Raw genomic sequence first — 56,346 nt, forward strand, 5'->3', positions numbered from 1 at the left:
CATCATCTCGCTGCAACTGGTCGGCCGCGCCCGCCAGGCAGGTCTGGTGATCGAGCCGCGCGACGTCTTCCGTCATCAGACGTTGCAGGAGCTGGTGGCATTGTCTCGCGATGCCGATGCAGCCGACGATCGATCCGAACCGAAACACGATGTGCTCGTGGAGCTATCGGACGAACAGCTCGAACGGCTCGGTCTGGACCTGAGCCGCATCGAAGACGTCTACCCGCTGTCCCCGATGCAGCAGGGCATGTTGTTTCACAGTCTGCGCGATGCTGGCAGCGGCGTCTACGTCAACCAGATCAGCGTCGAGGTTAGCGGCCTCGACGCCGGCCGTTTAGGCCGTGCATGGCATGAGGTGACCGCACGCCATCAGATACTTCGAACCGGTTTCCTGTGGCGCGAGCTGTCAGGCTCGCCCCTTCAGGTCGTCTATCACGACGCCATTGCCCCATTTGAACAGGAAGACTGGCGCGGTCAGGCGATCAGCGAGGAGCAGATCGCAGCGGCGCTTGCCGATGAACGCACCGCCGAGTTTGACCTTTCCGCGCCGCCACTGCAGCGCGTGCGGCTGTTGCGCCTTGATGACCATCGCTATCGGCTGATCTGGACCTATCATCACATTCTGATGGATGGCTGGAGTTCGGCCCGGTTCATTAGCGACGTACTGCAATGCTATTACGGCGCGGCGTCCGCAGCGAAGCCGGCGCGCTACCGCGACTATATCGCCTGGCTGCTGGCACAAGATGCCAGCGCAGCGGAAAAATTCTGGCGCGAACAGCTCAAGGCGTTCGATGAGCCGACGCAACTCGCTGATGCCTTCGGCACGCGCCGCCATCCGGCATCCGGACATGCGCGCTGCTATACGCGGCTCGAAGAGGCCGCGACCGCGAAGCTCAAGGCATTCGCTCGCCGTGAGCGGATCACGCTCAACACCATCGTTCAGGCCGTATGGGCGCTGCTGCTGCAACGTTACACCGGCCAGCGGACCGTAACGTTCGGCGTTACGGTTTCCGGCCGGCCAGCCAGCCTTGATGGATCGCAGCAGATGCTCGGGCTCTTTATCAATACGCTGCCCGTGATCGAAACGCCTTCGTTCGCCAGCAGGATTGGAGAATGGCTGCGCGCGATCCAGGATCGCAATTCGGAGATCCGCAACTACGAGCATACGCCGCTTTACGACATCCAGGGCTGGGCCGGACGCTCCGGTCAGACGATGTTCGATAGCATTATCGTATTCGAGAATTATCCAATCGAGCGCAGTATGCGCCAAGGGGACGGCTCGCTGAAGTTCAGTGGTCTGAATAACGTCGACGTGACGAACTATCCGATGGACCTGTCGGTGCTCGTCGAGGACACACTTCAGATTGAATACACCTATATGCCGAGCCATTTTACGGCAACGCAGGCGGATCAGATCAGGGTGCAGTTCGAGCATCTACTTGGCGCGCTGACGCAGGACGCGTCGAAAATGCTTGCCAGCATCAATCCGGTTACCGCTATCGATGCAGCCCTTGCCGAAAGTTGCAATTCCCACGCGACGGCGGGCTCTATGCTGCCACCCGTGCATGAGGCGATTCATCGTTATGCGAAGCGACATCCGGAGCGAACGGCGCTGATTATCGGCGGCGCAGTGCTCTCATTCGGTGCGCTCGACGCAAAGGCTAATCGCCTTGCGCACCACCTGATCGCCCGCGGGCTAAGGCCCGAGCAGCGCGTCGGGGTCGTGGTCGAAAGGACCGAGACCACAATGATCGCGCTGCTCGCTGTCCTGAAAGCAGGCGGAGCCTATGTTCCGCTCGATCCGGAGCTTCCACCTGAGCGGCGCTCATTCGTCATGTGCGATGCCGGGGTCTCGTTCCTGCTGACGGGACAACTCGATGTCGAAGGCGGTCCGGATGAGATGGAAAGAATTTCCCTTCCCCTGTTCGATTTCGATTCGGGACCGGATCATGAGCCGCAACCGGAGTTGCATGCCGAGAATCTCGCTTACCTGATCTACACCTCAGGATCGACGGGGGTACCGAAGGGCGTCGCCGTCGCCCATGGACCACTCGCCATGCATTGCCAGGTCACTGGCAATCTGTATGAGATCGATGAGAACTCGTGCGAGTTGCATTTCCTGTCTCTGGCCTTCGACGGCGCCCATGAACGCTGGCTGACGGTCCTGTCCCATGGCGCGCGGCTGGTGATGCGCGACGCTGAACTGTGGACGCCGGAACAGACGGTCGAAAACCTGCATGCGCATCACGTCAGCCATATCGGATTGCCGCCGGCCTATTTGCAGCAGGTCGCAGAAGCGGTCGAGCAAACAGGCAACCCGCCGCCGGTCAAGCTCTACTCCTTCGGCGGCGAGGCAATGCCGAAGGAGGGCTTCGATAAAGTCAGGCGCATTTTGAAGCCGAAGATCCTGATCAACGGTTACGGGCCGACGGAGACTGTCGTCACGCCGCTGGTCTGGAAAGTCGATGGCGCTGGCGAATGCGAAACGCCTTATGCGCCGATCGGTGTGCCGGTGGGTGATCGTCACGCCTACATTCTCGACAGCTCGCTCAACATCATCCCCGCAGGGGTCGCCGGAGAGCTTTATCTGGGCGGCTTTGGACTGGCGCGCGGTTATCACGGCAAGACCGGCATGACCGCCGAGCGATTTGTACCCGATCCATTTTCCGCGTTGCCCGGTACCCGGTTGTACCGCACGGGAGATCTCGCGCGATGGCGCGAAGACGGCACCATCGAATATCTCGGCCGCAGCGACGACCAGGTCAAGATCAACGGCTTCCGGATCGAGCTTGGAGAAATCCAGACCACGTTGCTTTGCCATAAGGAGGTGAAGCAGGCGGCAGTGGTGGCGCTGCCGCGCGTGAAAGGCAATCAGCTCGTCGCCTATGTTGCGCCGAGGACGGTAAGGGATGCATCCGGAGATGCCGCCGATGCGCTGGCCGGAAGATTGACCGAGTTCCTGAAGCAGGTCTTGCCGACCTACATGGTGCCCGCGCGGATCATTGTGCTTGAGCGGCTACCCGTGTTGTCGAGCGGCAAGGTCGACCGGCGCGCGCTGCCGGCGCCCGATACGACAGCGCGAAGCTTCGTCGCTCCGCATGGGCCTGTCGAAACCGCGATGGCGCGCCTGTGGGCCGACGTCCTCAAGGTGCCGCAGGTCGGCGTGACCGATAACTTCTTCGAACTCGGCGGAAATTCGATCCTTTGCCTCAAGATCGTGGCTCGACTCCGTCAGGACAAGACGTTCGGCATCGAGGTCAAACTACGCGATCTGCTGCAGAAGCCGACGATCCGCGCGCTGCTTGCCGATAGCAGCTCCGCGGTTTCGGCATCCGTGTCGGCGCCATCGGCGCTGCTGCCGTTGAACGCCGCGGTTCGCGGTGTTCAGCCCGTGTTCTGCGTGCATGGCGGGTTCGGCACCGTCTTCGATTATGGGGCGCTGGCGCGCCGTCTGGAGGGGCGCCGACAGGTGATCGGACTGCAGTCCAGAATGCTGGTCGACAGGGCGTGGCGCGAGCGTTCGCTTGACGCTATGGCCGCAGACTATGCGATGGAGATCAAGCAGGTGCAGCCGCATGGTTCGTACAGTCTGATCGGATGGTCTCTCGGTGGCCTTGTCGCCGCCCTCGTTGCCGCTGAGCTGGAACGCTCCGGTGAGCAGGTCGATTATCTTGCTTTGGTCGATAGTTTCGTGGTGCGTCAGCAAGCTGAATCGAGCGGGGAAGCGGCTGTTCACTGGGCTGATGAACTCGCAGGACTACTGTCGGCCGTGCTTCCGCGAACAGCGGTCTCTCACATCAACAAGCGTATCGAAATAGCCAAAAACGCGAGCCGGTCGGAAACCTCCGAGAACATCAGGGATCTGGTCGCACAGATTATGGCAGAGTCCAGCGGACTATCGGGCGGCGAGCTGCTGCTCGGTGAAGACGACCTCGCGAGCGCATTCTCTGTTGGGCGCTGCCTGAAAACTCTGACGCACAATGCTTTGCCTCCTCGCCGCCTCACGGCTACGCCACTGTGCTGGTGGACATCGAGCCGGTTGACACAGCGCGATCGGCTGAAAACACAACTGCCCAACGCCGCCGATCGTGGAGTCGCCGGAGATGACCATTTTGCTATCCTTAAGAATGAGCGCCTGCTGGACGAACTTTGTATGCTGCTAACGCCGCAGGCGGCATCAACCGCGTTGCCGGATCCGATCCCCGAACCAGCCGAATGAGCGCTGTCATGAATCTTCATCCGGACATCGAGGCGCTGCTCGAGATGGTACAGGCAGGCACCGAAAGTGGCGCGCGCACTCCATTTCCGCAACTGACGGCCGTGCAGGCGCGGGCCGATTTCGACGCATCCTCGCCGCTGCTCGATGTCGACCCGCCGGCGCTGGCTTGCGAGCGTCATCTTTCGCTGCCGATGCGTGACGGCGCGATGATCGGCGCGCGGCTCTATGCCCAGGAGGAGCCGAACAGCCGCAGTCCGATTCCTGTCCTTCTCTATATGCATGGCGGCGGCTTCGTCGTCGGAAGCCTCGATTCGCATCAGCCGCTGTGCCGCGGCCTTGCAGAAGACAGCGGCGCGGCAGTGCTGTCGATCGATTATCGGCTTGCCCCCGAGCACAAGTTTCCAACTGCCTTCGAGGATGCCGTTGATGCGCTGGCCTGGATCGGTCGCGAGGGTCCAGCGGCCGGACTGGATCCGGGTCGTGTGGCCGTCGGTGGCGACAGCGCCGGCGGGACGCTTGCCGCAGCGCTCGCCATTGAAGCCAAAAAAAATAGGAGCCTGCCGCGGCCGGTGCTGCAGGTTCTTGCCTATCCGGGGTTAAGTCCCTGGCAAACGTCTGAATCGTACGAGAGGTATGGTTCCGGCTACCTGCTGGAACGCAGCACTGTCGATTGGTTTTTTCGACAGTACCTGTGTAACGATAGTGACCGCGAGGATTGGCGTTTTGCGCCGCTTGCCGCACCCGATTTCGCAGGGCTGGCTCCGGCGTTTCTCTTGCTTGCCGAATTTGATCCCCTGGTAGACGAGGGACGCGATTACGCGGCAAAGCTCAGCGCCGCCGGTGTTCCCGTCGATCTCCGGATATATCGGGGAATGATTCATGAATTTCTCCGCATGGGAAACGTCGTGGCGGATGCTCTTCAGGCGCGAGCAGAGATCGGGCAAGCGCTGGCCTCTGCTTTTCGTATTGCAGCGAATGAGCGGCCTGATGTGGAAATGCTGCGCGAATGACGAGCATCGTTCACAATTTAGAATCCGTAGAAACTGCTGCGAAGTAAGCTCTGAAAGGATGGTCGTGCCATCATGTATTCGCATCATACCAGTTCGCTAAAGCTTTACTCCAGCGCGCGAAACTCATGAAGCATCTACGAAACGGCCTGACGGCACAAATCCTGTACCTGCTGCGTCCCTACTGGCCGATTGTACTTGGGGGCGTCGTCCTCGGCCTTGTGGGTGGCGGAAGCGTTGCGGGATTGCTCGCGGTCGTCAATCAGGGGCTCTATGCAACACAAGCCGATGTTGCAACGCTTGTCATCGCGTTTACGGCTCTGTGTCTCTTGATCCTGGTGGGCTCTATTGGCGCAGACATCAGCGCAAATTACGTTGGGCAGCGGATCATTGCTGGCCTTCGCAGCTCGCTTGCCGCAAAAATTTTAGCCGCTCCGATCGACCAGATCGAGATTTACCGGACGCACCGGCTGATCCCGGTACTGACGCACGACGTCGATACGATCAGCGATTTTGCTTTCTTCTTTTCGTCCTTCTTCGTGTCGCTCGTGATTACGCTGGGCTGCATGGTTTACCTGGCGGCATTATCCTGGCCTCTTTTTCTGATTACGGGAGCTGTCATTATCCTTGGCTCGCTAGCGCATGGGTACGCAAGGACGCGAGGTGTTCATGGGTTCGGCGTCGCGCGCGACGCCGAAGATCAGCTTCACAAGCACTATCGCGCAATAGCTGAAGGGGCAAAGGAATTGCGGTTGAACCGCATCCGCCGTCAGCGCGTATATGCCGATCAGATTCAGCGTACCGTTGACATGATCTGCAGGGTGCAGATCAAATCGATAAATCTTTTCGTGACCGCGCGATCGCTGGGCACGATGCTGTTTTTTGTCGTGATCGGCGTGGCGCTGACGCTGCGTCCCTTCCTCTGGCCCGATAGCCCTGCCGCGGTGTCCAGCGGCTTTGTTTTGGTGCTGCTCTACATGCGTGGCCCCATTGATCAGGTCATCGGTATTCTGCCGGCGCTCAGCCGGGCTCAGGTTGCGATACGCCGTATCGCCGAGCTTTCGGAGCAGTTCTCGACGCCTGAACACGATCTGCTGACTGCCCGTCCCGTCGGGCAACGGACGGACGCGATTGAATCAATCGATCTTCGGAAAGTAACGTATGCCTTTCGTGGTGTGCCGGGCAGAACTCCCTTTGTTCTTGGCCCGGTTGATCTGCATATCAGACGGGGGGATATCGTTTTCATCGTGGGCGAAAACGGAAGCGGAAAAACGACGCTCATAAAGCTGCTTCTTGGGCTCTACGCCCCGCACGGCGGCATGGTGCTTCGTGACGGCGTGGCCGTGTCGACCGAGACGCGAGACGATTATCGTCAACTCTTTACGACCATTTTCTCTGACTATTACCTGTTTGAGGATCTCATACAGGGCGACAACGTGGTTCCTGATATCGCGGAGCGATACCTGGAACGACTGGAAGTCTCGCACAAAGTCTCGGTTGAGAATGGCGCCTTTACGACAACTGATTTATCGACCGGGCAACGCAAGCGACTGGCTCTGATGAACGCGTGGCTCGAAGAACGGCCCGTCCTGGTATTTGATGAGTGGGCTGCGGATCAGGATCCGACCTTCCGGCATATCTTTTACACCGAGCTCCTGCCGGACCTGAAGCGTATTGGAAAGACCATCATCGTTATCTCACATGATGATCGCTATTTTGGAATGGCGGATCATCTCGTGCGGTTGCGAGAAGGAAAAATCGTCGCGAGCGAGGAGAAGCTTCACGACACGATCAAGGCTCCCTCAGTTCCAACCAACGCATCGCTTTAGAACATTCAGATTTGCGACGTACACAAGACAATCATAAGTCAATAAGTGTGCGTGTTCTGGGCGGATTGGCGGCGCTCAATCCCGATTTGAAACAAGGTGTCGGACTTTGTAGGGAATCTAATTGAGGTGCGATAGCATTCCTTGTCATCCGATACAGGAGTGATTTACATCGCGGTAGCAATGATAAGATGCGAGGGGCCGGATGAACAAGGCTTCACAATCCGGAGGTGGACCCTGCACATTCCTGGTCGGCCAGAATTCTTCGCTAACAGTTTTGCAGGCGGATGATCGTCTTCGTGTCATTTCTGACGACGTGACTGTGCTGGAGTTGCGGCTCGAACGAGAAGTCGATCATCTCCATGTGTTGTATGCGTCGGACGATCGGAGGCTCACCACGCGAGCAATGTCGGCCTCTGCCGAGGCGCTTTTCGCGTGGCGACCCAGTCTTGATCGACTGGTTTTGGATGTTGCGGGTCAGGATTCGATGGCGCGAGACCTGATCACCAATGGTGTTGCGATCATCGCGAAGGATCGACTCGTTCTGGTTCCTGAGATGGTGATGCAGAGGCGAGACAACTGGCTTGTTGACCCCGAGCGACCGCCACTGCCTCAGCTCCATGTCATGACGGACGGAAAATGGCATCCGCACCGCGCTCCAAAGCCAACCGGAAAAGTATACAGCCGTTTCATTCCATGGCTTTCGCAAGCTATCTCGTTTCAGGTCGCTGACATCGACAACGATCTTCACTTGTTGCACCGCTGGATGAATGATTCGCGGGTGGATGCGTTCTGGAACGAGGCTGGTGATCTAGAGAAGCACCGTCGTTATCTGACGGACAAGCTGGCCGATCCACACATGCTGCCTGTTATTGGCAGCTTCGGCGATGAGCCGTTCGGCTATTTCGAAATTTACTGGGCCAAGGAAAATCGTATCGCGCCGTTCTATGACGCCGACGACTATGACCGCGGCTGGCATGTCGTCGTCGGCAATGATGCGTTTCGCGGACGCCGCTATATCAGTGCGTGGTTGCCCTCGCTACTGCATTACATGTTTCTCGACGATTGCCGCACGCAGCGTATTGTAGGTGAGCCGGCAGCCGCGCATTCTCAGCAAATCCGAAATCTCGAACGATCGGGATTTGCGAAGATCAAGAATTTCGATTTTCCCCATAAGCGCGCGACGTTGGTTATGTTGCTGCGCGAGCGCTTTTTTGGCGACCGGCTCTGGCTTCCGGCGTCCGACAGTCCGGTAGTCAGTTCCTAAGCTACGAGCGGGAGTGGGCTCATGTCCCATCAATTTGCAATTGAACATGACGTCATCGGCGTCGGATTCGGACCGTCCAATCTCGCGCTTGCGATTGCTCTAGACGAGTGCGCGAGGCGGTCACGTCTGAAGTTCTCGCCTATGTTTGTGGAAAGGCAGCCACATTTCACCTGGCATGGCGGAATGTTGTTGCCGGGCAGCGACATGCAGATCTCCTTTCTCAAGGATCTTGTTTCGTTACGCGATCCGACCAGTCCCTTTACCTTTGTGAACTATCTGCACAAGACGGGTCGTCTGCTGGATTTCATCAACTGCCGAACGTTCTATCCAAGCCGATTGGAGTTTAACGAATATCTCAGATGGGTGGCCGCCAGGTTCAAGTCTCAGACGGCTTATGGAGAAACGATAGTTGCGGTCGAACCCGTGACGGCAGGTCAAACGGTGACATCCCTGCGGGTTTATTCACGGACGCTTGCCGGCGGAGAGACGATCCGCCTCACAAAGAACCTCGTGGTCGCGGTTGGAGGCAAGCCGTATATCCCGGAGGGGTTTGCCAAGGTCGCTGATGATCCCAGGTTGCTTCATTCCAGCCGTTACCTCGATCGGATCGAGCATGTCGGCCTGAGTGGTCGAGCAACGAGGGTGGCCGTTGTTGGCGGAGGACAGAGCGCGACCGAGGTTACGCTCGACCTTCATAACCGATTTTCGCACGCCCGCATCGATCTGATCTTTCGTGGTCACGCCTTGAAGCCCTCCGACAGCAGTCCGTTTGTCAATGAAATCTTTAATCCGAGTTTTACCGATTTCATTTACGCGCAGCCTCTCGAGAGACGAGAGGCGATCGTTCGTAATTTCCGGAACACAAACTATGCGGTCGTTGATTCCGATCTGCTCGATCAGCTATATCGGTTGCTCTACCAGCAGCGCGTCAGCGGTGATGTGAAAGTCGCCTTGCATCCGCGTAGCGAGATCGTGAATATAGATGCAGATTCCGCGGGAATCGAAATCGGTTTAGTCGACAAATTCGAAGGCGGAAGCTGTCGCTCGACCTACGATGCAGTCGTCCTGGCAACCGGATACGACAGGGAAACACCCCACGCATTTCTCGGCTCGATCCGCCGCTACGTTCGAGACGACATGCTGGATCGCCACTACAAGTTCGTCACCACCCCCGCATTCCGGCCGCAAATCCATCTTCAGGGATACGCTGAAGCTTCCCATGGCCTCAGCGATACCTTGCTTTCGGTTCTTGCCACGCGTTCGCAAGAGATTGCTGAGTCGTTGCTTTCCACAGTCTCCCAGCGTGAGCTCGTCGCTTCCGCTTAAGCTCCTTGTTCATCAGGTGCCAAGCAAAGGCAGCGCAGGAAGCACGTATTCTTTCCTCTGCAGGGAGCACGATTACCTCTTCCGGCGATGCTGTTGTTCGCTCTTGGAACGAGCCGGAGGGGCAGGGACCTGACGGCCGGTGAGAACGCGTCAGGGCGTCTCATTGAGGGATGCGTTAGGCGGAGCGATCACGCGCCACTGCTCAGTGGGTCCAAGTGCAGCCGGCGCGGAGAGCACGGCAGGAGATGAACCCGCGTCGACGATTAACGTCTTAGGCGAAATGGTAAAGCCAACCCCTGCAGCTTTGAGAACTGACTCCTTGATCGTCCAGTAGCGTAGAAAAAGGCGAGACTGAAGTGCATTCGGAGTTTTCGCCAATATCCGCCGTTCTTCCGACGCGAGGACGATCTCACTCATCTCGTTCATATCTCGAATGTCTCGCAGTGGCTCAATGTCTACCCCGACCGGCATATATGCCGCTGCAACAGCTACAGCGCCTCTCGCGTGGCTCATACTGAAATCAAGATGGGCGGGAGCATCCACGAGTACTGATTTACCAAGCTCGGATCGCTCAAATCGCAACTTGTCGGCTTCGCGTTCCGCAATGGCACTGAGCAGAAGCCGTGTGCCAGCATGCGCAGCGAGATAGCTCATCCGATCCTCGGCGTGAATAAAACGCGTCAGGTGATCGGCTTCCTCGTCGTCGAGAATCAACTTGGCATGGTTGACGTCAGGTGTCCCATGATCAGCGAAGGCGCCTTGGGCGTGATCCGTTGCTCCCATCCAAAGAACGATCTCACTGGCATTACGGAGCGCGGTAAGCTCTCGAAGGTAGGGACCGGGCAAGGAACGAACGCAGAGCGGATTGCACGAGGCTGCGCATTTGACCGCGATCGACCAGGCAAGTGTTTTTCCCGCAAGCCCTATTGAGATTGAACTTGCAAAGGGGACCGCCGCTTCCTTCACCGTCTCTGCTCATTCGTGATTGTCGGTTGGCCAGTGAGGCTTCGATCGGAACGTGAATTAGCACGCCGCCTGATCCGACAGCAAGGTCGGTGTGAAACGGTGCGCAGTTGTAACCGATCATATGCGCCATGGCCGCGCAAGGATCGCGTCTTTGAGGTATTTATTACGCATAGAGCCAATGCGCCCGCAGCCAAAAGCGAGGCGCTTAGGTGCGCCTCGTGTCCATGGCTCCAATGAAGATCGGGGATTTTCCCACTAGCTTCGCGCTACGTTGCTACGAAAAGCGCGTCGTCAATTCACAACGGTTTGTTCGAAGATTGTGCGGCTTGCCACCTATCCAAAAACAAACAGCTTGCCGCGTTGCAGGACTCGACGCTGTTCCGCGAGTACCGCACGCCGGCAAACATAGATAGAGTTTTCAAGGTAATCTATCGGATCTCAAACCCAGTCAGCTTGAATCATCCGATCAATCAGGTCGATCGTGTTCCAATTTGTCAAACAAGTTGCTCACCATCATCGCGACCTCTGTCCGGTTCCGAGCCTTGAGCTTGCGCATGATATGCCGGATATGGACCCTCACGGTGCTTTCGCACATGCCAAGTCGTATGCGATCTGCTTGTTCGCCCTGCCACGGCGCAATGCCTCGATCACCATGATCTGGCGCGCGGTGAAAAGTTGGCTTTCATCCTGACCCTGAAAAGACGACATCGCGCTGATCGGCACGAATGTGCCGCCCGTTTCCACCAGTCGCACCGCTTCCACTGCGATACCGAGGGGCATGCTCGTTGGAATATAGCCGCGCGCGCCGCTCTCGATCGCGCGCTTGATTCGTGAGCCGTCCTCGACATCCGACACGATGATCAATGGCGCGTCCATGGCGACGCGCGCGAGGCTTTCGACGTCGTCGGCATCATTTAACGCTTAATGAGATGGCCCGCCCCGGCTCTCCGGCTGCGATGATGCAGCTGAATATTTCGGCGTCAAGGAGCAACGGCTTCATTGCGACGTTGTCGCGACGCGAAGCGGCTCCAATCTGGGCGGGAGACTTGATGTGCGGACTCTCCCAGACGCATTGAAGAAAGCGACAGATCTTCATCAAGAAGGCAAGATCGATCAAGCAACACGCGCATATCGTCAGATTCTGGAGACCGATCCGCGAAACGAAAACACGCTCCACCGTTATGGTCATCTTCTTGCAGGCAAGAGCGATCACGTAGCGGCAAAACGTGTGTTCAAGCTTCTTACCCGGATGAGAACTGATACCTACGAGCCGTGGCTTTTGCTTGGGCAATCCTGCGAAGCCATGGGGCAGTATCTCGATGCCGCCAATGCGTATCGTGAGGTGATTCGGCTACAACCGGGCGTACCGGATATTTTCAGCAAGCTGGCGAACGTCTTGTTCAAGGCTGGACGTATTGAAGACGCGCGCAAAGCACTCATGACCAGTTACGGAGTCGGTGTTGCAGGCGGTGAGGGTGATGCGTCGTTCAGAGTTCACTGACTCATGGTGAATGATATCCACCTGTGTGCCGATGGATGCTACTGCGTGAACCAAACGTCACGTGCGTTCACACATGCTCAACAGAAATCATAAGCAAGATCATACAGTGCACGTGCTGTGCCTGGGCGACTTCCGCGAGACGGGTCCGACTGCATAACCCGGAACCGTCTCGCGCCTTGCCGTGCGGGAAGAGGGCCTATGGTCCTCTTGCCGGATCGGTGTGGAAGCCGACGCCGACCGCGCCCTTGCGGATCGGATAGTTGTGAGAGACCGGATCGAGCTGCGGGAACAGAGCATCAACCGCCGTCTCACGCTCCATCGGCGGAACAACAAAGCGTTCCTCGAAGGTCGGCATCGAGGTGAGCCGCCAGATCGCCTCGACCTCCGCCGCGGTGGTCTTGCCTTCGGCCAGCGCCCGCTGCACCTCCTCGTCCGGAATGTCCTTGACCTTCCTCGAACGCATGTAGACGCGCACCGCCACCAGCTTCTTGTAGACGCCGCGGATGATGTCCTCGTTGCCGCCCGCCAGCAAGCTCGCCATATAGCGGAGCGATACGCGTGATCGTTCGAGCGAGCTCATCAACGGTCCCAACCGCGCTTCGTGAGCAATGTTGTCGTACACGCCGTTCTCCACCTTGGCCAGAACCGGCCCCAGCGGCGGCACATAGAACAGCATCGGCAACGTGCGGAACTCCGGATGCAGCGGCAGCGCGATGCCCCACTTCTTGACGAACTGGTAGACCGGCGACTGTTGTGCCGCAGTGATCTTCGCACTGGGAATCCCGTTGGCCCTTGCAGCCGCGATGATCTCTGGATCAAACGGATCCTTGATGATGTTGCGCTGTGCCATCACCAGCTGATCCTGCGGCGACTTAGCCGTCTCTTCGATCGCGTCCGCATCGTAAAGCACGAGGCCGATATACCGGATGCGTCCCACGCAGGAGTGGAAGCACGCCGGCGGCTGGCCGCTCTCCAGACGCGGATAGCACAGGATGCACTTCTCGGCCTTACCCGTCGACCAGTTGAAGTAGGTCTTCTTGTACGGGCAACCCGAGACGCACATGCGCCAGGCGCGGCAGCGCTCCTGGCTCACCAGCACAACGCCGTCCTCGCCGCGCTTGTAGAGCGCGCCTTGCGGACACGCCGCAACGCAGCCCGGATTGAGGCAGTGATTGCAGATGCGCGGCAGATAAAAAAAGACCGTGCTGTTGATCTCGTTGATCTGACGCATCTCCTCATCGGAGGCGCCGTCAAGGTTCGGATCGTTGTTCGCGTAGACCTGCGAGCCGCCGAGGTCGTCGTCCCAGTTCGGTCCCGCCTCGATCGTGTCCATGTACTTGCCGGTCACCATCGAAATCGCCCGCGCAGTCGGCTGCTCGTCAGCCAAAGGTGCGCTGATCAGGTTCTGGTAATCGTAGGTCCAGGGCTCGAAATAATCGTCGAGCGTCGGCAGATAGGGGTTGTAGAAGATGTTGGTCAGCGTTCCCCACTTGCCCTGCAGCCGCAGCCGAAGGCTCTTCTGCCTCTGACCGTCAACCACCCAGCCGCCGCGATACTTGGTCTGGTCTTCCCAACGTGTCGGGTAACCCGTACCCGGCTTGGTCTCCACGTTGTTCCAGTACATGTACTCGGTGCCCTTGCGATCGGTCCAAATGTTCTTGCACGCGATGCTGCAGGTATGGCAACCGATGCACTTGTCCAAGTGAAAGACCATCGAAACTTGAGCTCGGATGTCCATGTCTGTACTCCTTCGGTCCTATGGCTCGTTCTCGTTGTCCCCCAGCGTTATCGGTTTGTATCGGTTTGTGCTTACTGGCTTTGGATCGTGCTTGTGGTTCTTATTCCGTGCTTACGCGTGTCTCGTCTTCGCGACTGCTAATGCGAAACTCCTAGTAGGCGTATCTCGTCGCGAGATGCGCCCTATTCCCGGCCCCTATGTTCCCGTATGGCCAGCAGGGCGACGGGCTTGCTCTTGCGTTGTTGTTGCCGCGCGAATAACGATTGCTTCGCTGCGGTCCCCTGCAATTCCTCGCTGCATGGATATCTTCGGGTCGCAGGCTCACCACGAAGACTTCGTCCGCGCCTCAGTCCGGCTACTTGACGTGGACTAAGCAGAAGACAGCTAAGCCGCAGACTTGACCTTGGTCTTCATGTCCGGCATCGCATTCGCGAACTTCTGCGGCGCCTCCACCACGGGCATGCTGTGGAAGCCTGCGTCGGGCAATTCCGATTCAAGATCAGGCTTGCGAGCAGTCGCACGCCGGAAGGCATACGCCAGCCCGGCCTGGAGACTGATAGCCGTGCTTCGGAGAGCGTCCCACAATGTCGCTACGCCTTGGTTTGGCACCAGAATCGACGCCACTCCGGACTCCCTCGGCGCTCGGTTCAAAACGAGACGTGTCACACGCGAGGGGACAGCAGATCTGGCGTGAGCGTGCTCATGGTCGCTATCGCTGCGCGGTGAGACAGCCGGCAGTTGCAGGACCGTTGCAGTTTGGCCGGCTATCAGGCGGTCGATCTTTACAATCTGCCCGTTGGGGAATTCCAGGGCGTCATGTTGAACGTACGGATCATCCAGGTCCACCTCGCGAAAGCTGGCGACCTGATATTTCACGCGGGCACTACCAAAAATTCGCACGCCCAAAATTTTGGGACTGAAGGCGCGATCATGTTCGACGGCAGCGTCAAAAGCGAGTTCAGTTCCCGGAAGTAGGCAGACTGCTACCTGAGGCGCGTCATCGTGAACAACAAGCTTGGTTCCGAGTTCGCCAACGGCGGCAAAGCCACGCGCCTTTGATCGCGCAAGCTCCATTGTAACCAGCTTGTCAGCTACTTGGGCAGGCCGCGATGAGACATGATGCAGGCTGTAATCGCACATGAAAGGCTCCTCAAATTCGCATCACACATTTGCGGCCTTAACATCGACGACACATTATAGTTCCTGCACTTTCTCGCGCAGTCACCATCAATGCCAATCAATTTTCCGGCATGGACCAAATCGATCCTAGGACGATGCGGATTGAAAGCGAAACGGGATTCTGCGGTCGGATATGACCCGGTTAATACCGTGCGGACGAACACCATCACTGGCAGATGCTGGAACCGACCGCGGGCCATGTTGCAGCGCACTTGCAGCGAACTGTACAGATCGTCCGGACGCGTCTCGGCCACGCGCAAAGGAGGAAACGGAAAAAACGTTCCTCGAGACCTGCCCTTCCGTCACGAGACTCGGGTACGTGTGACATCGCCCAAACGCGGCAAGCATTGGGCGATGCACAAGCAAGGAACTCCGTCGAGGCCGATTATGAAAGACCTCGCCCGGGTATACGGCGCGCTTGAAAGCGGAGATTATCCGTTCAATGGACGCTGGGGATTACAGTTGCTCTGCGACCTGATTGAGCAGCTTCTTGGCTTCTTGACGGGCCAGCTTTTCATATTGGAGAAAGTTGGTTCTTTCGCCGTTATCGAGAAGGACCTCAAGGTGCAGAGTCTGTCTGATGTCAGTGTCCTTGTCCACGACCTCGATTAACAGTCTGCCCCACAGCTTTCCCAAAGGGGCGTGATCGTCCAAGGCAAACTTCGTGTCGTCCAGCTTGATCGGCATCCCAGTCCTCATCTTAATTTGAAGGCTCAAATAATAGGTCTCGAGGACCCTCCGAATAGCTCGGTACCGTGCTGTGATGCAACTGGGGAATCCGGGTTGCGAGGATAACCTGAATATGCGATGGGCAGGATAGTCCGTCCGCCGCCGTTTTGTGGTGCGCCTTGCGGTGGCTTTAAGCCCTCCCGCCTTCCGTGTTGACTTGCAAGACCGGCTTGATCGCCGGCTGCCCCATATCCAGATCAGGTGTAATGTGTGTGGTGGCCGATGATACCAGCCAATGTTTCGAATCCGAAGTTTGCTACGGAAGGCTGTGCCGTGAGGCGAGTTTCGGATTTGAAAGGATGCGCACCCCGGATAGAGTTTCGGGACGATACCAGGAGTAGCAGGGAGAAGGACGGGTATGACGGTTTCCACGGAACGCGCGGTCCTTGCCGGCGGCTGCTTCTGGGGTATGCAGGCTTTGTTGCGGCGGTATCCCGGCGTGATTTCGACCCGGGTTGGCTACACTGGTGGCGACGTGCCGAATGCCACATATCGCAACCACGGCGATCATGCCGAGGCTATCGAAATAAACTTCGATCCGAAAGCGATCAGCTATCGGCAGCTGCTGGAGTTCTTTTTCCAGATTCATGATCCCAGCACGGAGGATCGTCAGGGTTACGATCAGGGCGCGAGCTACCGTTCGGCCATCTTCTACACGAGCGACGAGCAGAAGCGGATCGCGGAAGAAACCATCGCCGATGTCGATGCGTCCGGTCTTTGGCCTGGCTATGTTGTCACCGAGGTTGAGCCGGCCGGACCGTTCTGGGAAGCCGAGGCCGAGCATCAGGATTATCTGGAGCGTTTTCCGAACGGCTACACCTGCCATTTCATCCGGCCGAACTGGAAGCTGCCGCACAGGCAGGAGACCGGTCAGGCTATGGCCGGCGGAGACCGCCGAGGGTGAAAACGTCCGGTTTGCGGCGGGTCTCATGCGGCGGTGGCGTCCAGCGCCACGAGCCGCTCGGCTTCGGCAAGATCGTCGGTGGTATTGATATTGAAGAACGGATCGAACGGCGCGGTCGGCCATGAAACCGCGGCAAGCCGGTAGCGTGCGGTCCAGCGATCGACCTTTCTGACGCCTTCGGATATCAGCGCCTGACGCAGTTCGTCGCGCAGCCTCACATTCCACAGTCCGATCACCGGATGCGCCCGCTCGTCCGAAACGGCGACCGCAAGTTCGGCATCTTGTTCGCCCCGCGCGTCATGCAGCCGGGCCACCAGATCGCGTGGCAGGAACGGGCAATCGCCCGGTGTGCTCACGATCCATTGGATGCCCGATCGCTGCTCCGCTGCCCAGTCGAGAGCGGCAAGGATTCCGGCAAGCGGCCCGGGAAAATCCGCCACGCTATCGGCGACCACTGGCAGGCCGAACGCCGCAAACCGAGCGGGATTACCATTGGCGTTAAGGATGAGACCGCAGCATTGGGGTGCTAGTCGCGTGATGACGCGGTTCAGGATGGTCTGTCCGCCGATTTCGCGCATCGGCTTGTCGCCGCCCCCGATGCGCCGCGCAAGCCCGCCGGCGAGAATGACAGCGGGAGTCGGCGGAAAATCTAAGGGAGAGGCTGCGTCGGTACTGGTCATGGGGCATCCGGTGCACATGACAATAGGACGTGATTAGCCGGAAAACATCCCCCGAAACGGAACAGGATTGGAGCCAATGTAAGACGGACGTGCATTCCCCTGGTTGACGGTCGCATCGGGATTCGCCATGTTTGTCCCATGCTGATATCAAAACTCGATCTGACCGGGCTGAAGTGCCCGATGCCAGCGCTCAAGACCCGTAAGGCGTTGAAATCGTTGACGCCGGGCGAACGGCTGGAGGTGCATTGCACCGACCCGCTGTCGGTGATCGATATTCCGAACCTGATCCGGGAGACCGGCGATTCCGTGGAAATCACCGAACGCGCGGAAAGACGGATCGTTTTCCTCATCAAAAAAGCGGGAGCGTCCTCCTCGCTGGAGGACCGCTTCGGATCGTTGTCGCTGCGGTCCTTGTGCCCCTATACTAAGTAACGGCCATTCGGCCGCCCAGCCGACGGGCCAGACGGTTCGGCCCGCGACGAACATTGGCAAAGATCTATTGGCGCCCGTCGCTCCCGCGTACGCGGCGGATCATCTGTTCGACATGCGGGATTGGCGTTTCCGGCTGAATGCCGTGGCCGAGGTTGAAAATCAGCCGGCCAGCGGCAAAATTCGTCAGCACGTCATCGACCGCGCGATCGAGCGCCGCACCACCGGCGATCAGCACCAACGGATCGAGATTGCCCTGAACGGCGACGCGGCTCTGGACCTTGTCCCGGATCAATGACGGCTCTGCGGCCCAGTCGATGCTGACAGCGTCGACGCCGGTCGTCTCGATATAGGATGGCAATAGAGCGCCGGCGCCGCGGGGAAAGCCGATAATCTTTGCGTCCGGAACTTGCTTGCGTACCCCTGCGACAATGCGTTTGGTGGGTTCGATCGACCACCGCGCGAATTCGCGCGGCGGCAGCACCCCCGCCCAGGTGTCGAAAATTTGCAGCGCATCCGCGCCGGCCTTGAGCTGGCCGAGCAGATAATGGATCGAGTTATCGACGATAGCATCGATGATTTTTGCGAAGACGTCGGGGTGGCGATAGGCCATCATCCGCGCCGGCGCCTGATCGGACGTGCCCTGTCCGGCGACCATGTAGGTCGCGACCGTCCACGGTGCGCCACAGAAACCGATCAGCGCTGTTTTTGAATCGAGCTCGCGCTTGACGCGCCGCATCGCCTCGAACACCGGCTCGAGTTTCGTCATGTCGGCTTCGTGCGAAAGCGTTGCGACCTTGTCCGGCGTATCCAGCGGATCGAGGCGTGGGCCTTCGCCCACCTCGAAGCGCACCGAACGCCCGAGCGCGTAGGGAATGACGAGAATGTCGGAGAAGATGATCGCCGCGTCGAATGCGAAGCGCCGGATTGGCTGCAACGTCACTTCGGCCGCGAATTCCGGCGTGAAGCAAAGATCGAGAAAGCCGCCGGCTTTGGCGCGCAGCTCGCGATATTCCGGCAGGTAGCGGCCCGCCTGCCGCATCATCCAGATCGGCGGCACGGCCTGACGGCGGCCCGAAAGCACTTCGAGAAATGGCTTGATGGTCGAATTCTGGTCCAAGGCGTGTTCCGTGAGTGGGTTGTGTTTCCGGGGTCTGATACACGACCGGCAGGGTCTTGGCCACGGCAGCCGCAACCCTTCGGCTTGCGGCGATCTCAGCCATGCAGTTTCGTAGCCGTCTCGGCGATCATCCTGCCTTGATAGCGCGCGCCTGCGAGTTCGTTCGCGCTCGGCTGGCGGCTGCCATCGCCGTCCGCGATGGTGGTCGCGCCGTAGGGCGCGCCACCAGTAACCTCCTTGACGCCCATCTGGCCTGCGAAGCCGTAATTGAGACCCACGATCGTCATGCCGAAGTGCAGAAGATTGGTGATGATCGAAAACAGCGTGGTTTCCTGGCCGCCATGCTGGGTCGCGCTCGACGAGAATGCGCCGCCGACCTTGCCGTGCAACGCGCCCTTGGCCCACAGGCCGCCAGCCTGATCGAGAAAGCTCGCCATCTGCGATGACATCCGTCCGAACCGCGTACCGGTGCCGACGACAATCGCGTCATAATTGATGAGGTCATCGATCCTCGCCAGCGGCGCGGCCTGATCGAGCTTGAAGTGTTTTGCCTTCGCAATGGCTTCGGGCACGAGTTCGGGCACCCGCTTGACATCGACGGTGGCTCCAGCCTCCCGGGCACCGTCCGCGACGGCGTTTGCCATCGCCTCGATATGCCCATAGGCGGAATAGTAAAGAACGAGAACTTTTGCCATTTCGGGTCTCCGCGTTTGAGGGAAGATGCGCGGCGATCAAGCCGCGCATCCGCGTTCGCTGCGTTGGGTGGACGGCTTCAAGCCGCGTCGACCAGCACCACCTCGGAATCCTCTAGCGCGGTGATGTTCACGGTCGCTTCGTCGCGAATGGCGGCGCCATCGCGGGCGTTGACGCGCACACCGTTGACGTCGACGGCGCCCACCGCAGGGACGAGATACAGATTGCGTGTTCTGTCCGCAGGATAGCTTGTGCTCTCACCGGCCTTCAGCGTGGTGGCGAGCACGCGCGCATCGGCGCGGATCGGCAGCGCGTCGCTGTCGGCCTTAAATCCGCTAGCGAGCGTGACCAAGCTGCCTGAGCGATCGCCTTTCGGAAAAGGCTTTGCACCCCAGGCGGGCTCGCCGCCATCCTTCGTTGGCTCGATCCAGATCTGGAACAGCGTGGTTCTCACCGGCTCCAGATTGTATTCGGAGTGCCGCACGCCGGAGCCCGCACTCATCACCTGCACGTCGCCCGCTTCGGTGCGGCCCCGGTTGCCCATGCTGTCCTGATGGGTGATCGCACCTTCGCGAACGTAAGTGATGATCTCCATGTTGGCGTGGGGATGGGGCGGAAATCCGCTGTTCGGCTCGATCTCGTCGTCGTTCCATACGCGCAGGCTGCCGTGCCCCACGTTCTTGGGATCATAGTAGCTGGCGAACGAGAAGTGGTGCTTGGCCTTCAGCCAGCCGTGATCGGCGCCGCCGAGTTTGTTGAAGGGTCTGAGTTCGATCATGAGCTGTCCTTTCCAATTATCCGTGTGACCATCGGGCCTTGCGGCTCCCATTGTCGCGCTGCCGACCGGCCTTGCTCGAGGATTGGAGTATGCTTTCCGGATGAGTATATAAATAGAAACTACTGAAACTCATTGTTTCTAAAAAATACCCATGGTGGGCAGGGCGGTGTGATGGCGAGACTTCCGGATTTCGAGGCGCTGGCGATCTTCGCCAAGGTTGTCGAGCTGCGGTCCTTCGCTGGTGCGGCGGCCGATCTGGGCCTGTCGAAAGCGACGGTTTCCAAGGCCGTCAGTCGGCTTGAAGAGCGGCTCGGCGCCCGCCTTTTCAACAGGACATCGCGCCGTCTGGCGCTGACGGATGCCGGCAAGAATCTGTCGGAACGCGCCGCGCGGCTGCTCGCAGATGGTGAAGCGGCCGAGAGCGAGGCGCTGGCACGATCAACAGTGCCGCGCGGTCTGGTGCGATTGGCGGTGCCCATGACGTTCGGCGTCAAAGTGATCGCACCGCTGCTGCCTGGCTTCCTTGAGATGTATCCCGAGGTTTCGGTGGATCTTCATTTCAGCGACGCGATGGTCGATCTGATCGGGGAGGGGTTCGACTTGGGCGTGCGGATTGCCAGCTTGCCCGATTCGTCACTGCTAGCGCGGCGGCTCTGTCCGATGCCGCGTCATACCGTTGCGTCGCCGGCCTATCTCAAGGCGCACGGCAGGCCGACGCATCCGATGCATCTCGCTCAGCATCGCTGCTTCGGCTACGCCTATCTGTCGACGCCCGGAATCTGGCGCCACGTCAATGCGCGCGGCGAAGAGGCAACCGTGCGGCCATCCGGTCAACTGCGCGTCAATAACGGCGAGGCGTTGCTGCCTGCAGTCATCGCCGGACTCGGAATCGCCGACCTGCCGGAATTCATTGTCGGCGATGCCATTGCCGCGAAGAAGGTCGAAGTCCTTCTGAAGGACTGGAAGCAGGTGGAGGGGGCGGTTCATCTGGTGATGCCGCCGGGCGGGCCGCGGCCGGCGCGTGTCGATGTGTTGGTCGATTATCTTGCCGATCAACTCGCCCGTCCAAAACGACGCAAGGGAAGTGCGTCTCGTCGCGCGACATAACATAGCGGAGAGTGCTGTGCAGCGACCGAGCGCAAGACGCATTCGACAAAGTCACGCTACCCCCATTTTATCGCCTGAAACGAACCTTTCTGTCGCCTCAAAGGTTTGAGGAGGTCTCGGCGTGTGAAGCATTGGACGAGGTGACACATGCTCAGGCACGGAGTTGTCCTGTTTTCCGGAATTCTGGCGGGCTGCATCGCGGCCGCTGCGCACGCGGAAGAATATCGCGGCACGTTCGCTCAAAGGATGGCCTGCACGCCGGACGTCTTCAAGTTATGCCGCAGCGAGATTCCCGACGTTGGCCGTATTGTCGCCTGCCTGCGGCAGAATCAATCTCAGCTCGCTGGGCCGTGCCGCGCGGTGTTCGAGTCCAATGCCGAGGCGACCGGCGATGATATCGCGGCAAGAGCAACTGGAGGTGTGGTGAAGGCAGGCAGTCACCAATAGTTACTGGCCGTGCTGACAGACGCCGACCATACGCGCCACTTCAGGCCACGGGAACGAAGGCCGGACGTTGACGACTGTTGCGTGCGAATTTCCGGGTGGTCATCGGCTTGCCGAACAGAAAACCCTGGATGAAATCGACGCCGATGCCGTGCATCGCCAGGAAATCGTCGCGGGTCTCGACGCCCTCAGCCACCGTCTTGACGCCATGGCTCTTGGCCAGGTCGACGATCTGGCGGCAGACAGAACGCTTGAGCCGCGCGGAAGAGCTGCCGTCCACGAATTTACGATCGAGCTTGATCTCAGCGAATGGAAATTCGTTCAGCGCGGCCAGTGCCGGCCATTCCGTGCCAACATCATCGATCGACAGGCCAATGTTGTGAAACCGCAGCCGATGCGCAGCCTCTACCGCTAGCGGTAAATTCTGCACGACTTCGCTGCCATCAACCTCCACGGTCAGGCCGTCGAAGGCCGGATGATTCGGGAACTGCATGCGCAGGACTTCGACGGCATTGGCGTCCGTGAAGAAGGCAAGGGGCAGGTTGATGGAGATATGGATGCTCCCCGACTTGGCGACGAGATAGCGCCAGTCCTGGAAAACCCGGCCAATGACGAAGTCGGACAGCGCGCGGAAGTGTGGATCATCCGCATCGGGAATGAAATGGCTTGGCGGCACGATCCCCCAGTTCGGGTGGCGCATCCGGATCAGTGCTTCAGCGCCGCCCAGCGAAAGGCTTCGCGCGTTGATCTTGGGTTGATACCAGAGTTCGAGCCAGCCGGCGCCGAGCGCCTCGGCCACATCGACCGGTGGTGATGGGGGTTCGGCCGGCACCAGGGCGGCGACCCGTGCGTGCAGGTCCTTGTCGCTGAAAGGCGTCGGCAGGACTGGCAGCAGGTCGAGCGCCAAATTTTTTCCGAGCTCGCAGGCTGCCTTGACGGCAGGCGCATCCGGCCGGCCGATCAGCAGCACACTTGCGGCGCAGGCACGCACCGCGAGCAGGTTCAAGATGTCCGAAACCGCCAGGCCGTTCATCGAGAAGCTGATGACAATGGCGTCGGGGAAATCAGAACGTAACGAAGTATCGAGGTCGTCCAGCGTTGCGCAGGCATGCGGAATGAAACCCTGTTCTTCGAGGGCTTCGCTGAGCAGGGATCGCACGTGATGCTTGCTTTCGACAATGCAGGCGCGGGGTTTCATCCTTCGCTTGCCGAAAGGCGTTTCCGCGATTTGGCTGTCCTGCTTGGCTGTGTCGGTCATATTTGAGCCCCCCTCGCTGGCGGCCAAAGTGAGACTTTGTGTATGGCCGCACGAGGGATCGTTCCGGCTATGCACCGGAGAATGTCCGCGCATCGTTAACCTTGATAAAGCAATTCAAGATTGAATCGACGGGAACCTGCTGCTGCGAAGGTGTTGGTGGACTCAAGTCATGTTTCGCAGGAAGGCCGCCACCGCGATCGCCAATGCGGCGATTGCCGCCGCGGCGAAAATCAGTTGCCAAAGGCGCTGCCGCCTCGTTTTGTCCCGGTCCTGGAATGCCAGCCAGTCCCGGACAAATTCCGGCGGGATATCGTATACGACCGCCGGCCTCCTACTTCGATGTATTTCATGATCGGCGAACATGGTCCTGACCGTGGACACTCCCAGCCACTCCAGTTCGCAATGCCACTGCCAAGCGCGCTCGCCGTTAGTCCATCTGTTTTCAAAGGGAAGTCGGTGCGATTTCATAACGGACCTCCAAACATGTGTCCGTCGCCATCTGGCTCTCGCGATGTTCCTTGTCTTCGCTACGGCCATCGGCGCGCGCTTGAAGATGTTACTGCCGAGAAAGTTCTCCGTCCAATCTGTTTTTGCGGCTGCTTGGCTACCCCGTCTCGCACACGCCTAGCTTACGCTTGTGTGGGGGCCTGACATGAAAATAGGATCAGGACGCTGGAAATTCACATGCAGGTGGTTGTTTGGATTGACAGTCCCCGGCACGATGGCCTAGAACCGCGCGTCCCGAGCGGTTTGTCCGCGAGCCTTGCGTTTGCTGTTTTCGGCCTTCGTACACGGACTTTGAAAGATCAGGAACGTTTCCATGAAGGTCCGTAATTCATTGAAATCCCTACGCTCCCGTCATCGCGACAACCGTCTGGTTCGTCGCAAGGGCAGGGTTTACGTGATCAACAAGACACAACGGCGTTTCAAGGCTCGTCAGGGTTGATTCACACACATTCCGTTACGGCACGTCGTCCGTAAGTCGTTATCACAGCTCGTTGATGCCCCGGCTTTGCCGGGGTTTATTGTGTCTATAGCGTCCTACGTTGGGGAAAACATCTCGATCGTCCTCACGCCTGGCTTGATCGCGAAGAAGGTCGAGCCCTTCAGCATGACGCCGGAGTGGGATCGATCCGTGGATCGGGGAACCGCTGTAGTGTAGGCTTGACAAGCTCACGCGATTTCCGGAGCTTGTGAATGCAACAGAGAATCTCCGCGATCGGTTGTGTCCTAACGATGCTTGTCCTCGCTGGGGCTCTGGTGCCGGCCGACGCGTCCGCTCAAGCCCCACCGCGCAGCTCTCCGCAGGCCACGCCGCCTGAGGCCACTCGGCCAAGCGATCTGCCGCGGCCGCCATCGAGGCTGCCGAAAAGCCCGAAAGAAACGGCTCGCGGGCTCGATTTCCTGCTGGGAGCTCTCAAGGCCGCGCCGGACCAGGAGAGCGCCAGACATGTGGAAGCCCAAATCCTGGCGCTGTGGAGTCAGTCTTCAAGCGACACGACGTTGCTTTTGATGCAACGCGTGAAAACGGCGACGGACGCCAAACAACTCGACGTCGCGCTCAAGCTGCTCGACGCGGTTCTGAAGCTGCATCCCGAGTATATTGAGGGATGGTGCCGGCGTGCGACCCTGCACTACATGCGCAACGACTATCAGCGTGCGCTTGAGGATATCGAGCAGGTACTGAGCCGCGAGCCGCGCCACTTCGGAGCGCTTGCAGGTCTCGGTGTGGTCATGCAAGAGCGCGGTGACGACAAGCGCGCGCTTGACGCCTTCCGGAAGGCGCTCGCGATCAATCCCTATCTCGAGAGAGTGCAGGAACTGGTCAAGAGCCTGACTGAGAAGGTCGAAGGGCGCGATATCTGATCGCCGGGGCGGAAACCCGGGGCGTTTCGCTACGCTCCAGCGCCGGATTTAAACCAAGATCGTCATTGACGATCGCCCGATCGCCCGATCGCCCGATCGACTAACAGTGCAAGTATGAAGGGCAGCGGTGAGGAAGGCCACTAATGCAGCGTATTGCCTTCGCGGACTGCCGCATAAAGCCGTTGCAGTTCATCCTCAAGTTTCTCGTTAATCATCAGGAGCGCCATCAGCGCGCCGCGCATGTCGCCGTCGCATGACGCCACGATCTCATCTATAACGGCTTCGCCTGCCTCAAAACTCATCTGATTCCACTCCGGTTGAAGTCGTCCCACTTTCCACCAAGAACGTGAATAATTTCTGCAGGCCGATTCGCGTTCCTGTGGATTATGAGGATAAGGGACGAGGTCGAGGTAAGCCGTTTCAATCCTGGCCGATCACGCCAGAATACAAAATCCGGGCACGCGTCCTAAAATTGCAACTGTAGATACTCTACGCGACGCTCCTGCAAGTCCGGAGGTCGACCAAGCCCGGAGGTCGACAGCTTACCGCGCCCGCGCCCTCACAGCATTCCAAGCGCGTGCATATAGGTTTCCAGGATTGTTTCCTGCTCCTGACGCTCGTTGGCGTCCTGCTTGCGCATTCTCACGATCGTTCGTAGCGCCTTGACGTCATATCCGTTGCCCTTGGCCTCGGCGTAGACGTCGCGAATGTCGTCGGAAATGGTCTTTTTTTCTTCTTCCAGCCGCTCGATGCGCTCGATGATGGCCCTGAGCTGGTCCTTCGCGAATCTGGTCGCGGGTTCTTCCGTGGCGGCGACAGCGATGGCCATCCTGTTACTCCTGATATGAACGATGACTGCTATGAAAGGTGACGTTGGGACTGTGAGCTCGGATACGCCGGTCACCTGTCACATTTGAATGAAACTCGACACTCCCGAGCGGCGTGCTCGGCGTCAAGGCGACATCGCGCTCATCCACAGCGACCCACAGGCCGCTCGCCAACGAATCAGTGACTGCCCGGGTTCTTCTTCATCGCTGCGAGTTGCTCCGGTGTTGCCTCGCCCTGATGTTTTGCCTTCCAGGTCTCGTAGGGCATGCCGTACACCGCCTCACGGCTTTCGTCCTTGGTCATGACAGCGCCATTTGCGTCAGCGGCGTCCTTGAGCCAGTTTGACAGGCAGTTACGGCAGAAACCGGCCAGATTCATCAATTCGATATTCTGAACGTCACTACGGGACTGTAGATGCTTGACCAGCCGACGGAATACCGCAGCTTCCAGTTCGGTTCTCGTTCTGTCATCAATGGTCATGCACTGATCTCGCCATAGCCTGTCTGAGTTGAATTGAGCGTGTCACGGGTTTTACCATATCGCGGCGCAAATAGGAGTTCATAGGCCGGAAAATGAGCACCTTGACGTGAAAAGCCAGCTCAAACCGTTGACAGGCGCGGCAGGTCACGCGAAATCACGGCGAAACGATTTGCCCGGCTAATGACCACATCAGACCACCCCCTCTTTCCCACGTTCTCGCCGCGCGCGAGTATCGCGGGCTTCTTGCCTGCCCTCGGCATCCTCGTCGTCTGTCTGTGGTCGGCGCCCGCAGCTGCAGACTTTCGGCTCTGCAATAATACCTCCAGCCGCGTCGGCATCGCCCTTGGCTACAAGGACGCGGATGGCTGGACCACCGAGGGCTGGTGGAATGTTTCATCGCATGCTTGCGAGACGCTGCTGCGAGGCACGCTCATCGCACGTTATTATTATATTTATGCTCTAGATTACGACCACGGCGGCGAATGGTCGGGACAGGCTTTCATGTGCTCGCGCGATAAAGAATTCACAATCAAAGGCACCGACAATTGTCTCGCCAGAGGCTTCGACCGTACCGGCTTCTTCGAGATAGATACCGGAGATCAGCGTGCGTGGACCGTACAATTGACGGAGTCCGGCGAACATGGGCCACAGCGCGTGCCTGGGTTGCCACAAGGTGAAATGCCGGGCGCGCCCGATTCCACGGGCGGAACGTCTCCGGGCGCGTCGGGACTGACGCCAGGCGCATTGCCCGGACGCAAGCCATGAGACGCTTACGCCGGATCAAGATACTCGCCACCCTTGGGCCTGCCTCATCCGAGAGCACGATGGTGCGCCGCCTGTTCGAGGCTGGAGCGGACGTTTTCCGCATCAACATGAGCCACACCACGCATGACAAGATGCGCGAGCTGGTGGCCACGATCCGCAACGTCGAAGGCAGCTACGGTCGTCCGATCGGTATTCTGGTCGATCTTCAGGGACCCAAGCTCCGGCTCGGCTCATTCGCGGACGGCCCGATCCAGTTGAGCAACGGCGAAACCTTCGTTCTGGATTCCGACAGCAGTCCCGGAGACAGAACCCGGGTTCATCTGCCGCATCCCGAAATCCTGGCGGCGCTGCGACCCGGTCACACCTTGCTGCTCGACGACGGCAAGGTCCGCCTGATCGCCGAGGAAACTTCGCCCGAGCGCGCAGTGACACGCGTCGTCGTCGGCGGCAGGATGTCCGACCGAAAGGGAGTGAGCCTGCCCGATACCGATTTGCCGGTGTCGGCGATGACCCCCAAGGACCGCTCCGATCTCGATGCGGCGCTGGAAGCTGGCGTTGACTGGATTGCATTGTCCTTCGTGCAGCGAGCAGACGATGTTGCCGAAGCCAAGAAGGTGATCCGCGGCCGTGCGTCAGTGATGGCCAAGATCGAAAAACCGCAAGCGATCGACCGGCTGCCTGAAATCATCGAAATGGCTGATGCGTTGATGGTCGCGCGCGGCGACCTCGGCGTCGAATTGCCGCTCGAGCAGGTTCCCAGCCTGCAAAAGCAGATGACGCGGATGGCGCGCCGTGCCGGCAAGCCAGTGGTGATCGCGACGCAGATGCTGGAATCGATGATCCTGTCGCCGGTGCCCACCCGCGCCGAAGTCTCCGACGTCGCCACGGCGGTTTACGAAGGCGCTGATGCCATCATGCTGTCCGCCGAGTCCGCGGCCGGAAAATATCCCATCGAAGCCATCGCGACCATGAACCGGATCGGCGAAGAGGTGGAACGCGACCCGATCTATCGGGGCGTGCTCAACGCGCAGCGCCCCGAGCCGGAGCCTACCGTTGGCGATGCCATCGCTGACGCCGCCCGGCAGATCGCAGAGACGCTCGATCTCTCCGCGATCATATGCTGGACCAGTTCGGGCTCGACAGCGCTGCGTATGGCGCGCGAGCGCCCGAAGCCGCCGGTGGTCGCAATTACCCCGAACCTTGCGACGGGGCGTAAGCTGGCCGTGGCGTGGGGCGTACATTGCGTGGTGGCGGAAGACGCTCACGACCAAGAAGACATGGTCGACCGGGCTGGCTCTATCGCTTTCCGCGACGGATTCGCCAAGGCAGGCCAGCGCATCATCATCGTGGCCGGCGTGCCGCTCGGCACGCCGGGCGCGACGAACATGGTCCGTATCGCCTTCGTCGGTCCGAACGGCGAAACGGGTGTTTAGAGCATGATTGCCTCACGTTGAGGCAGATCCTGCGTTGACGAAGTAGTTGGCGCTGGGGTGGCGGTCAGCAAGGTGACAACGTGCGCTTCCATGTGGCTTCGACGATTGGTTCAGCTGCTTTTCGGAGCGATGGGCTCAGCCTACCAAAGACCTGCTCGACCGGATTGGGAACGGGACTGTAGGGCGGCAGGAAGAACAGCCTGGGGCTGGCCGCTCGGATCGCGCGGCCTTATGGCATTTCCGCTATGACTGTAGAGGTTGACGACGATGTCGCCGAGCTTAAGCGTAGCCCCAAACAGAGGTGCGTGCGAGGGATCTAGGGTTGCGCGCTGTCATTTCCGGACAAGTTTGAGCCGCGGGCCTAGCGTTGCGAGGCCGCTCGCACCACGAGCGCGGTCGTGGTCAACTTGGCAACGGCCGATCCGGTAAATCGGTCGCAGACCAGACCCATCTGCGAATCGTCTGAGAAAGCCATTGCGATCATTCGGTCCGGCTTATCAAAATAGACCTGCATCAAAGTCATGTCCTGCTCGCCCATGACCGTCGCCAACATTGTGCGGCTCGCGCTCGGGGCAAGGATCATCGCACGCATCCATGCGTCGCTGTCGCGTGCAGTCGCCCGTGCTAAACGGCGGGATATCGATACGCTGGACTTTTGGCCTTGAACGCTTTTGGCCACGACGGTCGTCACGCTGTCCACCGCCATCGGGTTACGCGCGGGGAGGGTCGCTGGCCGGATGGGCGGGATCGATGCCGTCGCCGCGACTATTCGCGCGCGGCGGACGTCATTCTCTGACGCATAGGCCAGCGCTTGTAAGGCATCAGAGACATTGTCGGTCGGCTGCTGGTCGGCTGCGGAGACCGCCTGCCGCGCGCTGACGGCGGCTAAAACCTGCTTTGGCGTGACCTGCTTCGAGGCCGACGGAATTTCATCCCAGAACCCGCGGGAATTGATGATGTCGGCGGGGGTCTGAGGTTTGCCGTCCGCCGCATGTTTGGCGGGCGGCGGCGCCGGAATTAACTGTACGTCGGCGGAGGCTAATTTGAAGGCCCCGGGTTTCGGCCGCGGCACCGGGACTGCTGAGGCTGTGGGTGCCGCGGAGGCGATTGGCTGATCTGGTTCCGCCGCCGGGGTGCCGTCAGATTCGTCATCTTCGTCGGCCGACTTGCCGCGGAACAGCGCCATCAGGAAATTCGATGGCTTGCTGTTCGCGGTACCCCCTTCACCCGCCTGCCGGCGCTTTTCGATGTCAGCCATCGCCATCTGATAGCCCGGTAGGGGATTGCCGTCCGAGGGAACGTGTACGGTGCGGCCGTTCGGGAAGACACGCACTAGCTGATCGTGGGTCATGCGCGGCCAGTGTCGCACATGTCCGGTATCGAGATGAACGAATGGCGAACCAGATTTGGGATAGAACCCGACGCCGCCGCGCTGGAGGCGCAGTCCGGCGAACCGGATTTTTTCGAGCGACACGCCGGGAACGAAGAAGTCCATCGCGTGCCCCAGCATGTGCTGGCTGAATCGCGCGACGCCGCTGTCCTTGGAGCGGCGGCGAAGCATGGCGTTGGTGCCCGGAGAGCGGTAGGCCGAGACGATGTTGATCGGCTGCCTGGCGTCGACGTCGCGATAGACCTCCCAGAGGATATCGAAGAGATGGCGATCCATGGTGGTCTGCTCCTGGCTGCGCCAGTCGCGGAGAAAGTGATTGAGCTGTTTCAGGGCGCCTTCGTCATAGCGGCCGTCGCGCTTGAAGGTGATGGTCAGGTCTTCGTTGGAATGGGTGTGATGAAAGGACAGCGTGCGCGTTTCATTCAGCGCCGTGGCATCATGCACCGATCCAGCACCTGCAAGCAAAAGAAGCGACGACAGGCCGATGCGGAAGCCCGTCCGTGAAATCGACAACGATTTCAAGCCGCGTGCAAAACCAGAAAGCACGTATGAGCCCACCCGGAAGACGATCAAGTCGGAAAGCCCTTCCACGAAAACCCCATGTGAAAGGGCCTAAGCCAAGTCGTAGGGCAGGACGGTTAACGCCGATTTACCTTACCCTTCCTGCTCTAAAGATTAATTAGCTCGCTGACTGTGGCAAAAAAGAGCCATGTCATCGAGAAGGGGTGGATAGTGGTTAACGTTAAAAGGGCGCCATCAGGTGATGACGCCCTTGTTTTTAATCAAGTAATCCGCTTTCGAGGGCTCGCGAAAGGCGAGTTAGCGCCCGTATATCCGCCGGCGACGGTCGTCCATCTGCGGAGGCGGGGTCTGGACACCGAACAGCCGCTCGAAGAACGATGGGCCGCTGTTGTCGAAACCACCACCAAACCCGCGGTTTTCATTGAAGGCCACGCCTTGCTGCGGAATATTCCCCCTGGGACGGGAATAACTCGGCTGGGCATGAGCGATGACCGTTTCGAGATCGCGCCCATTGGAGTTTTGAAGCAGTGCCAGAATCTTGGCATCTCGGCCGTAGACATCTGCGCGAAGTTGCAGTTTGCCGGCATGGTCCACAAACGCGGTCTGATAGGTGATGTGCACCGGAATCGGAGTCGGGAACTTGATGTCAAACTCGTTCCGGCCATACATACTCCGGACTTTTTCCGGCGTGTAATGCTCTTGCGGAAGGGCGATGTTGAGTAACGTAGCGGCGTATTGGTCGGGGTTCTGAACCCGCATGCAGCCGTGGCTGAAGGCGCGCGTTTCTTTTGCAAACAGGTGTTTGTCCGGCGTATCGTGCTGGTACACCAGAAACTTGTTTGGAAAATTGAAGCGGATGCGGCCTAGCGCATTGCGTTCGCCTGGCGGCTGCGAAATGTGAATTCCGCCGCTGCGATCACGCTCCAGCTTGAGACCCATGCGCTCCAGCACGGTTGGATCCTGCTGCAAGGCGGGAAGGTATTCCTTGTAGATGATCGAAGGCGGCACGTTCCATGTCGGGTTGACGGTGATGTACTTCATCGTCTCCGTCAGAAGGGGCGTGGCATGGACTCCCGGCTTGCCCACGACGACGCGGGTGGTCCAGATCGGCGCACCATGCTGCATCACCATGAGCGAATAATCCGGGATATTCAGGATGGCATAGGCGTCGCCCAGCGATGGAACTCCAAGCTCGCGCGGTAACCAGCGCCAGCGCTCCATGTTGACGATGATGTTGTCGATCTGGCGATCCCGTTTCGGGCTGTTGATAGCCTTGACCGTCCGCTCGTCAAGCACGCCAGTCGCCTTGAGATCAGCATTCGCCTGAAATTTTCGGACGGCGGCCGCAACCTTCGCGTCATAATGCGTGTCATTGGCGTTTTCGGTCACGCCGAGTTTCGCGCGCAGTATTGGCACGCGGGGATCTTCCATCACCACGGCGGGGTGCTTCTTGCCACGCTCCGGCGTGTATTTAAGTGCAGGGCCGTCCGCGATCCGTGTGACAGGGCCATTGCCCACGCCACGCAACTCGGCCAGTTTCTGTTTCAACTCATGATAAAGCTTATGCGGTGGGTTGTAGCTGTCGAGCGCTGCGGAGGAATCCTTGGCGGTGGTGACGTTCGTCAAAACCTGCTCGGGATCGACAGGGTGCTCGGGATACTGGATATCAGCGCTGACCTGCGACCAGTGCATTCGGCCGCTCTGGGCCTGACGGGCGTAGTCCATCATGCTCGCGGTCAGCTTAAGGTCGGCTTCTGCCAGCTGGTCGGGCGATGACGCCGCAGTAAAGTTGGGCACCGGATAATCGGCAGGATTGAGGCCGTCGGCCGCAGCGTCCCTGAGACGCGCAATCACACCCTTAGCCTGCGCATTCAGTGTGCCGCCCTCGGTCCATAGTGGCGCATAGCTCCGCGCCGTGTAGAATTTCTCGATAGCTGCCCGCTCGGCCTTGCGGTCAAAGAATTTTGTCGCCTCCGTATCGAGCAATGCGTGCAGCTTTTCGGCTGCCGGCTGATCCGCAGGCGGGACATTGTTCGCGGCCTTCACTGGTTCGCTCGGCTGATCGGTGACCATCGCGGCGCCGGTCTCCGCGTGAGGCGGCGTGGCCGCGGGGGTGATCGTCGCGGTGGCGTCCTTCTTCGGCTCATCCTTCGTCGCTTCGTTCGTCTTGATGCCGTCTGACGGAGCCGCAGTGACATCGTCCGGTTTGGCGGCAGTAGTCTTGGGCTCATCAAGCTTCGTTTCTGTGGTCTCGGGGTTTGGGCCCGGCTGGACGCTCGAGGGCTTCGCATCGGAAGACGCGGTTACGTTCGCAGTTGTGTCAGAGTGCGAGGTGGCCGTGTCGGCTGCCGTTGAATCGGCAGGCTTCGGATCGGTTGCGCGCGTCTCGGTCTTTTGATCGCCGGGCTTCGACTCGCGGACCACCGGTGGTGCAGGCTGCACATCATCCGCCTTGAAATCGGCTACTGTGGGCGGCGGAACGTTGGCTGGCTCTGGCGTTGGAATCGCTGCGTCGATTGCGAGCTCGGAGGCGCTCTTTTTTGCGACATCCACCTGGGTAAATGCGGCCGAGGTCGAAACTGCTAAAAAGGTGGCTGCAAGCACTGTCAGGATCCGATCGAATCCTGTCCGGTTAGTCGGGTAGTCTCGCATTACTCGCACCCTCGGGTGAAACTGTCCCCACGGAACAATCTGGTGAATTTTTGTCCTGTGTCCGTCGAGGCTTTGTTTGGCCTTCACGACACCCGGATGCTGCTACTCGCACGCCTGATTCGGGCAGCCAACGCCGCAAACCGCGATTCACGGCAAACTGACCTCAAAAAAACATCCTTGGCAACGCGATGTGTTGTTTTGACGCGTATTTTCCGTTGGTCTGTCACTACGCCGCAACGGTTCAGTTGCCCGCGCGCACTCTCGCGTGATCAGGTTCGAATGCGCGCGCCGAACTTACCTAAAACGCACTTGAGCTCGTTACTGTTCCTCTTCGGCGACGATGCCATTTTTCGCAGCGATGTCATCGAGCTTGCGGTAAAGCGTGGATCGTCCGATTTTCAATCGGCGCGCCACTTCGGACATTTGTCCGCGGTAATGCGAGATTGCGAAGCGAATAATGTCGGCTTCCAACTCCTCGAGTGGGCGTACTTCGCCGTCTTGAGTGAACAATGGCAGGCTGCCGGGATCTGGCGTAGGCGCAAGGGGTATGTCGTTACCGTTTACGACGTTCGATGCTGTTCGCGGCGAAACCGGCTCCATGATCAGCGGCTCGCCAGCTTCGGCGTACGTATCCGGGTGAATGTCCGTAGCGGGTTGCAAACCGGTTGACGGAAAATCCGACAGGCCAAGATGCGGGCCCTCGCTCATGACGACCGCGCGGTAAACAGCGTTTTCGAGTTGGCGGATGTTGCCGGGCCAGTTGAGCTGCGACAGCCCCGCCATCGCCTCGCCGCTGATGCCGTTGATCGTTCGGTGTTCCTCGGCGCAGAAGCGCGCCAGAAAGTGCCGCAGCAGGTTCGGGATATCGTCGCGCCGCATCCGAAGCGGAGGGATCGTCAGCGGCAGCACGTGCAGGCGATAGAACAGGTCTTCCCTGAACTGTCCGGCCTTGACGCGATCCAGCAGCCGCCGATTGGTGGCCGAGATAATGCGGACATCGACCTTGACCGGTTTGCGGCCGCCGACCGCTTCGACCGCGCCTTCCTGCAGCGCGCGCAATAGTTTTACTTGCGCGGCTAACGGCAACTCGCTCACTTCATCGAGAAACAGCGTGCCGCCGGAAGCCTCGACGAATTTGCCGGTGTGGCGCTCGGTCGCGCCGGTGAATGATCCCTTTTCGTGACCGAACAGGATCGACTCCACGAGGTTGTCTGGGATCGCGCCGCAGTTCACCGCGACAAACGGCTTGGCGCTGCGGTCACTGGTGCCGTGGATGGCGCGTGCGAATAGCTCCTTACCGACACCGGATTCGCCTTCGATCAGCACCGGGATCGACGAGCCTGCTGCCTTTTTCGCGGCCTTCATCACGTTGGCCATGGTCTCGCTGCGGGTGATGATGTCGGCGAAGGTGAGACGGCCTTCACGGCTGTGACGGACGCGCTGCAATTCGTTCTTCAGTGCGCTGGCGTTGAGCGCATTGCGCAAGCTGACCTGAAGACGCTCGATGCCGACCGGCTTTACGACGAAGTCATGTGCGCCGGCACGCATGGCCGAAACCACATTGTCGATGCCCCCATGTGCGGTCTGGACAATGACGGGGATGGCGAGGCCGGCCTCGCGGATTTCCGCGAGCACGCCCATGCCGTCGAGGCCGGGCATCACGAGGTCGAGGACAAGAGCATCGACCACCGGTCCGTCGCTCGCCGTCATTACGGCGACGGCGGCGTCGCCGCTTTCGACCACCATCGTTTCATAGCCGCACCGCCGCACCATGTTCTCGACGAGACGACGCTGCACCGCGTCATCGTCGGCGATCAAAATCGTGGCAGTCATGGCATTCCCCGCGCACTACAACTATTTGTACCGAATCGAGGCACACTGGCGGACGGTGATTAATTCGCTCTTAAGGTTTGCCGCCGTGCCATCATGATGGCGTAACTGCTCTCCCGTTGATCGGTATTCATAGAGAAAGTCTGGATCGATAATGGCTGCGCGTACTTCCTCCGCCTCACGCAAATCCGCTACTGCTCGTAAACCCGCTTCCCACCGCAAGCCGGCCAAAAAAGCGGTTGCCGTGAAATCGGGAGGTCTGCCGGAATGGAATCTCGCGGATCTCTATTTCGGGATTGATGCGCCAGAGGTCGCGCGCGATCTCGACAGGATCGATGCTGAATGCAAGGCGTTCGAGGCAGACTACAAGGGCAAGCTCGCGACGGAAACGTCGAGCCCTGAAGGCGGTGTATGGCTTGCGGGAGCCGTGCGACGCTATGAGGCGATTGACGATCTCGCGGGCCGGCTCGGTTCCTTCGCAGGCTTGATACACGCCGGCGACAGCGTCGATCCCGCGATCTCGAAATTCTATGGCGACGTCTCGGAGCGTCTGACGGCTGCGTCGCTGCATCTGCTATTTTTCTCGCTGGAGCTCAACCGTATCGACGACGAAGTGATCGAGCGCGCCATGCAGGCGCCGGAGCTCGGGCATTATCGCCCCTGGATCGAGGATAGTCGCAAAGACAAGCCGTACCAGCTTGAGGATCGGCTCGAGCAGCTCTTTCATGAGAAGTCGCAGACCGGCTACTCGGCATGGAACAGGTTATTCGACCAGACGATTGCAGGGTTACGATTCAAGATCGGGAACAAGGAGTTCGCGATCGAACCGACGCTGAACCTGTTGCAGGATCGCTCGCCGGAGAAGCGGAAAGCGGCCGCTCAGGCGCTGGCGAAGACGTTCAAGACCAACGAGCGAACCTTCGCGCTCATCACCAACACGCTCTCCAAGGATAAGGACATTTCCGACCGCTGGCGCGGCTTTCACGACGTTGCCGATTCGCGCCACCTGAACAACCGCGTCGAGCGCGAGGTGGTGGATGCGCTGGTGGCCTCGGTGCGCGCGGCCTATCCGCGGTTGTCGCATCGCTATTATGCGTTGAAGGCGCGTTGGTTCAAAAAGAAGAAGCTCGCCCATTGGGACCGCAACGCGCCGCTGCCGTTCGCCGCCACCGGTGTTATCCCCTGGACCGATGCGCGCAAGATGGTTTTGACCGCCTATGGCGAATTTTCGCCAGAGATGGCCGGCATTGCCGAGCGATTCTTTACCGACCGGTGGATCGACGCGCCTGTGCGCCCCGGCAAGGCGCCGGGAGCGTTTTCGCATCCGACCACGCCGTCGGCGCATCCCTACGTGCTGATGAACTACCAGGGCAAGCCGCGCGATGTGATGACGCTGGCGCATGAGTTGGGGCACGGCGTGCATCAGGTACTGGCTGCGAAGAACGGCGCGCTGATGGCGCCGACGCCGCTGACGCTTGCGGAAACCGCGTCAGTCTTTGGCGAGATGCTGACCTTCAAGCGCCTGCTGTCGCAGACCAAGAACGCGAAGCAACGGCAGGCGCTGCTCGCCGGCAAGGTCGAGGACATGATCAACACCGTGGTGCGCCAGATCGCGTTCTACAACTTTGAGCGCGCGGTTCATACCGAGCGTAAGAGCGGCGAACTCACCGCAGAGCGCATCGGTCAGCTCTGGCTTGGCGTACAGGGCGAGAGCCTCGGTCCCGCGATCGAAATCAAGCCGGGGTACGAGACCTTCTGGATGTACGTTCCTCACTTCATTCATTCGCCGTTCTATGTCTATGCCTACGCGTTCGGCGATTGCCTCGTTAACTCGCTCTATGCAGTGTATGAACACGCGTCCGATGGTTTCGCCGAGCGCTATCTGGCGATGCTCGCAGCCGGCGGCACCAAGCACTATTCCGAACTGCTGAGGCCGTTCGGGCTCGACGCCAGGGATCCACAATTTTGGGATGGCGGATTATCGGTGATAGCCGGCATGATCGATGAGCTTGAGAGGATGGGATAGGTCGGCCCATCGGCCGCTGCGCTGCGCGGCAAAATGGCGCAGCCTTGTCTCAGAAGCCGGTACCGAGCTGAATTACAATCGCAGCGTGTATTTTCTGGCGGGAAGTGGATTCTTTAGGGCGCGAACGACCCACCGCGACAGATGCGTAAGGCAACCGGAAGGGAGGTCTGGTTCCGGACAGGCGGGGTGCTGCCCCTTTATCCGTTGAAATCATCAGGCGAAGGGCGGGCCGTAAGCCAGGAAAACTTGGCTTCCGGCGAGTTCGAGGGGCCGGATTTGTAGATTTTATACATAAAGGTGCGATGACTTCGCCAAGGTGACCGCCGCACCGTTGCTCTGTCCCTCTGATTGCGCTAATTCCTCCATCGCAAGATCAACCCTGGCTGGAGACTTGACGTGTCAGATCATAACGAAATCGTTTACTCGACGGCGGACGGCATGGATTACCCGGCGCACGAGGGAACATATAAGGCTTTCATCAAGATTGGGACGATCGGCACCGCGGCCGTGATCACCATTGTCTCGTTGATGGCGATTTTCCTCACCTGATTGTCCGGTCGACCTTTCTGACCGTTCTGGATTTCCATTGCTAGCAACGTGGCTGGTGCTTTAGTCGTGCGTGGCCGTTGGCTGCGGGGGGCATCATGAAGATTGCGATTGCGAAGGAAATCGATGAGTCGGAGCCGCGGGTTGCCGCGTCACCCGATACAGTGAAGAAGTTCAAGGCGCTCGGCGCGGATGTCGCAATCGAGCCGGGCGCCGGAACTAAATCGGGTGTGCCGGATTCGGACTTCACCGCCGCGGGAGCGGTGGTAAGTACCGATGCCGTGAAAGATGCCGACCTTATTGTTAAGGTGAGGCGGCCCGAGGCATCCGAGCTGGCGCGCTACAAGCGTGGCGCTCTGGTGATCGCGATCATGGATCCCTACGGCAACGAGGCTGCACTAAAAAAGATCGCGGACGCCGGCGTGTCGGCTTTCGCAATGGAGCTGATGCCGCGTATCACACGCGCCCAGGTGATGGATGTGCTGTCCAGCCAGGCAAATCTGGCCGGCTATCGGGCCGTCATCGAGGCCGCCGAGGCGTTCGGCCGCGCATTTCCAATGATGATGACGGCCGCCGGCACCGTGCCTGCTGCGAAGGTATTCGTCATGGGCGTCGGCGTTGCTGGCCTTCAGGCGATCGCCACCGCGCGCCGTCTCGGCGCCGTGGTCACCGCGACCGACGTGCGTCCCGCCACCAAGGAGCAAGTGGAAAGCCTCGGCGCCAAATTTCTCGCCGTAGAGGACGAGGAGTTCAAGAACGCGCAGACCGCTGGCGGCTATGCCAAGGAAATGTCGAAAGAGTATCAGGCTAAGCAGGCGGCGCTAACCACTGAACATATCAAGAAGCAGGACATCATCATCACGACGGCGTTGATTCCCGGACGCCCGGCGCCGAGACTCGTGACCGCGGAGATGGTGCGCTCGATGAAGCCGGGCTCGGTGCTGGTCGATCTCGCGGTTGAGCGCGGCGGTAACATTGAGGGCGTCCAGGCGGGTAAGGTCGTCGATCTCAATGGTGTAAAGATCATCGGCTTTACCAACGTCGCTGGCCGCGTCGCCGCCTCGGCGTCCAGCCTGTACGCCCGCAACCTGTTTTCGTTCATAGAGACGCTGGTCGACAGGACGACCAAGGCGCTTGCGGTGAACTGGGACGACGAACTGGTCAAGGCCACCGCGCTGACCCGGAATGGCGCGATCATTCATCCGAACTTCCAGCCGAAAAGCGCATGATGATCATGAGCCCAGCCGGTCAGCGGATTGTTCCGGAGAACACGACGTGCGCGTTCATTTCCGGGTTTGCCATTCACGCATCTCGCACGCTCGGAAACGACGAATAGGAATGCCTCCATGGAACATGTCGTGCAGGCCGTCGATCCCTTTGTTTTTCGGCTGTCGATTTTCGTTCTAGCCGTATTCGTCGGCTATTTCGTGGTGTGGTCGGTGACGCCGGCGCTGCATACTCCGCTGATGTCGGTCACCAATGCGATCTCGTCGGTGATCGTGGTTGGCGCGCTGCTCGCCGTCGGCGTCGGCATGATTTCAGAAGGCTCGGGCTGGGCGCGGGCCTTCGGTTTCGTCGCTCTGGTTTTTGCCTGCGTGAATATCTTCGGCGGCTTTCTCGTCACCCAGCGAATGCTGGCGATGTACAAGAAGAAGCAGAAGTAGGCCGATCCGCGATGGGACGATTGTCGGCAAGCGAAGTCGTGATGATCGGGCGTGCGCTTGAAGCGCGTCTTCGTGCGGATGACCAGAATGTCCGCGTTCTATTGATAAGAAAAAGCCGGGATGCCCGACGCAAGACGGGGCATGACGGAATGCCCGGGAGATAGCAGACGCCATGAACGCCAATCTCTCCGCGCTTCTTTATCTCGTCGCCGGCGTTTTGTTCATCCTGTCGCTGCGGGGGTTGTCCAGTCCGGCGTCTAGTCGGAAAGGCAATTTTCTCGGCATGACCGGCATGGCGATCGCGGTTGCGACCACGCTCGCTGCGCATCCGCCCGCCGACGCCGTGGCTTGGGTGCTGGTGATCCTCGGTGTTGCGATCGGCGGCAGCATCGGCGCGGTGATCGCGCGCCGGGTGCCGATGACGTCGATGCCGGAACTAGTCGCGGCGTTCCACTCGCTGGTCGGCATGGCGGCGGTGCTGGTGGCCGCCGGCGCGTTCTATGCGCCCGAGGCTTTCGGAATCGGCACACCCGGCAACATCCATGCGCAGAGTCTGATCGAGATGTCGCTCGGCGTTGCCATCGGCGCATTGACATTCACCGGCTCGGTGATCGCGTTCTTGAAACTGTCGGGCCGCATGAGCGGCGCTCCGATTATCCTGCCGGCACGTCACATCATCAACATCGTGCTCGGACTCGCGCTGGCGTTCTTCATCGTCGGGCTGGTGATGTCCGGCAGCGCGCTCGATTTCTGGCTGATCGTGATTCTGGCGCTTCTGCTCGGCGCGCTCTTGATCATCCCAATCGGCGGCGCTGACATGCCGGTCGTGATTTCGATGCTGAACTCGTATTCCGGCTGGGCTGCGGCCGGCATCGGCTTCACGCTCGGTAACTCGGCGCTGATCATCACGGGCGCGCTGGTCGGCTCCTCTGGCGCGATCCTGTCCTACATCATGTGCCACGCCATGAACCGGTCGTTCATCTCGGTGATCCTGGGTGGCTTCGGCGGTGAGGCGGCGGCGGCCGGTGGCGGCAGCGGTGAACAGAAGCCAGCCAAGCTCGGCTCGGCGGATGACGCCGCCTTCATCATGAAGAACGCACAGAAGGTCATCATCGTGCCCGGCTACGGCATGGCGGTGGCGCAGGCGCAGCACGCGCTGCGCGAGATGGGCGACAACCTCAAGAAGGAGGGTGTCGAGGTGAAGTACGCGATTCATCCGGTGGCCGGCCGGATGCCCGGCCACATGAACGTGCTGCTGGCCGAGGCCAACGTGCCTTACGACGAGGTGTTCGAGCTCGAGGACATCAATTCGGAATTCGCGCAGGCCGACGTGGCCTTCGTCATCGGCGCCAACGACGTGACCAACCCCGCGGCGGAGGAGGACAAGTCTTCGCCGATCTATGGCATGCCGGTGTTGCAGGTCTGGAAAGCTGGCACGGTGATGTTCATCAAGCGCTCGCTGGCATCGGGCTATGCCGGCATCGATAATCCACTGTTCTATCGGGACAACACCATGATGCTGCTTGGCGACGCCAAGAAGATGACGGAGAATATCGTCAAGGGAATGTAATTCGGCGGTATTCAACAGTGGAGGCCGGTATGGCGGATGACAAGGCGAAGCGCGGCGGAAGTGACGGTCGCTTGATCGCGTTGGGTGAGGCCTACGAGGTTCGTTACTGGTCCGGAAAATTCAAAGTCACGCCGTTAAAGCTGAAGGCCGCAGTTAAGGCTGTCGGCCGCTCCGCCAAAACAGTCGAAGCCTACCTCAAGCTGCAAAAACGTGCGACGAACGACCGGGCACTGATTGCGCTGACCCAATCCTATGAAGTCAGCTACTGGTCGAAGAAGTTCAAGGTGACGCCGGCACGGCTTCGCGCCGCGGTTGGGGAGGTCGGACGCTCCGCGAAGAAAGTCGGTGCCTTTCTCGCTGCCAAGAAGACCGTCAGAAAGAAAACTGCCGGCAAAAAGAAGACAGCTGCGAAGAAGGTAAAGGTGAAGAAAGCAAAAAAGAGCGCCAGTAAGCGCGCCAGATAACTTTCCAAATGCCGCTGCCGGCGTGGATTTTACCGCGCTGGTGGTTTCGCTTTCGTGCTTGGGTCCGGCCGGGTTACGACTTCACCGTCGCTCCTGAACACCCTGATCCCTCGCAACAGGTCGGCAAATCGCCGGATCAAGCAACACGAAATGGTGAAGAAACGCCACTTGCCTCCGATCCGTCGCGATTGATCCCTTAATCGGCCCAAAAACTCTCCCACAGACAGCGCGGGAGAAGCCGATCATGCTGAAATATTTTGTTGAAAAAATATTGCCTTCCATCATTGCGACGGTGGCAGCCGCCTACATTGTGAACCGTTACATCGCCGTCAAGCCGGATACGCCGGCTGCTGCGGCGTCGGCCGCGATTTCCGACAAAGCGGGCGACACCGATTCCGAGGCCAAGGTCCGGGCGGGAGATATTTCCGGGAAAGAAAGCGCCACGGCGCCTGACGAGAAGGTGCAGCCCGAGAAGATTCCATCCGAGGCTGCCGCAGCGAAACCTGCCGAGAAGCGGGCGGCGAGTTTGCCGGCCGACACGAAAAAGCACCAAGCGCCGCAGCGCGAGAAGGCTGCCAAGGTCAGGTCGATGACGGCCGCTCCGGCACAAGCGGCTTCGGCCGCGGATGCCAACGATCTTGCGCGGGCCGCGATCGATCGGCTGCGCAACCCGACCGAGGCGTCCTTGGAGGTCGACGCGGTGCGTTCTCGATCAGAGGGGCCTCCTCGAGCGCAGCAGGATGCCGATCGTCAGTCGGTCGCGCCTTCGCGACTCCAAGAGGTCACGCATACACCTCAGGCGGCGGAGTCGCTTCCATCAGCGATCCAAGCGTCTACGCCCAAAGTGGAAACAAGCAGGTTTGATCCGGCCGGAGCTGGGGAGGGGACGCCTTTCGACCAGGCCGACCGTACGCGGCTGCCGGTTCCCCCTGAAAATATCCCGCAAGCATCTCGGCCGTTCGATCTTAAGGCCAACGAGCCCGCGCCGGCGACGCGGGCTCAGGCTGTCGCCGACGATATGCTTTCGGCCGCGAAAGCGGTCGTCGAGACGGTACTGCCGCGGTAGTCACAGAAATCCATCAGCATGCAGCAATAACAACGCGGGCCTAAAGCCCGCGCTGAATTCAATATCGAACTTGTAGTAATTGTTCAGCGCGGTCCACGAGGGCCAGCGGCTGGACCGCCCCGGCCGACCCCGGGTCCGGCGCCAAAAACCGGCTTCGGTTTCATGGGCAGCAGACCTTCGCGCTGCATCTTCTTGCGTGCGAGCTTGCGGGCGCGGCGCACGGCCTCGGCCTTTTCGCGAGCCTTCTTTTCCGAGGGCTTTTCGTAATGGCCGCGGAGCTTCATTTCGCGGAAAATTCCCTCACGCTGCATCTTCTTCTTCAGCGCCTTGAGGGCTTGATCGACATTGTTATCGCGAACGAGAACCTGCACGCGGCATCCTCTTTTCAACTACGGTGAGAATTTTTCAGACAGCGAAGGGCCGACAAAGGCCAAGCCCTCAGCGTCAAGGGCGCCGATGTATCAGATCAAGGCGCGGATGTCCACCATAGGCGATCGTTGGGCGCGGGGGAAAAAGCCAAAAATTCAGGTGGAATTCCCCCAAAGAACGACCATTGGGGTTTTAGGAAGCCTCATATCGGGCTTCTATGGAACCTGAATCCGGGTGGTGTGATCCCCCGCAACCGAGGAGGGCGTGTCATGGATGTCAGGAAATACGTGGCCGAACTAATTGGCACTTTCTGGCTGACGTTTATGGGATGCGGCAGCGCGGTCATCGCGGCCGCGTTTCCGCAAGTCGGCATCGGGCTGCTGGGCGTGGCTTTTTCTTTCGGTCTGAGCGTTGTCACCATGGCCTACGCGATCGGACATATTTCAGGCTGTCATCTCAATCCAGCGGTCACAGTGGGTTTGGCCGCCGGTGGCCGGTTTCCGGCAGGGCAGGTGGTGCCGTACGTTATTGCGCAGGTGATCGGGGCGGTCGCTGGCGCGGCGCTGCTCTATGTGATCGCCAGCGGTGCGACAGGATTCGACGTAACCAAAGGTTTCGCATCGAATGGCTACGGCGAGCACTCGCCCGGTCACTATAACCTCATGGTTTGCTTTATCACCGAGGTGACAATGACGGCCATGTTCCTGTTCGTCATCATGGGATCGACCCACGGCAAGGCTCCGGCGGGTTTCGCACCGCTGGCGATCGGACTTGCGCTGGTGATGATTCACCTTGTGAGCATTCCCGTGACCAACACGTCGGTGAATCCGGCGCGTAGCACCGGTCCCGCACTGTTCGTCGGCGGCTGGGCTCTGGAGCAGCTCTGGCTGTTCTGGGTAGCACCGCTGATCGGCGGCATCATCGGCGGCGTGGTCTATCGCGGGCTGAGCACTGAGCCGGAAGGCGTCGTCGCGGGAAAGTAGCGGGTTATTCCTGAGCGTCATTGCCGGGCTTGGCCCGGCAATCCTCTCCCCCGGTTAAGATTCGTCTCCGGGCATGATGAGCGTTTCGGCGTAAGCACCGTGTCAGTCGCGGCCCTTCACCTCTGTCACATGCCCCATCTTGCGACCGGGGAGCGGGGGGCCCTTGCCGTAGATGTGAACGGCGGTGCCGGGCACGGTGAGCCACCGCCCGTAATCGAGGACGTCCTTGCCGATCAGGTTTGTCATGACGGCGCTACCCTGCCGGACTGGCTTGCCGAGCGGCCAGCCGGCGACTGCGCGAATATGCTGCTCGAATTGCGAGACCGAGGCGCCATCGAGCGTCCAATGACCGGAGTTGTGGACTCGTGGTGCGACCTCGTTGACGAGCAGCATTGGCCCGCTCGCGCCGGGTACCACAAACATTTCCACGGCCAGCACACCGATATAATCAAGGGCAACAGCAATTTTCTCTGCCGTGTCGCGAGCCTGCACGGCGAGCGCATCAGGAATCGCGGCCGGCGCGCGCGAATATTTCAAGATGTGATCGTGGTGCTCGTTCTCGGTCACGTCGAAACATTCGACACGCCCATCGACACCGCGCGCGGCGATTACGGAAATCTCACGCTCGAACGGCACGAAGGTCTCGACGATTGCGGACTTGGTGCCGAGATCGTCCCACACCTGATCAAGATCGTCGCCTGCGCGAATGATGGCCTGTCCTTTGCCATCGTATCCGAAGCGACGGGTCTTGATCACGGCGGGAAGGCCGATGACGTCGATTGCTTCGCGAAGCCTCTGCGCCGACGCCACGTCGGCATAGGCGGTAGTACCGATCCCAAGACCCGCGACAAATTTCTTTTCAAGCAAACGGTCCTGCACCGTTTCCAGGATACGATGATCGGGCAGCACCGGCCGGCGTGCGGCGAGGATCATCGCGGTGGCCGCCGGGACGTTCTCGAATTCATAGGTGATCACGTCAACATCGGCTGCGAACAATTCCAGTGCCTCGACGTCGGCGTATTCTGCGCAGGTGGCGTTCTGTACAACGTCGAACGCCGGGGAGTCCGGGTCCGGCGAGAATACCTGACACTTCAGGCCGAGGCGTGCTGCCGCCAAGACCAGCATCCGGCCGAGCTGACCGCCGCCGAGAATTCCGATGGTGCCTCCCGGTTTGAGCGTCGGCCGCCGAGAACCAATCACGCTGTTTCCTCCGGGCGCTCGGCTACTGCATCCGTCTGCCGCTTGCGCCAGGCGGCAAGGCGGCCAGCGAGCGATGGGTCATTGAGCGCCAGCACACTTGCCGCCAGCAGCGCCGCATTGATGGCGCCGGCCTTGCCGATCGCGAGCGTTCCCACTGGAACGCCGGCCGGCATCTGCACCATGGAATAGAGCGAGTCGACCCCGGCAAGCGCCCTGGACTCGACGGGCACGCCAAGCACCGGAAGTTCCGTCAGCGATGCCGCCATGCCGGGCAGGTGTGCCGCGCCGCCTGCGCCCGCGATGATGACTTTGAACCCCTCGGCCTTGGCGCCTCTGGCGAATGTAAACAGTCTTTCAGGCGTGCGGTGCGCGGAGACGATCCGGCTTTCACTGGTGATGCCGAGCGCGGCCAGCGTTTCCGCAGCGTGGCGCATGGTCTCCCAATCCGACTGGCTTCCCATGATGATGGCGACAACGGCGGTCATTTATCTATTTGTTTGTTCGGGAATCCAGAAATCGATCCGAATTATAGGAAGGCGTCTTGACGAGGCAAGCAGCTGGGAATGAACTATCCTTTCTTGGTGAACGGCGGCAAGCCTTGCGACGATGAAAAAGACACCTAAAGCGGCTCGGTCCCCGACCGTCAAGCGGAAGGCTAGTCATCGCAAGGCAGCGTCTGCCGCGCAGCTGGCAGCGCTCGGACCCAAGCGTCAAACGGCAAAACCTGACCTGGCGGCAGATACTAGGGCGGCCGTCCGCCGCCTCAAATCCCGGCTCGCGGCGGCCCAGGCGCGGATCGCGGATCTCGAGGCCTCTGCGGATACCGATCATCTTTTGGGCGTTCTCAATCGCCGCGGCTTCGAACGCGAGCTGCACCGCTCGGTAGCCTACATCCGACGTTATCATGCAAGCGGTGCGTTGTTCGTGCTCGACGTTGATCGCTTGAAGCCCATCAACGACGCCTTCGGTCATGCGGCGGGAGATGCGGTGCTGAAAGCCGTGGTCGGGACACTGTCGCGAGACGTGCGATCCTCCGACCTGATAGGGCGGCTCGGCGGCGACGAGTTCGCGGTGCTATTGTGGAATCTCAGCGAGACCGACGCGAAAGCGAAGGCGTCGATGCTCGAAGAAACCATCGACCGGCTGACACTGACTTTCCGTGGAGAGGCGATCGCAACCGGAGCCTCGATCGGGGTCGCCATGCTCGGACCGCACATCGACGCGGCGAGCGCGCTGGAGCAGGCCGACTGCGAAATGTATGTTCGCAAGGCGCAGCGGCGCTGTCGTTGAACGGGCCATGCCTTGCGGCCGGTTGGGGGAGGCACTGACGTTCATCTCCGACGACCGCGGGGGATCGCTCGGCGTTCAGGCAATAATATCCGGCGTGATCTGGTCTTCGATGAAGGAGATGCGGTCACGCAACTGCAGCTTGCGCTTCTTTAGCCGCTGTAGCCGCAGCAGATCGGGTGCAGGCGATTGATGCAGCGCATCTATGGCGGCATCCAAGTCGCGGTGTTCCTGTTGCAGACGGGCGAGCTCGGCTCCGAGTTCACGCTCTTCTTCGTCGGTCATGATGACGTACTGACTTGAATCGCGAAGAGTTTGCGAAGGGTTGGGGAGTTTCTGATCCGCGAATTATCTCTCGTGCCCGCGCTGCGCGCAAGTCGCCGGGTTCCATGCGGGCGGGTTCATTTTGGAATCTCACAAATATGATCGACGGGCCTTTCTGTCCCATCGACAGTCGTCGCCATTCATGTAGACTTTACGGTTCGGAGAGAATCTGGGGGTCAAATCTCACCTAGGAGGTTCGAATGGCAATTCAGGCGCATCTCGCTGAACTGGAACGGAAACATCGAATCCTGGAAAGCGAATTGCACGATGCTCTCAGGCATCTTTCTATCGACGACACGAGGATTGCCGAGTTGAAGCGCCGAAAACTGATGCTCAAGGACGAGATCGAACGACTCAAGTTCTCCACAGCCGGGACCGTCCACTAAACTCTCGACCTCTCCTCTCACTTTTAGGGTCATGGAGTCAGTAGCCGTTTTGCTGCTGCTGCCGGTTCGCGCGGGCGGAGCCCCAAACGATAGTGCCAGCTATCGTCCAAAGGGGGACGCTCCGCCCGATAGCTGTTGCCTGTTTTAAAATAGCCTTGTTCGCTATTTCACGGCCAAGGCAGCGACATGGTCGGCAATCGCAAGTGACGAGGTCAGGCCGGGCGACTCAATCCCGAACAGGTTGATCAGCCCGGTCAGGCCGTGGTCTGCGGGTCCCTCGATCATGAAGTCCTGCACCGCAACCGCCGGCGGCACGATCTTAGGACGGATTCCAGAATACGCGGGGATCAGGGCACCGTCAGGCAGGTCAGGCCAATAGCGCCGGATCGCCGGGTAAAACTGGGTTGCCCGCCCAGGATCGACGTCATAGTTCGGTATCTCGATCCATTCCACATCGGGGCCGAAGCGGGGTTGGCCGGCAAGGTCGAGCGTGAGATGCACGCCAAGGCCGCCGGGCTCCGGGACCGGATAGATCAGGCGTGAAAACGGCGCGCGGACGCTGCAACTGAAATAGCTTCCCTTGGCGAGATAGGCCGGTGGAATCCGCTCTACGGGCATGCCTTCGATACGGCGCGCCACCGCCGGAGCGCCCAAGCCAGCGGCATTGATCAGCAGATCGCAGGCGAGTGTCATCGGCGAGTCGCCGCCGGTTTCGATTTCCAGCCCATGAGGCGTCGCCTTGGCGCCCAACAAGGGGGTAAGAAATGCGAACGTCGCACCGTCCCGCTCGGCGTCACCGCGCAAGGCCAGCATAAAGGCGTGACTGTCGATAATGCCTGTCGACGGAGATAGTAGCGCGGCCACGCAGTGCAGCGCCGGTTCGAGCGCGCGGGCATCGCCGCGGCTCAGGAACTGTATGTCTTCGACGCCATTGCCCTCCGCGTGAGCTCTGATGGCCCGCAGCCTGTCGACCTCACGTTCGGTGGTCGCAACCACCAGCTTCCCGCAGGTGCGGTGTGGAATTCCGTGTTCCCGGCAATAAGCGTAGAGGGCGGGACGTCCGCTGACGCAAGTCCGCGCCATTAGACTGCCGGCGGGATAGTAGATACCGGCGTGGATCACCTCGCTGTTGCGCGACGACGTTTCCGTTCCGATGTTGTCCGCAGCTTCGAGAACGATAACCTCGCGGCCGGATCGCGCGAGCTGCCGCGCGACCGCAAGCCCGATCACGCCTGCGCCCACGACCACGCATTCAACCCTGTCCATTCGTAATCCGGACTGTTTTCTGATCGCCCCGCGTAATTCCCGCCGGTGCGTCGTTTGGAATCCGATTCAACGGAGTTGAATTGAATTCTGTTCTACTCTTTCGATTGAGCATGTTTTGTCCGAAAACCGGTCTCCATGTTTCGGCATCATTCTCTAACGGGGCCATTAATCATGAGAGATCGGTTGTGGCAATCCAGGGCGCACTTGCCAGCCAATCTCAATCAGGCGCGATGATACAGGTTTCTACCATCGACCAATATTCCGATCTATGGGTTACATCGAGGAGCATTGCTCGAGCGAGTGCAATCTCCGAGCCCGAATGCCGCATCCAAAACCCTGCCGCCAACGTGTATTGCCGGTGATCGTTGGATTTCGATATTCGCAAGTAGATGATGCGATCATTGGAATCGGATCACTAGAGCCTCTCCGCTTCTGATGGAATCAGAAGCGGGGCTCTATCTTTGTGTTTTGATGCGTTTCTTGACGCGAACCGGTATCCACCTCGAAAACGCTATAGCCTTCATCGCGAAACGAGACGGGATGGAATGACGAAAGAAGCGAGACCTACCTCCGATGCGGCCGCCCCGTCCGACCTGCCGCTGTTGCAGGTCGATGCGGTCGTCAAGCGCTTTGGCGGGTTTACCGCTGTTGATCGCCTGTCGCTCGACATCAGGGCGGGGGAGTTTTTTGCGCTGCTGGGGCCAAGCGGCTGTGGCAAGACCACGCTGCTCCGGATGTTGGCTGGGTTCGAGACGCCTGACAGCGGGCGCATCCGTCTCGGTGGTCAAGACATATCCGGCGTTCCGCCGCATCGGCGTCCCGTCAACATGATGTTCCAGAACTACGCGCTGTTTCCCCATCTGTCCGTGCGAGACAACATTGCGTTCGGGCTGAGGCGGGCGAGTCTGTCGCGCGCCGAGATCGATGCTCGCGTCGCGGAGATGGTGGCGCTGGTGAGTCTCGAGGGCATGGAAAAGCGCAAGCCGGAGCAGCTGTCGGGCGGTCAGAAGCAGCGCGTGGCGCTGGCTCGCGCGCTCGCGCGGCGCCCGCGGCTATTGCTGCTCGATGAACCGCTGGCCGCGCTCGACATGAAACTGCGCGAGAACACTCAAGCCGAATTGATGCGGCTGCAGCGCCAAATCGGCATGAGCTTCATCATCGTCACTCACGATCAGGAGGAGGCGATGATGATGGCGGATCGCATCGGGGTGATGAACGCGGGGCGTCTGGAACAGGTGGCGACGCCGCGCCAGCTATATGAAGCGCCGAACTCTCGCTGGATTGCCGAGTTCGTTGGCGGAATCAACATCATCGATGGCGAAGTGGAGTCGTGCGACGCCGGCCGCGTAACGGTCGCAACGCGAGCAGCGGGACAGGTGACGGCTGCGGCACCCGTGCAGGCGCTAACGACGGATCAGGTCTGCGTTGCAATACGCCCGGAGAAGGTTCGCTTGTCGCGAGGCGAGGCGACATCCGATGCGGGCCACGCGGCCGGGATCAACCGCTTGGAAGGCGTCATTTCCGGCATCAGCTATCTTGGCGGTCAGACTCGCTATCAGGTCAGGCTTGATCGCGGCGCGCTGCTGTCTGCGTCGGTTGCTAACAACGTTCGGCGGGAGGTTGACGCCTACGATAAGGCGGAGCGCGTGGTGGTGTGTTTCGCGCCAGACGATTGCATGGTGCTTGACCGATGAACGGGCGACGTCTTTTCTCCGTTCCCGCGCGCAGGGCGGCGATTGCGCCGTTTCTGTGGATGTTGCTGTTTTTCTTGCTGCCGTTCGGCTTCGTGCTCAAGATCAGCCTGTCACAAACGGTGATGGCGCAGCCGCCTTATCTGCCCGTGTTTGATCCGGCGGAGGGCATAGTTGCTCTTAGGGCAGCCATCGCGGCGCTATCGCCCGAAAATTTCAAGCTGCTTGCGTCGGACCATTTTTATGTCCTGTCTTACCTGCGAAGCGTTGTCGTCGCCCTGATATCGACGTCGATCTTGCTCGCGGTCGGCTATCCCATCGCCTACGGCATGTCGCGCCTGCCGGCACGCTGGCAACCGATTGCGATGATCCTGGTGATCGTGCCGTTCTGGACCTCGTTTCTGATCCGTGTCTACGCGTGGATCAACATTCTCCAGCACGATGGCATCCTGAACAACGTGCTGATGGCGCTGCACCTCGTCAGCGCTCCCGTCGTGTGGCTGTCCACCGATGCGGCGATGTATATCGGGATCGTCTACTCCTATCTGCCGTTCATGATCCTGCCGCTCTACGCGACATTGGCCAAAATGGATCCCGCGCTTCTTGAGGCTTCCGCTGACCTCGGCGGTTCGCGTCTGACCACGTTCTGGCTGGTGACGGTGCCGTTGTCGCTGCCGGGTATCGGCGCAGGCGCGCTGCTGTGCTTCATTCCGATTGTTGGCGAGTTCGTGATTCCGGATCTGCTCGCGGGGTCAACCTCGCCGATGATCGGGCAGACCTTATGGCTGGAATTTTTTACCAACCGAGATTGGCCGGTGGCGTCGGCGATCGCCGTCGTGCTGCTGGTGCTGCTGTTGGCGCCGCTTCTTATTAACGAGCGAGTGCAGCGTCGCCAGCTGGAAGAACTGCAATGATAGCAAGGCCCGCGCTCGCTAGACTGTCGCCCTTCAACATTACCGCGCTCGCGCTCGGGTTGACGTTTCTGTACCTGCCTATCGTCGTTCTAGTGATCTATTCGTTCAACGCCTCGCGGCTGGTGACGGTCTGGGGCGGATGGTCCGTGCGCTGGTACGTTGAACTTTTCAACGACGAGGCGATGTTGTCCGCGCTTGCGATGAGCCTGCGGGTTGCCGCAGTGTCGGCCACGGCCGCTACCGTTCTGGGAACGCTGGCTGCGGTCGCCCTGACGCGCGCCGGCGCCTTCCATGGACGCGCGCTGTTCTCGGGAATGCTGTACGCCCCGCTGGTGATGCCCGAGGTGATTACCGGACTGTCCTTGTTGCTGCTGTTCGTTGCGGTCGATGCGCAGCGCGGGTTCTGGACGGTCACGATTGCGCATACGACGCTGACCATGTGCTTCGTTGCCGTGGTGGTGCAGTCGCGACTCGGATCGCTCGATCGAAGCCTGGAGGAAGCTGCGATGGACATGGGCTGCGACCCCCTCCAGGCGTTCGTCAAGGTGACGTTGCCGCTGATCCTGCCGTCGGTCATCGCGGGCTGGATGCTTGCCTTTACGCTGTCGATGGACGACGTGGTGATCGCGAGTTTCACCACCGGTCCCGGGTCCACAACGCTCCCGATCCGGATTTATTCAGAGGTGCGTCTTGGCGTGAAGCCGGAGATCAATGCGATCTGCACACTGATCGTCGGATCGATTGCTGCGGTTATCGTGGCCGCGTCGCTGGCTTCGAAACTCTCGAGCCGGCAAGGCGAAAGCGCCGCACCCTTGTAGACGTTGGTGGAAGAAGGGCTTGGGATTGAGGAAGAGGCTTGCGGACAACGTCAGTTTGTACGCGACGCTCCGGACCCGGTCGGGGTGTCCGGAACGGTCGCCTCGGGAACTGCCTTCTGATCCGTTAGATGTTCGATCACCGAGCGAACCGCGTCGCGCGTTTTGCGGTCCCTGACCGCGTCGAGTAGGGGCGCTGACGCCTTGGACCGCCGTATCAGGCTTTCCGGATCGGGAAAGACCAGCGGATCGTCCCATGGTCCCTGGACCACGAACGGTAACTCGAAATTGTCGGCACCCGCTGACGACGTCAGGCTCGCGACGCCCTTGAGATCGTAGTCTCGCGAAGGCACCGAGGCAGTGCCGGTCAGAGTGAGACGCGCTGCCGGCCCTTCGATGCGCACGTCCGTCGCGACGGCGACCCCGTCGTCGAAATCGAGGGCGATGTTCAGCTTGTCGAATGGTGTCTTTCCGTTGCGGAAATTTCCGCCGCCGGAGAGCGGCCGCCGCTCCAGCCGCTTCAGCAGTTGCTCGACATTGAATCCGCTGATCGCGCCGTCGTGGCCGGTCAGAACCGCCGTCCCGTCGAGCGATTGCGCCAGCCCGTACGGACTCGATCCCTTGGCTTCAAGCGAAATATTCAGGTTGCCGCGCCCGGAGAGCCGGCCGGTGCCGAACAGATCGCTGAGGCAGGCTTGCAGATCGACGTCGATCAGCTGAAACTGCGCCTTCACATCGGCGGCCGCTTCGGCGTACGAGATGCCGAACGATCCCTTCGCGATACCGTCATAGATTTGCGCTTCGCCGATGCTGAGCGCGAGCGATCCGTTGCGAAGGTTGGCGCCGAGTGCGGTTTTGCCAAGCCTGGTGGAGCCGACGATGACCTTTGCCGCCGAAAGCCGCATGTCGAGGTCGGTGGCGGACAGCGCATGCAGATCGAATAGTTGCCGGTTCCAGTCGCGGGCTCCGCCGGCGAGCAGCCGGATCGTCTTGACATAAGGGGTGAAATCCAGCGTTCCGGCGGCAAGCGTGGCCTGCAGGGTCTGCCGTCCGTTATTGGCGTAGGTCATTACGCCCTCGGCGACATTGCCATCGATTTCGACGTTGACGTTCGTGAGCGCGACCGACGAACCGATCATGCTGGCGCGCGCCTTGAGCGCGAAGCGATCGAACCCGCCGTCGCCGGGAGGAGGCTGTCCGATCCAGCGCAGCGCCTCGCGCAAGGAAGTGCTATCGGCGGAGAGCGTGCCTTCCATCATCCAACTGATCGGGTTGGCGACCGTACCATCAAACGAGAATTTCAGCGGTGCGCTGGCGACCTTGATCTTCAGGCCGGATCGATCGCCCGATAGCGCTGCAAGAAAATCACTGAGGCTTATGCTGCCGTCGACGCGTTCGCCGCGCCAGTCGAACTGTCCTGTCGCTGCGAACGAGCGGGAAATCGAGGGCCACGCCAGCGACAGATTGAGGTCGCGGAGGTTTTCGGAAATCTCACCGGCCGTATCCTCATAGCTGAGTTCGCCATTCTGGATTTGGATTTCCGAAAACGAGACCGGGCTGTCGGCTCCGGGCTTCATATTTCGCGCAATCGTTTCCACGAAGGGGGTCCAGTTGCTATGGCCGTCGGCAGCGCGCTTAACGCGGATGTGAGGGTGCAGCATCATGACGTCGTCGATCTGGAAATGCTGCATGAGAAGCGGAATCAGACGCAGATTGGCGGTCAGCACATCGACGCTGAGTGCGGGAGCCTCGGCGTCGCTACCCTTGATGCGGGCACCATGGAAGGAAACATAGCTGCCGGGAAAAACCGAGACGTCGATGCGGCCATCTGCGACGAAGTCGAGTCCCGTCACCGTGCGGATCTGACTTTCGACGGCGTCTCGCAAGGCGTCGTGGTCGAGCAGCCGCGACATGGAGATCAGCCCCGACAGGCCGATCACCGCAACTCCCAGAACGGCCGCGACCGATATTCCCAGGCGCTTCATTCCTTGGGCCATCGTCAAGACATGTCCGGGGTTGGTTGACGCTTGCCGGCCGGTCGGACGCCGTCCGGCAGCGCCCGCAACTTGATTGGTTTTCTTGACGCTTTCAAGGCCGCCGACAGTCCGATTTTGACATTTACATGCCGCTACGGCGAGAGTTTTGCTGCTGTAAACGTGAATAGCGAATGTCAAATTCGCTACGCTAAGACGGCCATAGCTCCAATTGACGCCCCACGAGGATTTTGCCTAATACTCCCCTTTAACCCTGCCCGTGCGCCGGTAGCGGCGCTTTCCTCCTTGCAGGTCGCAGCTCATGAACAAAGTCTACCCCGACGCCAAATCGGCCCTCGATGGTCTCCTCAGGGACGGCATGATGATCATGTCCGGTGGATTCGGCTTGTGTGGCATCCCGGAAACGTTGTCCGATGCCATTCGTGACTCTGGAGTCAAAAATCTGACTTTCGTGTCCAATAACGCCGGCGTCGATGGCATCGGACTGAGCCGTTTGCTCGAAACACGGCAAATCAAGAAGATGATCTCGTCTTACGTCGGCGAGAACAAGCTTTTCGCCCAGCAGTATCTTGCCGGAGATCTGGAACTTGAATTCAATCCGCAGGGCACGTTGGCTGAGCGCATTCGCGCGGGCGGCGCCGGCATTCCGGCGTTCTACACAAAAACCGGCGTCGGCACCCTCATTGCCGAGGGCAAGGAGGTGAAGGAATTCGACGGCCAGAAATATCTTATGGAGCGAGGGCTATTCGCCGATCTCGCCATCGTCCACGCCTGGAAGGGCGACACCGCTGGCAATCTGGTCTATCGCAAGACTGCGCGAAACTTTAACCCGATCATGGCGACCGCCGCGAAGGTTACCATCGCAGAAGTCGAGCATCTGGTGCCCGCTGGCGAGATCGATCCCGATCATATCCATACTCCCGGCATCTTCATCAAGCGTATCGTCGAGGTGGGGAGCGCCAGGAAGCACATCGAATTCCGCAACACCCGTCCACGCCCGGCGGCATAGGCGCTTCTAGGCTCAGGACAGTGCTGGATCGCTTCCGATAAGCTCCTTGCAACGACAACAATATGACAGGAGAGCCCCATGGCCTGGACCCGCGAGCAGATGGCAGGGCGTGCCGCCAAGGAATTGCGCGATGGTTATTACGTCAATCTCGGAATCGGTATTCCGACGCTGGTCTCAAACTTCATTCCCGACAATATCGACGTTCAGCTTCAGAGCGAGAACGGCATGCTCGGCATGGGTCCATTTCCCTATGAAGGCGAAGAGGATCCCGACCTTATCAACGCGGGCAAGCAGACCGTCACAGAATTGCCGACCTCCAGCTATTTCTCGTCGGCCGACTCGTTCGGCATGGTGCGCGGTGGCCATATCGACCTCTCGATCCTCGGAGCGATGCAGGTGGCCCAGAACGGCGATCTTGCCAACTGGATGATCCCGGGCAAGATGGTCAAGGGCATGGGCGGCGCGATGGATCTCGTCGCCGGTGTCAAGCGCGTCGTCGTCGTGATGGAGCATTCCGCCAAGGATGGCCCGAAGTTGCTCAAGCGGTGCACGCTGCCGCTGACCGGCGAAAGGGTTGTCGATATGGTCGTTACCGATCTTGCGGTGTTCACCATCGACAAGCACGGCAAGGATGGCATGACGCTGATCGAGCTCGCCGACAGCGTCACGCTGGACGAGGTCAGGGCTAAGACCGAAGCCGAATTCGGCGTCGGGCTGCAGAGCGCTTGAGGACGATGCGCGACAGCGGCCAGAAGCCGATATCCGATGGCGTCAGGCGCTACAGACCCGGCCGCAGGGTTTCAGTCATAGATTTGACGCGTTTTCTTCACGCGAACCGGATTCCACTTCGCTCGAAAACGCTCTAGGATAGCGCGTTTGTTTGCGCAAATACCACTTCGATCAGCGTGCCGGAGTGTGGCCCCGTTTTGATGTGGAACTGGGCACGATTGGCCTCCACCAACGCCTTGGTGAGCGACAGGCTGACGTCTGCGCTCTTCGAAGCCTGATCGCTCGGCGCCGGTGTGCGGAATGGCTCCGTCGCCGCGGCCAACTCGTTTTCGCTGAGGCCGTGTCCGGTATCCCGGACGCGCAACGCCACGTCACCGAAATCATTGATTGTCGTCGAGACGATGACCTGCCCGCCGGCATTGGCCAGATGGATCGAGTTTCCGATGAGATTAAGCGTGATCTGGCGTAGCGCTTGTGCGTCCGCGACGACCGGCGGCAGTGTGTGCGCAAGCGAGGTCCGTATGATGATGCGCTCGCGATTGGCCTGCGGCTGCATCACGGCGACACATTGCTCGACGATTTCGTTGAGATTCTGGTTCACGAAGGCGAGATCAAGTTTGCCGGTCTCGATCCGCGACAGGTCGAGCAGGTTGTCGATGAACGCGATGATGCGTTCGCCCGAAGCACGGATGTCCTTCATGTACTCGACATAGCGCTCGTTTCCGAGCGAGCCGAATTTTTCGTCGATCATCACCTCGGCAAACCCGATAATGGAGGTCAGCGGCGTTCTGATTTCGTGGCTGATCCGCGCCAGCACGTCGGCTTTTGCATTCGCTGCGCGCTCGGCCTGCCGTCGCGCCTGTGACAACTCGGTCTCGATTTTCTTTGACTGCGACAGGTCGCGGAACACGGCGAAAAAGTTGGGGCCTTCAGTCTGGGTCCGGCCCATCGTCATCGCTAGCGGGATCAGGCTGTCCTCGCGCACGCGGCCCAACACCTCGCGCCCGTGATCGAGCAGTCTTGCGTCGTCGTCCACGAGGCCCTTGAGATAGTTGCGCACCGCGCCCTGGCTTTCCGGCGCGAAGAGATCGGCGAGATTACGCTGC

54 protein-coding genes and 1 pseudogene (1 of these 55 only partly in view) are annotated in these 56,346 nt (G+C 59.9%); 29 read left to right on the forward strand and 26 right to left on the reverse strand.

What is annotated here, in order from left to right:
* The 5 genes from GGQ85_RS15180 to GGQ85_RS15200 all read left to right on the forward strand — a co-directional run.
* Positions 1-4,219, forward strand: a 4,219-nt coding sequence (locus GGQ85_RS15180; RefSeq protein ID WP_309775204.1) for a non-ribosomal peptide synthetase, incomplete at its 5' end; no start/stop codon positions are given.
* An 8-nt stretch (positions 4,220-4,227) separates the two neighbouring features.
* A complete protein-coding gene (locus tag GGQ85_RS15185) occupies positions 4,228-5,229 on the forward strand; it encodes an alpha/beta hydrolase (RefSeq protein WP_309775206.1) in 1,002 nt (333 codons plus the stop codon).
* A 125-nt stretch (positions 5,230-5,354) separates the two neighbouring features.
* On the forward strand, positions 5,355-7,055 hold the full coding sequence (locus tag GGQ85_RS15190; RefSeq protein WP_309775207.1) for a cyclic peptide export ABC transporter: 1,701 nt from the start codon (positions 5,355-5,357) through the stop codon (positions 7,053-7,055).
* A gap of 202 nt (positions 7,056-7,257) precedes the next feature.
* Complete coding sequence (locus GGQ85_RS15195) at positions 7,258-8,319, forward strand: GNAT family N-acetyltransferase (protein WP_309775208.1); 1,062 nt, start codon at positions 7,258-7,260, stop codon at positions 8,317-8,319.
* Positions 8,320-8,340: 21 nt separating this feature from the next.
* A complete protein-coding gene (locus tag GGQ85_RS15200; protein ID WP_309775209.1) occupies positions 8,341-9,645 on the forward strand; it encodes a lysine N(6)-hydroxylase/L-ornithine N(5)-oxygenase family protein in 1,305 nt (434 codons plus the stop codon).
* Positions 9,646-9,795: 150 nt separating this feature from the next.
* Here GGQ85_RS15200 and GGQ85_RS15205 read toward each other — a convergent pair whose 3' ends face one another.
* The 3 genes from GGQ85_RS15205 to GGQ85_RS15210 all read right to left on the reverse strand — a co-directional run bounded on the left by GGQ85_RS15205 (position 9,796) and on the right by GGQ85_RS15210 (position 11,487).
* Positions 9,796-10,428 (reverse strand): 4'-phosphopantetheinyl transferase family protein, encoded by a 633-nt coding sequence (locus GGQ85_RS15205; protein ID WP_309775210.1) that lies wholly within the window; start codon positions 10,426-10,428, stop codon positions 9,796-9,798.
* A 649-nt stretch (positions 10,429-11,077) separates the two neighbouring features.
* Complete coding sequence (locus GGQ85_RS20895; protein ID WP_374708901.1) at positions 11,078-11,206, reverse strand: LuxR C-terminal-related transcriptional regulator; 129 nt, start codon at positions 11,204-11,206, stop codon at positions 11,078-11,080.
* Complete coding sequence (locus GGQ85_RS15210; RefSeq protein WP_309775211.1) at positions 11,188-11,487, reverse strand: hypothetical protein; 300 nt, start codon at positions 11,485-11,487, stop codon at positions 11,188-11,190. The genes GGQ85_RS20895 and GGQ85_RS15210 overlap by 19 nt, the downstream gene beginning before the upstream one ends.
* A 196-nt stretch (positions 11,488-11,683) precedes the next feature.
* Between GGQ85_RS15210 and GGQ85_RS15215 the strand changes: the two genes are divergently transcribed.
* Complete coding sequence (locus tag GGQ85_RS15215) at positions 11,684-12,112, forward strand: tetratricopeptide repeat protein (RefSeq protein WP_309775212.1); 429 nt, start codon at positions 11,684-11,686, stop codon at positions 12,110-12,112.
* Between the two features lie 196 nt (positions 12,113-12,308).
* On the opposite strand, the gene narH is transcribed toward GGQ85_RS15215, so the two are convergent.
* The 3 genes from narH to GGQ85_RS15230 form a co-directional block, all read right to left on the reverse strand.
* Positions 12,309-13,850, reverse strand: coding sequence for a nitrate reductase subunit beta (gene narH, locus GGQ85_RS15220; protein ID WP_309775213.1), 1,542 nt, complete (start codon positions 13,848-13,850; stop codon positions 12,309-12,311).
* Between the two features lie 384 nt (positions 13,851-14,234).
* On the reverse strand, positions 14,235-14,990 hold the full coding sequence (locus GGQ85_RS15225; protein WP_309775214.1) for a hypothetical protein: 756 nt from the start codon (positions 14,988-14,990) through the stop codon (positions 14,235-14,237).
* Between the two features lie 495 nt (positions 14,991-15,485).
* Complete coding sequence (locus GGQ85_RS15230) at positions 15,486-15,716, reverse strand: hypothetical protein (protein ID WP_309775215.1); 231 nt, start codon at positions 15,714-15,716, stop codon at positions 15,486-15,488.
* 400 nt (positions 15,717-16,116) lie between these two features.
* Here GGQ85_RS15230 and msrA point away from each other — a divergent pair, with 400 nt between their 5' ends.
* Complete coding sequence (msrA, locus tag GGQ85_RS15235; protein ID WP_079446042.1) at positions 16,117-16,662, forward strand: peptide-methionine (S)-S-oxide reductase MsrA; 546 nt, start codon at positions 16,117-16,119, stop codon at positions 16,660-16,662.
* Positions 16,663-16,685: 23 nt separating this feature from the next.
* Here msrA and mobA read toward each other — a convergent pair whose 3' ends face one another.
* Positions 16,686-17,342: a molybdenum cofactor guanylyltransferase MobA gene (gene mobA, locus GGQ85_RS15240; protein WP_309775216.1), complete on the reverse strand. Its 657-nt coding sequence runs from the start codon at positions 17,340-17,342 to the stop codon at positions 16,686-16,688.
* 138 nt (positions 17,343-17,480) lie between these two features.
* Between mobA and GGQ85_RS15245 the strand changes: the two genes are divergently transcribed.
* Positions 17,481-17,774 carry a sulfurtransferase TusA family protein gene (locus tag GGQ85_RS15245; RefSeq protein WP_009799148.1) on the forward strand — a complete coding sequence of 98 codons (294 nt, stop codon included), beginning with the start codon at positions 17,481-17,483 and terminating at the stop codon, positions 17,772-17,774.
* Between the two features lie 64 nt (positions 17,775-17,838).
* Here GGQ85_RS15245 and hemE read toward each other — a convergent pair whose 3' ends face one another.
* From hemE to GGQ85_RS15260, 3 genes are all read right to left on the reverse strand, one after another.
* Complete coding sequence (gene hemE / locus GGQ85_RS15250) at positions 17,839-18,816, reverse strand: uroporphyrinogen decarboxylase (RefSeq protein ID WP_374708902.1); 978 nt, start codon at positions 18,814-18,816, stop codon at positions 17,839-17,841.
* Between the two features lie 170 nt (positions 18,817-18,986).
* A complete protein-coding gene (gene wrbA, locus GGQ85_RS15255; RefSeq protein WP_309775218.1) occupies positions 18,987-19,586 on the reverse strand; it encodes an NAD(P)H:quinone oxidoreductase in 600 nt (199 codons plus the stop codon).
* Positions 19,587-19,663: 77 nt separating this feature from the next.
* Positions 19,664-20,362 (reverse strand): pirin family protein, encoded by a 699-nt coding sequence (locus GGQ85_RS15260; RefSeq protein WP_079446046.1) that lies wholly within the window; start codon positions 20,360-20,362, stop codon positions 19,664-19,666.
* A 171-nt stretch (positions 20,363-20,533) separates the two neighbouring features.
* On the opposite strand from GGQ85_RS15260, the gene GGQ85_RS15265 reads away from it, so the two are divergent.
* Positions 20,534-21,469, forward strand: a complete 936-nt coding sequence (locus tag GGQ85_RS15265) for a LysR family transcriptional regulator (protein WP_309775219.1) — start codon at positions 20,534-20,536, stop codon at positions 21,467-21,469.
* A gap of 147 nt (positions 21,470-21,616) precedes the next feature.
* On the forward strand, positions 21,617-21,916 hold the full coding sequence (locus GGQ85_RS15270; RefSeq protein ID WP_309775220.1) for a hypothetical protein: 300 nt from the start codon (positions 21,617-21,619) through the stop codon (positions 21,914-21,916).
* 40 nt (positions 21,917-21,956) lie between these two features.
* On the opposite strand, the gene GGQ85_RS15275 is transcribed toward GGQ85_RS15270, so the two are convergent.
* Complete coding sequence (locus tag GGQ85_RS15275) at positions 21,957-23,171, reverse strand: EAL domain-containing response regulator (RefSeq protein WP_309775222.1); 1,215 nt, start codon at positions 23,169-23,171, stop codon at positions 21,957-21,959.
* Between the two features lie 162 nt (positions 23,172-23,333).
* A complete protein-coding gene (locus GGQ85_RS15280) occupies positions 23,334-23,639 on the reverse strand; it encodes a hypothetical protein (RefSeq protein ID WP_309775223.1) in 306 nt (101 codons plus the stop codon).
* Positions 23,640-23,991: 352 nt separating this feature from the next.
* Here GGQ85_RS15280 and ykgO point away from each other — a divergent pair, with 352 nt between their 5' ends.
* Together ykgO and GGQ85_RS15290 are read left to right on the forward strand one after the other, a co-directional pair.
* On the forward strand, positions 23,992-24,117 hold the full coding sequence (gene ykgO / locus GGQ85_RS15285; protein WP_011314284.1) for a type B 50S ribosomal protein L36: 126 nt from the start codon (positions 23,992-23,994) through the stop codon (positions 24,115-24,117).
* 251 nt (positions 24,118-24,368) lie between these two features.
* Positions 24,369-25,037, forward strand: coding sequence for a tetratricopeptide repeat protein (locus tag GGQ85_RS15290; RefSeq protein ID WP_309775224.1), 669 nt, complete (start codon positions 24,369-24,371; stop codon positions 25,035-25,037).
* A gap of 140 nt (positions 25,038-25,177) precedes the next feature.
* Here the strand turns inward: GGQ85_RS15290 and GGQ85_RS15295 are convergent, their stop codons facing one another.
* The 3 genes from GGQ85_RS15295 to GGQ85_RS15305 all read right to left on the reverse strand — a co-directional run bounded on the left by GGQ85_RS15295 (position 25,178) and on the right by GGQ85_RS15305 (position 26,345).
* Positions 25,178-25,339: a hypothetical protein gene (locus tag GGQ85_RS15295; RefSeq protein WP_173815918.1), complete on the reverse strand. Its 162-nt coding sequence runs from the start codon at positions 25,337-25,339 to the stop codon at positions 25,178-25,180.
* Positions 25,340-25,596: 257 nt separating this feature from the next.
* Positions 25,597-25,866: a DUF2312 domain-containing protein gene (locus GGQ85_RS15300; RefSeq protein ID WP_079446052.1), complete on the reverse strand. Its 270-nt coding sequence runs from the start codon at positions 25,864-25,866 to the stop codon at positions 25,597-25,599.
* A gap of 176 nt (positions 25,867-26,042) precedes the next feature.
* Positions 26,043-26,345 (reverse strand): DUF1244 domain-containing protein, encoded by a 303-nt coding sequence (locus GGQ85_RS15305; RefSeq protein WP_309775225.1) that lies wholly within the window; start codon positions 26,343-26,345, stop codon positions 26,043-26,045.
* A 180-nt stretch (positions 26,346-26,525) separates the two neighbouring features.
* Here GGQ85_RS15305 and GGQ85_RS15310 point away from each other — a divergent pair, with 180 nt between their 5' ends.
* Together GGQ85_RS15310 and pyk are read left to right on the forward strand one after the other, a co-directional pair.
* Positions 26,526-27,110, forward strand: a complete 585-nt coding sequence (locus tag GGQ85_RS15310; RefSeq protein ID WP_309775226.1) for a DUF1036 domain-containing protein — start codon at positions 26,526-26,528, stop codon at positions 27,108-27,110.
* Positions 27,107-28,543 (forward strand): pyruvate kinase, encoded by a 1,437-nt coding sequence (gene pyk, locus GGQ85_RS15315; protein WP_309775227.1) that lies wholly within the window; start codon positions 27,107-27,109, stop codon positions 28,541-28,543. Before GGQ85_RS15310 ends, pyk begins: the two co-directional genes overlap by 4 nt.
* 88 nt (positions 28,544-28,631) lie before the next feature.
* Here pyk and GGQ85_RS15320 read toward each other — a convergent pair.
* The 4 genes and pseudogenes from GGQ85_RS15320 to GGQ85_RS15335 all read right to left on the reverse strand — a co-directional run.
* A pseudogene (locus GGQ85_RS15320) lies at positions 28,632-28,818 on the reverse strand (transposase); the annotation flags it as partial.
* An 86-nt stretch (positions 28,819-28,904) separates the two neighbouring features.
* On the reverse strand, positions 28,905-30,479 hold the full coding sequence (locus GGQ85_RS15325) for a peptidoglycan L,D-endopeptidase MepK (protein ID WP_309775248.1): 1,575 nt from the start codon (positions 30,477-30,479) through the stop codon (positions 28,905-28,907).
* Positions 30,480-30,752: 273 nt separating this feature from the next.
* The gene (locus GGQ85_RS15330; RefSeq protein WP_510184774.1) at positions 30,753-33,059 is read right to left on the reverse strand and encodes a L,D-transpeptidase family protein; all 2,307 of its coding nucleotides are present in this window, start codon (positions 33,057-33,059) and stop codon (positions 30,753-30,755) included.
* Between the two features lie 366 nt (positions 33,060-33,425).
* Entirely contained in the window at positions 33,426-34,940 is a 1,515-nt protein-coding gene (locus GGQ85_RS15335; RefSeq protein WP_309775229.1) for a sigma-54-dependent transcriptional regulator, read from the reverse strand.
* A 151-nt stretch (positions 34,941-35,091) separates the two neighbouring features.
* Between GGQ85_RS15335 and GGQ85_RS15340 the strand changes: the two genes are divergently transcribed.
* From GGQ85_RS15340 to GGQ85_RS15370, 7 genes are all read left to right on the forward strand, one after another.
* Positions 35,092-36,963 (forward strand): M3 family oligoendopeptidase, encoded by a 1,872-nt coding sequence (locus GGQ85_RS15340; protein ID WP_309775230.1) that lies wholly within the window; start codon positions 35,092-35,094, stop codon positions 36,961-36,963.
* Between the two features lie 396 nt (positions 36,964-37,359).
* Positions 37,360-37,512, forward strand: coding sequence for an aa3-type cytochrome c oxidase subunit IV (locus tag GGQ85_RS15345; protein WP_309775231.1), 153 nt, complete (start codon positions 37,360-37,362; stop codon positions 37,510-37,512).
* Between the two features lie 95 nt (positions 37,513-37,607).
* Positions 37,608-38,738 (forward strand): Re/Si-specific NAD(P)(+) transhydrogenase subunit alpha, encoded by a 1,131-nt coding sequence (locus GGQ85_RS15350; protein WP_309775232.1) that lies wholly within the window; start codon positions 37,608-37,610, stop codon positions 38,736-38,738.
* A 117-nt stretch (positions 38,739-38,855) separates the two neighbouring features.
* Positions 38,856-39,173 (forward strand): proton-translocating transhydrogenase family protein, encoded by a 318-nt coding sequence (locus tag GGQ85_RS15355; protein ID WP_011314297.1) that lies wholly within the window; start codon positions 38,856-38,858, stop codon positions 39,171-39,173.
* A 172-nt stretch (positions 39,174-39,345) separates the two neighbouring features.
* Positions 39,346-40,743, forward strand: a complete 1,398-nt coding sequence (locus tag GGQ85_RS15360) for an NAD(P)(+) transhydrogenase (Re/Si-specific) subunit beta (RefSeq protein WP_309775233.1) — start codon at positions 39,346-39,348, stop codon at positions 40,741-40,743.
* A 29-nt stretch (positions 40,744-40,772) separates the two neighbouring features.
* Positions 40,773-41,207: a DUF3606 domain-containing protein gene (locus tag GGQ85_RS15365; RefSeq protein WP_309775234.1), complete on the forward strand. Its 435-nt coding sequence runs from the start codon at positions 40,773-40,775 to the stop codon at positions 41,205-41,207.
* 244 nt (positions 41,208-41,451) lie between these two features.
* Entirely contained in the window at positions 41,452-42,273 is an 822-nt protein-coding gene (locus GGQ85_RS15370) for a hypothetical protein (protein WP_309775236.1), read from the forward strand.
* An 83-nt stretch (positions 42,274-42,356) separates the two neighbouring features.
* Here the strand turns inward: GGQ85_RS15370 and rpsU are convergent, their stop codons facing one another.
* On the reverse strand, positions 42,357-42,644 hold the full coding sequence (gene rpsU, locus GGQ85_RS15375) for a 30S ribosomal protein S21 (RefSeq protein ID WP_079446065.1): 288 nt from the start codon (positions 42,642-42,644) through the stop codon (positions 42,357-42,359).
* Between the two features lie 267 nt (positions 42,645-42,911).
* Between rpsU and aqpZ the strand changes: the two genes are divergently transcribed.
* The gene (gene aqpZ, locus GGQ85_RS15380) at positions 42,912-43,625 is read left to right on the forward strand and encodes an aquaporin Z (protein ID WP_309775237.1); all 714 of its coding nucleotides are present in this window, start codon (positions 42,912-42,914) and stop codon (positions 43,623-43,625) included.
* Between the two features lie 102 nt (positions 43,626-43,727).
* Here aqpZ and GGQ85_RS15385 read toward each other — a convergent pair whose 3' ends face one another.
* Together GGQ85_RS15385 and purE are read right to left on the reverse strand one after the other, a co-directional pair.
* Positions 43,728-44,825 (reverse strand): 5-(carboxyamino)imidazole ribonucleotide synthase, encoded by a 1,098-nt coding sequence (locus tag GGQ85_RS15385; RefSeq protein WP_309775238.1) that lies wholly within the window; start codon positions 44,823-44,825, stop codon positions 43,728-43,730.
* A complete protein-coding gene (gene purE / locus GGQ85_RS15390) occupies positions 44,822-45,310 on the reverse strand; it encodes a 5-(carboxyamino)imidazole ribonucleotide mutase (protein WP_309775239.1) in 489 nt (162 codons plus the stop codon). The genes GGQ85_RS15385 and purE overlap by 4 nt, the downstream gene beginning before the upstream one ends.
* A 121-nt stretch (positions 45,311-45,431) precedes the next feature.
* Between purE and GGQ85_RS15395 the strand changes: the two genes are divergently transcribed.
* A complete protein-coding gene (locus GGQ85_RS15395; RefSeq protein ID WP_309775240.1) occupies positions 45,432-46,115 on the forward strand; it encodes a GGDEF domain-containing protein in 684 nt (227 codons plus the stop codon).
* A gap of 75 nt (positions 46,116-46,190) precedes the next feature.
* Here the strand turns inward: GGQ85_RS15395 and GGQ85_RS15400 are convergent, their stop codons facing one another.
* Positions 46,191-46,397 carry a YdcH family protein gene (locus GGQ85_RS15400; protein WP_009799179.1) on the reverse strand — a complete coding sequence of 69 codons (207 nt, stop codon included), beginning with the start codon at positions 46,395-46,397 and terminating at the stop codon, positions 46,191-46,193.
* Positions 46,398-46,636: 239 nt separating this feature from the next.
* Here GGQ85_RS15400 and GGQ85_RS15405 point away from each other — a divergent pair, with 239 nt between their 5' ends.
* Positions 46,637-46,822: a YdcH family protein gene (locus GGQ85_RS15405; RefSeq protein ID WP_309775241.1), complete on the forward strand. Its 186-nt coding sequence runs from the start codon at positions 46,637-46,639 to the stop codon at positions 46,820-46,822.
* Between the two features lie 162 nt (positions 46,823-46,984).
* Here the strand turns inward: GGQ85_RS15405 and GGQ85_RS15410 are convergent, their stop codons facing one another.
* Positions 46,985-48,088, reverse strand: a complete 1,104-nt coding sequence (locus GGQ85_RS15410; protein WP_309775242.1) for an NAD(P)/FAD-dependent oxidoreductase — start codon at positions 48,086-48,088, stop codon at positions 46,985-46,987.
* 545 nt (positions 48,089-48,633) lie between these two features.
* On the opposite strand from GGQ85_RS15410, the gene GGQ85_RS15415 reads away from it, so the two are divergent.
* The 3 genes from GGQ85_RS15415 to GGQ85_RS15425 are packed head-to-tail and all read left to right on the forward strand — an operon-like array spanning position 48,634 to position 51,511.
* Entirely contained in the window at positions 48,634-49,782 is a 1,149-nt protein-coding gene (locus GGQ85_RS15415; RefSeq protein WP_309775243.1) for an ABC transporter ATP-binding protein, read from the forward strand.
* Positions 49,779-50,693, forward strand: a complete 915-nt coding sequence (locus GGQ85_RS15420; RefSeq protein WP_309775244.1) for an ABC transporter permease — start codon at positions 49,779-49,781, stop codon at positions 50,691-50,693. Before GGQ85_RS15415 ends, GGQ85_RS15420 begins: the two co-directional genes overlap by 4 nt.
* Positions 50,690-51,511 carry an ABC transporter permease subunit gene (locus GGQ85_RS15425; protein ID WP_309775245.1) on the forward strand — a complete coding sequence of 274 codons (822 nt, stop codon included), beginning with the start codon at positions 50,690-50,692 and terminating at the stop codon, positions 51,509-51,511. The genes GGQ85_RS15420 and GGQ85_RS15425 overlap by 4 nt, the downstream gene beginning before the upstream one ends.
* Before the next feature lie 50 nt (positions 51,512-51,561).
* Here the strand turns inward: GGQ85_RS15425 and GGQ85_RS15430 are convergent, their stop codons facing one another.
* Positions 51,562-53,505, reverse strand: a complete 1,944-nt coding sequence (locus GGQ85_RS15430) for an AsmA family protein (protein ID WP_309775246.1) — start codon at positions 53,503-53,505, stop codon at positions 51,562-51,564.
* Between the two features lie 298 nt (positions 53,506-53,803).
* Between GGQ85_RS15430 and GGQ85_RS15435 the strand changes: the two genes are divergently transcribed.
* Together GGQ85_RS15435 and GGQ85_RS15440 are read left to right on the forward strand one after the other, a co-directional pair.
* Positions 53,804-54,511 carry a CoA transferase subunit A gene (locus tag GGQ85_RS15435; RefSeq protein ID WP_079446076.1) on the forward strand — a complete coding sequence of 236 codons (708 nt, stop codon included), beginning with the start codon at positions 53,804-53,806 and terminating at the stop codon, positions 54,509-54,511.
* A gap of 78 nt (positions 54,512-54,589) precedes the next feature.
* The gene (locus tag GGQ85_RS15440) at positions 54,590-55,240 is read left to right on the forward strand and encodes a 3-oxoacid CoA-transferase subunit B (RefSeq protein ID WP_079446077.1); all 651 of its coding nucleotides are present in this window, start codon (positions 54,590-54,592) and stop codon (positions 55,238-55,240) included.
* A 133-nt stretch (positions 55,241-55,373) separates the two neighbouring features.
* Here GGQ85_RS15440 and GGQ85_RS15445 read toward each other — a convergent pair whose 3' ends face one another.
* Positions 55,374-56,346, reverse strand: partial view of a PAS domain S-box protein gene (locus GGQ85_RS15445; RefSeq protein WP_309775247.1) — the 3' portion only. 1,994 nt of this gene lie beyond the right edge of the window; the window shows 973 of its 2,967 coding nt (coding positions 1,995-2,967); its start codon lies off the right edge, out of view; it ends in the stop codon at positions 55,374-55,376.

This window comes from Nitrobacter vulgaris, from assembly GCF_031453995.1.
In the GTDB taxonomy this organism is placed as follows: domain Bacteria; phylum Pseudomonadota; class Alphaproteobacteria; order Rhizobiales; family Xanthobacteraceae; genus Nitrobacter; species Nitrobacter vulgaris.

Bases quoted from the DNA above. Each gene is read 5' to 3' on its own strand.
- GGQ85_RS15185 (WP_309775206.1), top strand. From the start codon at position 4,228: ATGAATCTTCATCCGGACATCGAGGCGCTGCTCGAGATGGTACAGGCA.
- GGQ85_RS15190 (WP_309775207.1), top strand. From the start codon at position 5,355: ATGAAGCATCTACGAAACGGCCTGACGGCACAAATCCTGTACCTGCTG.
- GGQ85_RS15195 (WP_309775208.1), top strand. From the start codon at position 7,258: ATGAACAAGGCTTCACAATCCGGAGGTGGACCCTGCACATTCCTGGTC.
- GGQ85_RS15200 (WP_309775209.1), top strand. From the start codon at position 8,341: ATGTCCCATCAATTTGCAATTGAACATGACGTCATCGGCGTCGGATTC.
- GGQ85_RS15205 (WP_309775210.1), bottom strand. From the start codon at position 10,428: ATGGGAGCAACGGATCACGCCCAAGGCGCCTTCGCTGATCATGGGACA.
- GGQ85_RS20895 (WP_374708901.1), bottom strand. From the start codon at position 11,206: ATGTGCGAAAGCACCGTGAGGGTCCATATCCGGCATATCATGCGCAAG.
- GGQ85_RS15210 (WP_309775211.1), bottom strand. From the start codon at position 11,487: ATGGACGCGCCATTGATCATCGTGTCGGATGTCGAGGACGGCTCACGA.
- narH (WP_309775213.1), bottom strand. From the start codon at position 13,850: ATGGACATCCGAGCTCAAGTTTCGATGGTCTTTCACTTGGACAAGTGC.
- GGQ85_RS15225 (WP_309775214.1), bottom strand. From the start codon at position 14,990: ATGTGCGATTACAGCCTGCATCATGTCTCATCGCGGCCTGCCCAAGTA.
- GGQ85_RS15230 (WP_309775215.1), bottom strand. From the start codon at position 15,716: ATGCCGATCAAGCTGGACGACACGAAGTTTGCCTTGGACGATCACGCC.
- msrA (WP_079446042.1), top strand. From the start codon at position 16,117: ATGACGGTTTCCACGGAACGCGCGGTCCTTGCCGGCGGCTGCTTCTGG.
- mobA (WP_309775216.1), bottom strand. From the start codon at position 17,342: ATGACCAGTACCGACGCAGCCTCTCCCTTAGATTTTCCGCCGACTCCC.
- GGQ85_RS15245 (WP_009799148.1), top strand. From the start codon at position 17,481: ATGCTGATATCAAAACTCGATCTGACCGGGCTGAAGTGCCCGATGCCA.
- hemE (WP_374708902.1), bottom strand. From the start codon at position 18,816: ATGATGCGGCAGGCGGGCCGCTACCTGCCGGAATATCGCGAGCTGCGC.
- wrbA (WP_309775218.1), bottom strand. From the start codon at position 19,586: ATGGCAAAAGTTCTCGTTCTTTACTATTCCGCCTATGGGCATATCGAG.
- GGQ85_RS15260 (WP_079446046.1), bottom strand. From the start codon at position 20,362: ATGATCGAACTCAGACCCTTCAACAAACTCGGCGGCGCCGATCACGGC.
- GGQ85_RS15265 (WP_309775219.1), top strand. From the start codon at position 20,534: ATGGCGAGACTTCCGGATTTCGAGGCGCTGGCGATCTTCGCCAAGGTT.
- GGQ85_RS15270 (WP_309775220.1), top strand. From the start codon at position 21,617: ATGCTCAGGCACGGAGTTGTCCTGTTTTCCGGAATTCTGGCGGGCTGC.
- GGQ85_RS15275 (WP_309775222.1), bottom strand. From the start codon at position 23,171: ATGACCGACACAGCCAAGCAGGACAGCCAAATCGCGGAAACGCCTTTC.
- GGQ85_RS15280 (WP_309775223.1), bottom strand. From the start codon at position 23,639: ATGAAATCGCACCGACTTCCCTTTGAAAACAGATGGACTAACGGCGAG.
- ykgO (WP_011314284.1), top strand. From the start codon at position 23,992: ATGAAGGTCCGTAATTCATTGAAATCCCTACGCTCCCGTCATCGCGAC.
- GGQ85_RS15290 (WP_309775224.1), top strand. From the start codon at position 24,369: ATGCAACAGAGAATCTCCGCGATCGGTTGTGTCCTAACGATGCTTGTC.
- GGQ85_RS15295 (WP_173815918.1), bottom strand. From the start codon at position 25,339: ATGAGTTTTGAGGCAGGCGAAGCCGTTATAGATGAGATCGTGGCGTCA.
- GGQ85_RS15300 (WP_079446052.1), bottom strand. From the start codon at position 25,866: ATGGCCATCGCTGTCGCCGCCACGGAAGAACCCGCGACCAGATTCGCG.
- GGQ85_RS15305 (WP_309775225.1), bottom strand. From the start codon at position 26,345: ATGACCATTGATGACAGAACGAGAACCGAACTGGAAGCTGCGGTATTC.
- GGQ85_RS15310 (WP_309775226.1), top strand. From the start codon at position 26,526: ATGACCACATCAGACCACCCCCTCTTTCCCACGTTCTCGCCGCGCGCG.
- pyk (WP_309775227.1), top strand. From the start codon at position 27,107: ATGAGACGCTTACGCCGGATCAAGATACTCGCCACCCTTGGGCCTGCC.
- GGQ85_RS15335 (WP_309775229.1), bottom strand. From the start codon at position 34,940: ATGACTGCCACGATTTTGATCGCCGACGATGACGCGGTGCAGCGTCGT.
- GGQ85_RS15340 (WP_309775230.1), top strand. From the start codon at position 35,092: ATGGCTGCGCGTACTTCCTCCGCCTCACGCAAATCCGCTACTGCTCGT.
- GGQ85_RS15350 (WP_309775232.1), top strand. From the start codon at position 37,608: ATGAAGATTGCGATTGCGAAGGAAATCGATGAGTCGGAGCCGCGGGTT.
- GGQ85_RS15355 (WP_011314297.1), top strand. From the start codon at position 38,856: ATGGAACATGTCGTGCAGGCCGTCGATCCCTTTGTTTTTCGGCTGTCG.
- GGQ85_RS15360 (WP_309775233.1), top strand. From the start codon at position 39,346: ATGAACGCCAATCTCTCCGCGCTTCTTTATCTCGTCGCCGGCGTTTTG.
- GGQ85_RS15365 (WP_309775234.1), top strand. From the start codon at position 40,773: ATGGCGGATGACAAGGCGAAGCGCGGCGGAAGTGACGGTCGCTTGATC.
- GGQ85_RS15370 (WP_309775236.1), top strand. From the start codon at position 41,452: ATGCTGAAATATTTTGTTGAAAAAATATTGCCTTCCATCATTGCGACG.
- aqpZ (WP_309775237.1), top strand. From the start codon at position 42,912: ATGGATGTCAGGAAATACGTGGCCGAACTAATTGGCACTTTCTGGCTG.
- purE (WP_309775239.1), bottom strand. From the start codon at position 45,310: ATGACCGCCGTTGTCGCCATCATCATGGGAAGCCAGTCGGATTGGGAG.
- GGQ85_RS15395 (WP_309775240.1), top strand. From the start codon at position 45,432: ATGAAAAAGACACCTAAAGCGGCTCGGTCCCCGACCGTCAAGCGGAAG.
- GGQ85_RS15400 (WP_009799179.1), bottom strand. From the start codon at position 46,397: ATGACCGACGAAGAAGAGCGTGAACTCGGAGCCGAGCTCGCCCGTCTG.
- GGQ85_RS15405 (WP_309775241.1), top strand. From the start codon at position 46,637: ATGGCAATTCAGGCGCATCTCGCTGAACTGGAACGGAAACATCGAATC.
- GGQ85_RS15410 (WP_309775242.1), bottom strand. From the start codon at position 48,088: ATGGACAGGGTTGAATGCGTGGTCGTGGGCGCAGGCGTGATCGGGCTT.
- GGQ85_RS15415 (WP_309775243.1), top strand. From the start codon at position 48,634: ATGACGAAAGAAGCGAGACCTACCTCCGATGCGGCCGCCCCGTCCGAC.
- GGQ85_RS15420 (WP_309775244.1), top strand. From the start codon at position 49,779: ATGAACGGGCGACGTCTTTTCTCCGTTCCCGCGCGCAGGGCGGCGATT.
- GGQ85_RS15425 (WP_309775245.1), top strand. From the start codon at position 50,690: ATGATAGCAAGGCCCGCGCTCGCTAGACTGTCGCCCTTCAACATTACC.
- GGQ85_RS15430 (WP_309775246.1), bottom strand. From the start codon at position 53,505: ATGGCCCAAGGAATGAAGCGCCTGGGAATATCGGTCGCGGCCGTTCTG.
- GGQ85_RS15435 (WP_079446076.1), top strand. From the start codon at position 53,804: ATGAACAAAGTCTACCCCGACGCCAAATCGGCCCTCGATGGTCTCCTC.
- GGQ85_RS15440 (WP_079446077.1), top strand. From the start codon at position 54,590: ATGGCCTGGACCCGCGAGCAGATGGCAGGGCGTGCCGCCAAGGAATTG.